The following is a 57,671-nucleotide window of genomic DNA, read 5'->3' on the forward strand; positions in this document are numbered from 1 at the left end:
ATGCGGAACGCGCGGCCCTGTTCATCGACGAGTGAGAGCCCCTTGGGCAGGCGGTAGTCGGCCGCCTTCTGGGCGGTGTGCTCACCGCGGGCGGCTTTTTCGAGCACTGCCGGCACAAAGAGCCCGCCCTCCAGGCGGAGGGTATCGAAGATGAAGGAATCGGAGGAGCGGCGGGCCACGGGTTGCTTGCTATGGGCGAGACAGTCCACGATGCGCTTTTAATCGCGTGAAGTAAGCCATGATTGCATCCGCAGATTTCTCGTGCCGTGGCGCAGGTTTCGAGAAATGGATTTCGGTTCGGTATACGGGCCAGGCACCGGCCTGTCGGATGCGGAAAACAACTTCCGCCTCGATGCACTCGGCGTCTTCGCTGGACCATGGATTTTCAGGAGGCCCCATGAAGACGTGCAGGAAGGACTCGGTCATGCGTTGTTTGCAACGATAACCGGCGAAGCCTTTGGCGCGATTGTGAGGTGTGCAACGGAATGCCTGGCCCACCCGCGAGCCGATGCTCTGGGACGCTTTGTCCACATAGAAAGGCCACTTGGCATCGGCGAAAATGTAAACCTTACCCGAACCTTTTGCGCTCAGGGGATTGATGAAGCCGTTGGTTTTCACCCAATTTTCACCGTCTCTCCTCCAGCGTGCAGTGATGGCAGTCCGGGTGAAGTTAAGATAGCAGGTTTCGTGAACCATGAGCGAACTGAGCTTCAGAGACTGTCGGGCAGCAGCACATAGACCCCAATGACGTCCACCGGCAGTGAAGGGGTGACGGCGTAGCGGCCTTGGTCGTCGGCGGCTGCGCGCACGCGGCGATGATCCTGCAACAGCGCGTCGGCCCGGATATTGGCGAGGTTTTCGAGCCGGTTGGTGCTGGCCCGAAGCAGATCGAGTGCGTGGTTGATTTCACGCTGGGCCGCCTCGGCGCTGAGATTGCCGCTGGGCTTGACCTCCAGCAGACGGATCGCGCCGGCATCATCGATCCAACGGGGCAGGGCACGTCCTTCGAGCCCAATGGCCACGGTTTCCTCCGCCATGAGCGTGCGCGTTTTCCCACGTTTCTGGCTGGATAATTGGTGACGGAGGCGAAGCAGGAACAGGGTGGTGACAATCTTCACATCCGCCGTGACGGTCGCCGCACAGCGCGCGGCCAAGGGGGAATCGCTTTGGAGGGCCTCTTCCAGCAAATAATCGGCCAAAACGGATACCAGCGGGTGGGTGCGATGGATGAACAGGGCGCGCGGGTCGGGCGGATAGTGAAAATCAACCAGCAAATCGCGGTTGATTTCCTCCTGGGCGAGACGCTCCCGCAAAGCGGCCGGCAGATGCCTGGGCAGGAAGCGCCAGGCCTGACGCGCAGGTTCGAGCGGGGCATCGAGCCGGGCGCAGGCCGTCTGGACGAAACGGGCAATGGCGTTCTCGTCGCCGATCAAGTCGAGCTGACGCCGCCATTCGGGCAGGACCTCCTCGGGCTTGATGCGGCGCTGGGCGAACACTGTGCGGTTGGCCTTGGCCTTCTCGCGCGCATCCTCCCATGCGGTCGTGAGAGGCTTGAGATCCTCGCCGAGCAAGTTCTCAAAGCCGAAATCAAGCTGAAGCTCATGACGGTTGGCGCGGCTACGCTTGAGCAGAGCGGCCTTGATCATCGCTTGGTTTATGCGCTCGGCGTCCTGCGGGAGGGGCACAAGCACGCCAAGGTCCTGGCGAATGGCCTCGGCCTTGCGGAGGATGACGTTGAGGATGAAGCCGTCCACGGGGTTGTCCTGGCCGTAAAGCATGGTGCAGCGAACCTCCGTGGCTTTTTGGCCAAAACGATCCACCCGGCCCTCGCGCTGTTCGTGGCGGGTGGGATTCCAGGCAAGGTCGTAGTGCACCACGGCCGTGTAGCCGTGCTGGAGGTTTACGCCTTCGGAGAGGCAGTCGGTCGCCACGAGGATGGGTTGCTCGGCTTCGGCCAAGGCGACGACGCGCAACTCGCGTTCTTCGGGGGTCAGTTCACCGGTGACGGCATCCACGGTTGCGGTCTTGAAGTGGTCGCGCAGGTGCGCCGCCACATAGTGCGCGGTAGCAAGGTAGCGGCAAAACACGACCGGGCGGGCACCCACGGCCAGCAACTCCCCGAGGTGTTCACAGAGGGCCTTGAGCTTGGGGTCTCCCTTCTGGCCGGCCAAGGAACGCGCCTTGGCAATGAGAGATGTGAGCTGTGCGGTCTCGGCGATGGCTCCGGCCGGCTCCAGGTCGTTGGAGGAGAGATCGGTTTCATCCCCATCCTGAAGACGGGCTTCGTCGGCCAGAGCCGCCATTTCCTCCAAGGTGCCGGTGAGACGGGTGGTGAGGGCGCGCTCGGCCGCCGCAGGGGAGGAGCCGACACAACGCAAGAGGGCCAGCGTGGCATACCAGATCATGTGACGACCGGCTCCACCGGCAGCCTCTGTTTGCTCGGCGAGGCCCACGCAATAGTCCTGCACCGCATCAAAAAACTCGCCCCAAGCACCCGACAGCCGATAGGTGACTTCGGCCGTGAGTCGGCGGGGAAAGACGCTGACATCATGCCATTCCTCGACGTCCTTGCGCCGCCGCTGCACAAAATGAAGGGCCAGATCCTCGCGCAGTTTCTGTCGGGTGGCACCATCAGCATCGGCCAGACGGGAAAATTCCGGGCGAAGCAGCGACAGAAGATTGTGGAATGCGCCGTCGTCGCCGGAGTGCGGCGTGGCCGTGAGCAGGATCAGATGACGTTCGACGTCGCCGGCAAGCTGCTGCAGCAGCTCAAAGCGCAATTGGCGCACCTGACCGCCGGTGGAGCAACTGTGCGCCTCGTCCACGATGATGCATTCCGGGGCAATCGAAAGAAAATGGGCGCGGTGGCGGTCGCTCTTGATGTAATCGAGACTGACCACCACGACCGGATGGTGTTCGAACAGGGAGACACCTGGCGGGAGATTCCTTTCCAGCCGGGATACACTGGCGGAGGTCAGGGCGACGGCGTGCAGATGGAAGTGACGCGCGAGTTCACTGCACCACTGGTCAACCAGGTGTGGCGGGCAGAGCACGGCGAAACGGGCGATTTCGCTTCGGTCGTGCAGTTCCCGCACAATCAGGCCGGCTTCGATGGTCTTGCCGATGCCGACATCGTCCGCGATGAGGAGCCGCACAGTGGGCTGGCGCAAGGCCATGAGCAATGGCACGAGTTGGTAGGCCCGGGGTTCGACGGCAATATTGGCGAATGACCGAAAGGGCCCGGCTCCGGCGCGCAACTTGAGCTGGAGGGCGTCACGCAACAGGAGCGCGGCAGTGTGGTTGCCTTGATGCTTCGGGTCAGGCTCGGGAAAAGTGGCGGCAGTCGGGAGGGTGGGCTCCAACTCGGGCACCAGCGTGGTGATATCCTCTTCGGACCCACCGAGGGGCCGGAGCCGAAGCAAAGATTCGGAAGAGCCGGGTTGAACCACCCACTCGCGATCGCGAGCCCGCACCAAGGCGCCAGGGTTAAAGGTAGAAACGGCAGCGGAACTCATGTGGAGGGAGACGGCGGACCGAACAGGATCGGATATTTGGAGAATGTTTCAGGCCAAGCCGCAGGATCCGAAGGAAAGACCACGATCGCGTAGGCCTGGTCTGCGGCGTAAGCCTGAAGGTCAGGCGATGGTGAGGTGAGAAAAACCAAGGTGCGTGCCGACCGATAGAGCGCATCCACGGAGCCGAGTCCATTGGACAGAGCAAAACGCACAGCCTCAGGCTGACGATGGCCGAGCTGGTTTAGGGTGGCCAGCCAACCGTCCAATGAATCAGCAGTCGTGGCACCGGGTGTATCGGCCGCAGAGGTCCTGGTTGGCCGCACCGTGGCCTGGGCCATCTGGACCAGCAGTTCCAAGACGGCCGGATCACTGCGATTGATGTGCTCGTGGTCCGGCTGATTGTAATAGGAGAGCAGGCACTGATAGCAGCCGGCCTCGCAAATACGTTCGCCGGTGGGCCGGCGGCGCTCGACCGCGGCGAGGCTGCCCGCAGTGAGCGAACCCGAAACCTGGCTCAGATCGAAATGGAGGATTTCGAGCGCCTGTCGGGCCACCACCGCCACTTGCTCGGTGCTCTGGGCCAAACGGCTGAGCACGCCAGCCCCGCCTTCGGCCGCCTCGTAGAAGAGGATGGATTTGCGGTGCTTGGCATCGGGCAAGGGCTCCACGACCAATTCGGATTCCTCGATCTGAAAAGTCTGAGTAATGCCGCGCTTGAGGGCGGCTTGAAGCGTCGCCATGGCGGAGTCGGTTAGCATTTTTGCCGGCGTAAGAATGAGGATATTGCGGTGATCCTCGACAAAAGGCACGATGCGCTGCGTGGGCTCTTTGTTGTCCTTCTCCTCGGGCGTTTCGTCCGGGTCGGTGGCTTCGTCAGGGTTATCCTGTTTGCTCCAGCGCCCGTTGATTGGGTTGATGATGAAGCCGAGCTGCTTTTTGTCTTTGCGCCGCCGCCAACCCTTGTTGATCCGCCAAATGCGGGCGGCTGGAGAGTAGGCGAGCCGGGCAATCACCCCGGTGGCATCGGGCGCGATCACCTCAGAATCGTGTCGCTCCACAAAGCCGCCCGGGCCGGGCATGAAGCGGTAGGTGGTCTGTAATTCGTAGCCCTGGCGCTGCCGCTCTTCTTCATTCACGGAAATGCGCTCCTGGGCGACGGTTTCCACGTTCTCGATGCGATAGAGGGTGTTGATACGCCCCTCGTCGCCGAGCGGGGTATGGCAATGCTCGCAGACATCGGCCAGCGGCTCGGGCCTGGCTTCATCCCCCAGATGGCCGTAGCCGCACGCGGTGCAAACACGCGCACTGATGGTCGGAAGCTGCGAGTCCGATGAGATGGAGTCGGAGCCGCTGATGTTGAGCTTGGCCCGATCCACCCGAAACATGCGCCCGTCGTGGTAGATGAGGCTGCGCGGCCCAAACTCTGACAGCGCAAGAAAACGCGGACGACTGACCATGCTGCCCTGATCATCCTTGCCATTGCGCTTGCGGCCCGTGGCGGGCACCCACGCCATGAGCGGAAGCCGGGGGAAATTATACCCGGGAAGAAAACCCTGACTGGCGAGGTAACGGAAAGTATAGAAATCGTTGTTCAGGCTGTTGCCGGTCTTCAGCAGCAGGGTGAACTGGTTCTTGGCATCCATGTAGCGCCGGTTGGCATTCTCACGATCCTTGGCGCTGGTGGAGGGGCTGCGGATAATTTTGTCGGCCGCGGCCATCTGGTTTTGGACCCCATCATAAAGCGTGCGCCAACGGTCAAAGGCGGTGGCAAATTCCTTGGCGCTCGCGGCAATCACCTGCTCGGCAAAGTGGGGTCCATACCAGGGGGCCCGTTCAGGTGTCAGCTCGCTCTCAATCTGGTTCAGGACTCGCTTGGCCTGCTCCAGCGCCCGGGTGCCGGCAGCGGGATCAACGAGCTGGGACTGCAAAACCGGACGAATCGGTTTCGCCGGCTGTTCAAGATCCAGCAAGGGAGCGATGCTCGTCTCCAATTCGTATTCAACCTGCGCAAGCCAAACGGCATGAAGATGGCTCTCAACGAGATTGCGGTTGGCGAGTTCCAGCGTGGGCGCCCGGACAATGCCATGCACCATGTCGGTGGAATGGGCAAAGAACCACTGGTCGTGCGGACTCATCGCGGCGCAATAGGTGACAACCAGAGCCGCCTGCCCGGCCCGGCCCGCGCGTCCGCTGCGCTGGGCATAGTTCGCCGGCGTGGGCGGGATATTGCGCAGATAAACGGTGCTCAGCGAAGAGATATCCACCCCGAGTTCCATCGTCGGTGAACAGAAAAGCACCGGCAAGGGTGGCAGCGGACCTTTGTTTTCAGCGCTGTCCTGCCAATCCTTGAGGTCGCGTGCGTTGCGGCGGAACCGCTGTTCGAGCGCCTTGCGTTTCTCTGCATCCACTTGGGCCGTGTGCTCGTTGGCCACAAAGTCGAACAAGGGGTGCTCGGGGTGGGTGAGCACTTCAGTGATGGTCAGGTAGAGCTGACGGAAGAACTGATTGGCTGGAGTGCCTTCATTTGGAGGATCCAAGGTGAGGGTCCAGCGGAGGGCGGAGGACTTGAGCGTCCAACCCACCAGCTTTTGATTGTCGAGGCTCTGACTTTGGACGTAGCCGTGCGTCTCGGCAGCCCTCAGAAAAGCCCGGCAGAGATCGACCCATTCTGGGTTCTTCAGTTGGGCGGCTTGTTCCGCACACGCTGACGACTTCCAAAAGGGTGCGAATTTCAATTGCCGCACGAGACGTGAACCCGGACCGCCACCGATCAGGTCGAAGCGTTTGCGCCCCTTGGTGTCGGGACGTTTATCGAGCAGAAAATAACAGGTGGTGGCCAGCCGCTCATCATTGCCGAACGACCAGCGCTCGGTGAGATAGTTGTAGATTTTGTTCCTGATGTTCTCGTGCTCCTGACCGTCGAGGTAACGGGACTCGATGCAAAGGTTCTTGGTCAATTCGTCGAAAATGACGCAAGCAACCTCGGCCCGCTCGAAGGGTGTGAGCCGGGCGAGCAGGGGGTGTTCCTTGAAGGAGGCCTCGTGCGCACAAAATTCGTCGAGTCCTTCATAGCCGAGCTTGAGCAAGTTAAGCTGTGAGAGGTTGGGGTTGTTATACCGCCAGCCCTTCCGAAGATCACGAATCAGGCGATAGCCGATAACAAAGCGGAGCGCCTTCTGGGCTTCTTTTAAGGCCAGACCGAGCAGGCCCGGATCGCGTAGATACTCGGCGAGCACGCCCGGATCTTTTCCGCCAAACCCCAGGGCGGAGAAAACTGCATCCGCGAGATTTTCGTCGGTAAGGGAACCGCCATTCTGCTTCAGGCCGCCCAGCAGGCCGGAGCGAAGGAGCAAAAGAAAGATGAAGTCGTTGAAATGGCCGGCTTGAAGCGCGGCATCCTGCCGATTGTCGGAGAAGCCGAGCAACTTTCGATAATCGGGCAAGGCCGGTTTGCCGGCATGCGTCGCGTAGAGCTGGCGCAGGATGGTGAGGGTCAGAATCGTGGTCGCCGAGGAGCGGCCTTCACCGGACAGACTGGGCAGTCGATTGATATCACGACCATATGCTTCGTGCACCACGCCGCAGTTCAGGCAGAACCGAAACTTGCCGGGGACGAACCAATACTCCGTGCCGCTGCCCTTTACGCCCTGCGGATCGACACGAACTGCGATGGGCGCAGATTTTCTGTAGGTATGTTTGAGAGCCGGTTTATCTTTGGTGGTGTCGAGCCAAGAATCAGGAAGTTGGGCGACTTCACCCTGGAACTCCTGATGCTTGTAGCGGGGCACCAGAAAGCCCGGGCGAACTTCAGTGCCGTCATCAATGCCCGTGTCGTCGATTTCACGCGGTGAGAAATGGGGCGAATTGCCTGCATCATGCCATACCGGGTGGTATTCCTGACCGCAATCGCGGCAGAAGTGGGTCGCGAAAAGAAAAACCTTCTGTTCGTGCCGATTCGGGGCGAACCGCTGCGAGTCGAGGGCCACGACCCTCTGACCCTGAGGTTCAAGGGTGCAGAGAACTTTGCCGGCTCCGCTGATGAATTGGTGGAGTTTGAAAGCAAACAGAGCCGCCCCGGAAGCGGACTTGACCTCTTGTGCTGCCACCAGAAAGCGGGCGAGCGCCTCCTTGGCGGTCTTTGCATCGGTCCCGGCGTCATGGGCAAGCAAGTCGGCGGCTTGACTGAGAGATAGCGGTTTGGCGCGCTCCGGGCGGCCGTTCCCGGGCAAGGTCAGTCCGAGGGTGAGTTCAACCCACACCGCCAACGGATCATTGGCGAAGGCCTCGCGGTTGGGCCAACCATACTCCGTGGGCTTGATGCTCGAAGCCAATGCGGGGCGGATCGCTTGAAGGCTGAGGTGGGGGTTGGTGACCCGTTCCAGTGTTTCCCCAATCACGTTTTCTGGTGGGACAGCTTGCCCGAAGAGCTTCGTGGCCACCTCTGCCACGACTTTCTTCCGGTCTGCGTTCGTGCCGGTGCTCGACATGGTCGCGGAGGTGCCGATGCAGACAAGGTTTCCAGCATTGAGCCGTTCCCGTAGTCGCCGCACCAGCAAGGCGACATCAGCCCCTTGCCGACCCCGATAGGTGTGGAGTTCATCCAAGACGAGGTAGCTCAGGCCCGCGCAATGCTCCACCACCTGGCGATCCACTGACTCATAACGCGTGAGGATGAGCTCAAGCATCATGAAGTTGGTGAGTAAAATGTCGGGAGGGTTTTCTGCGATGTGTTTGCGGATGGATTGCTCCTCCTGCCCGGTGTAACGCTCGACCGTTACTGAGCCCGGGGCCACCCCGGTGTTGTCCAGAAACTTCCGCACCTCCTCCAACTGGCTGTTGGCGAGTGCGTTCATCGGGTAGATGATGACCGCCCGGGTGCGTGGGGTCGGATCGGAGGCCTTATCGCGCAGGATGCGGTCGAAGATAGGCACGAAAAACGCGAGAGACTTACCGGAGCCGGTCCCCGTGGTTACCACATAGCTCTGGTGGCTCTTGGCTTTGGACAGCGCTTCCAGCTGGTGCTGGAAGAGTCGCAGCGGGTTGTCGGGTTCCAACCGAAATATTGTCGCACAATCAGGGTGCAGGGAACCCTCTGCCACCAATTCATCGATGTTCTTTGCCTGCTGGTAGTTGGGATTGATCTGAATCAGTGGCTCCGGCCAGAAACGTCCCTTGGCATATTCCTGCTCAACGGCGGCAGCAATGTCCTCGGCACCGATTCGCGTGAAACTGCGGGAAAAGGAGGCGTATTCGGCGATAAGTTGATCTCGGAATTCAAAGACGTTTTGCATGCGGGGGCGTCGGATCCCGGGGTACTTCCCGGCCTAGTTCCTTTGAAGTATTACGTCCTAACCCGCAACTCGTTAAAACCTCAATTTGCAATGCGATCACTTGACGAAGCACGCATACCCGACGGGGGTAATACAGGCTGACGCAGGGGTGCAGGGCTCCTCACTGCACGGAGGTAAGTGGTTGAGGTAAGAGACGAAGGGCAGAAGTGAGACGACGTTGATTGCGCAGGATGAAGGCGGGGCCGCAAAGATTGGGGTGAACCCGACGCCACCAGATCGGGACGAGGCCGCGTAGCAGCGCGAGATTGGCGGCGGTGTGGCCGGTGCGAGCGCGGGTTCGCGGGCCCAGCCGATGCGCACGGCGTCAACCAGCGCGAGGAGCGCGTAGAGCGCCGGAGCCGCCCAAGCAGTTGGCAGCCCCTGGGTGACCTCCTTTGGGCGGGCAGGGAAAGCATAGGGCACTCCGTGCAGCAAAAAATTGCGCTGGGGTTCACGACGAACTTCCTTGGTCCCGGAGCCGATCAGGCTGGCATCCCCCAAACGCCGGACGGCCGCATGGACTTCCGACGTGCTCATACCCAGTTCTCGTCCTAAATCGGCATACCTTCGTCCGGCTGTGAGCGAACTGAAGGTGCTTCCCGGCAGACCGACAACAATGTCCATGGAATAGCGGCATAGTGCGCACAATCGCTCACATGGCCAAACGCGCGCCCGCGGAAATTGGACATGCATGGGGCGTGGGCGTGCCAATTTGATCTTCGATGAATATTCTATGTCGGAGAGGTTCTCGTTCGCCGCGTATTGCATTGCGCCGGTGCGGCGCCAATTTCATTGCTTCCTCTCGCACGGCCAAACCGTCGTGTTCCCGTTTGTCCCTGCGTAATCTCGATCCACAAAACCCATGATTCACTGGATTCGCGCCCTGTTTGCATGCTCGTGCAGCGTGCTTGTGCTCAGCGCCGCTGAAAAGTCGCTGGTCTTTGCGCCGGCCAAGAACCCTCAGTCGGCCAAGCATGTCGTTCTTCTCTCAGGCGACGAGGAGTATCGCAGCGAGGAGGCGCTTCCGATGCTGGCAAAGATCCTGAGTCAGCGCCATGGGTTCAGGACAACGGTGCTTTTTGCGCTCGATCCGGACGGAACCATCAACCCGAACAACACGCGGTCCCTGCCGGGAGCCGAGGCGCTGGACACGGCGGACGTCATCATCATGTCGCTCCGCTTCCGCGACTGGCCGGAGGAGCAGATGAAGCACTTTGTCGACGCCTACCGCCGGGGTGTGCCGATCGTCGCGCTGCGCACGTCCACCCACGCCTTCAAGATCCCGAACGGGCCCTATGCCTCGTTCACTGACTTCGGAAAACGGGTCCTGGGCGAGCAGTGGGTGTCGCACTGGGGAAAACACAAGGTGCAGGCGACGCGAACGACGGTTGAGCCATCGGCGAAGGCGCTGCCGATTCTGCGCGGCGTCGGGGAAATCTTCTGCACGACGGATGTCTATGAGGCGTATCCGCCCCCGGATGCCCAGATCCTCCTCCGCGGCCTCGTGCTGGAAGGCATGAACCCCAGCGACCCGCCCGCCGGCACGATCAAGAAACGCTTCTCCGACAAGCAGGAGCAGCCGGCCAATTCGCCCGCGATGCCCGTGGCCTGGACGCGCGTGTACAGGAACGAGGCTGGAAATGAAAACCGCATCCTGACCACCACGATGGGTGCGGCCACCGATTTCGAGAACGAGAGCCTTCGCCGCCTGGTTGTCAACGGGGTCTATTGGGGGCTCGGGCGGACGATTCCCGCGAAGGCCGACGTGCGGCCTGTCGATCCGTACGCGCCCGCGATGTATGGGTTCAATGGATACCGCGTCGGCCTGACTCCGGATGACCATGAGCTCGGAAGGACGCTGCGCGCCGGTGCGCCGCGCCCGCCCGCCACCGGCGCGACGGCGGCGCCCGCGATTCCCGCGAGGGTCGGGCTGCCCCTGAGCCTCTCGCCGGGCGAAAGAATCGCATTCATCGGCAACGCGCTTGCTGACCGGATGCAGCACCAGGGCTCGCTTGAAACACTGATCCAGGCGAAGTATCCGCAGTACAACCTCGTGGTGCGGAACCTCGGGTTCTCGGGCGACGAGGTGGCGACAAGGGCGCGTTCCAAGGACTTCGGCACGCCTGACGAATGGCTGACGCGGGTGGGGGCGAACGTGGTGTTTGCGTTCTTCGGTTTCAATGAGTCCTTTCACGGCGAGGGCGGCCTGCAGCAATTCAAGGAGGATCTGGCGCGGTTCCTCCAGGAGACTCACACGAAGAACTACAGCGGCGCAGGTGCTCCGCGCATCGTGCTCTTTTCACCCATTGCCGCTGAATCGCTGCCGGATCCGAATCTGGCGGTTCCCGAATCGACGAACCGCAATCTCGCGCTCTACGCGGCCGCGATGGCGGAGGTCGCGCGGGATCGCGCCGGGGTGACGTTTGTCGATCTCTTCACACCCTCGAAGGCGCTCTACGCCGAGGCGGCGAAGGCAGGCCGGCAGCTCACTTTCAACGGCGTGCATCTCAACGCCGACGGTGACGCCGCGCTTGCACCGGTGATTTTCAAGGCGCTCACCGGTGAGGCTGCGCCACGGGGTGACTTTTCCCGCCTGAAGGAGGCGATCAACCAGAAGAACGAAATGTGGCACAGCCGTTATCGCACGGTCGACGGCTACAACATCTACGGCGGGCGATCGACATTGAGCTACGTCTCCGGCAAGGACGGCCCGAAGATCAGCAATTTCCAGGTGATGCAGGAGGAGATGGCGCAGCGCGATGTGCTCACCGCCAACCGCGACAAACGCGTCTGGTCCGTCGCCAAGGGAGGCAATGAACCCGTCGACGACTCCAATCTCCCTCCCGTGGTCCCTGTCGCGACCAATTTCCCGGGGAAGAATCCCGATGGATCGCACGTGTTCCTGAGCGGAGAGGAGGCGATCCAGCGCATGACGGTGTCGCCGGGGCTGAAGGTGAATCTCTTCGCCAGCGAGAAGGAGTTTCCGGAACTGGCCAAGCCCGTGCAGATGGCCTGGGACACCCGCGGACGCCTCTGGGTTTCCGTCTGGCCGAACTATCCCGAGCGCACGCCCACGTCTGAAAAAGGCGACAGCCTGCTCATCTTCGAGGACACGGACGGCGATGGCAGAGCTGACAAGTGCACGCACTTCATGGACAACCTGAACTGTCCGACCGGGTTTCAATTCTTCAAGGACGGGGTGCTCCTGATGCAGGCGCCGGACCTCTGGTACGTGCGCGACACGGATGGCGATGGCCGGGCCGACTGGAAGGAACGCTTTGTGATGGGGCTCGATTCAGCGGATTCCCATCACACGGCCAATTCGCTGGCCTATGAGCCGGGCGGGGCGATCTACCTGAGCGACGGCGTTTTTCTGCGGAGCCAGATCGAGACCCGCAATGGCGTGCTCCGCAACATTGACGGCGCGGTCTATCGTTATGAGCCGCTCACGCAGAAGATCGAGACCTACGCCTCCTACAATTTCATGAATCCCCACGGCAGGACCTTCGATCGCTGGGGCAATGACCTGATCGTCGACGCCACCGGCAACGAGACGTTCTTCGGCGCGGCGTTCAGCGGGAAGATCGACTACCCGGCCAAGCACCCCAAAATGAAGCAGTTTTGGGAGCGTCCGGCGCGTCCTTCCGCAGCGAGTGCGATCATCACAACCCGCCAGTTTCCTGAGGAATTCTGGGGGAATTTCATCAATGGAAATGTGATCGGCTTCCAGGGATTCTATCGCGTCAAGGTGGTGGAGGATGGTTCCGGCCTTCACGGCGAGCGTCTGCCTGACCTGCTCTCATCCTCGGATCCGAATTTTCGTCCGGTCGGCATCAGTGTCGGACCCGACGGAGCCCTCTACATCCTCGACTGGCACAATCCGATCATCGGGCACATGCAGCATCACCTGCGCGATCCGAATCGCGATCCGATTCACGGACGCATCTACCGGATCCTGCACGAAGGACGTCCGTTGGTCAGGCAGCCGAAGATCTACGGCCAGCCGATCGGGGCGCTACTGGAGCTTCTGAAGGCGCCGGAGAACCATGTGCGTGAACTTGCGAAGATCGAACTTGGCAGGCGCGATGCCGCCGAAGTGATGGCCGCGGCAGACAAGTGGATGCGAAACCTCGATCCGAAAGATTCCGATTATGCGCACCAGTTGACCGAGGTGCTCTGGCTTCATCAATGGCACAATGTGGTGGACGCCCCCCTGCTGCGGAATCTCCTGAGGTATCCGGAGCCGAACGTGCGCGCCGCGGCGACGCGCGTGCTCTGCTACTGGCGCGACCGCATTCCGGATGCGGTGCAGCTTCTGAAGATCCAGGCGGCGGATGAAAACCCGCGCGTGCGACTCCATGCGATCCGGGCGGCGAGCTTCATTTCGTCGCCGGAGGCGGTGGATGCCGCGCTCGCGGCGATCAGCCGGCCTTTCGACTACTATCTCGACTATGTCATGGGAGAAACGCTCAAGCAGCTGCGTCCGCATTGGATGGCGCGGCTCGAGGACGTCGCCTCTCTCGAAAAGGAGAATCCGGTGAAGATCGAGTTTCTGCTGCGCACGGTTCCCGTGCCCGATCTTCTCAAGTTGAAACGCAATGACGCGGTGCGGGAGCAACTGGTCAAACGTTCCGGAGTCGGCGAGGCCGCGCGCGCGGAGGCGCTCGGTGAGCTCATTGAATCCAGGCGTGCTCCGGGTGCGGAGCTGCTGCTTGGATACCTCAGGCAGACGGGCGAGATTGATCGCCGCGCCATCGGGCGCCTGCTGGCGAACCGACCGCCGGCGGAACTCAAGGCGGTGCGCGATCGTTTGGTGGCGATGGCGGAAAACGACACCAGCGATGTGCGACCCTTCGGCTGGGCGGCGCTGGTGGCGGCGGACGGTTCATTCGACGGGGCATGGGCGGAGGCTTCGCGCGCACCCGCTTCGCTGCTTGCGCTTGTCACCGGCATTCCGTCGCTTGCCGATGTGGATCTGCGGTCCGGGGCGATCACCCGCCTGCTGCCGCTGCTGGCTCCATTGGCAGAAGTCTCGAGGGAGCCATCGGTGCTGCAGGCGGCGGCGATTCGTTCGGCGGTAAGCTGCCGAAGGGAGGGCGGCGCTGTTTTTGACGCGCTGGCGACATTGGTTTCGTTGAAGCAGAATGTTCCCGCAGCCGTCAATGGGCTGCGCAATCTTCCGCGCAGCACCTGGAAATCAACAGCGACGCAGGGGCTCGGTGATGCACTGGTGTCCTGGTGCGAAGGCTACACCGCCGCTGAGGACGACGTCGGAATTTCTGGATATCGCTCAGACCACGCGGGAGGTTCTCGACCGGAGTTCCGCCGGATCGGGCGGCTCCCCTGCGCGAGCGCCTGCTCCGCCTGAGTGTTCCCGTGTTCACCGTGCGCACGGTGCATGAGGAGATGCGTTATGACACCCTTCGGCTGGTCGTCGAGGCGGGCAAGCCGTTCAAACTCACGCTGGAGAACGGCGACTCGATGCTGCACAACCTCGTCATCGTCAAACCCGGGGCGCGTGAGCGGGTCTCCAATGCCGCGGTGCTGATGAATCCAGATCAGCGCGATGCGCAGGGCCGGGCCTATGTTCCAGCGTCATCTGACATCATTGCAGCCACCCGTCTGCTGGATGCCGGGGAGTCGGAAACGATCACCGTGACCGCACCCCTGGAGGAGGGCGTCTATGAATATGTCTGTACTTTCCCCGGACACTGGATGCTGATGTGGGGACAGTTGATTGTAACCCGGCAGCTCAACGGCCCGCTCCCTCCCGCAGTGGCGCCGGTGCCCGTGGGTGCAGCGACAGAACACAAACATCGTTCCCATCAAGACTGATCGAACCCTGAACTGAAGTTTCCCATGCGACTCCTGACCCTTGTTCTCACCGGCACCGCGCTCACACTCTCCGCCTGTGCGAAGACCTCCCCTTCCTTTGAACCGCTCTTCAATGGCAGGGATCTTCAGGGATGGGAGGGGAACTCCGGTCTCTGGACGGTGCAGGACGGAGTCATCGATGGACGCACGCGCGCCGAGGCTCCCCTGGAGAAGAATACGTTTCTCATCTGGAAAGGCGGGGAGGTGAAGAATTTCGAACTGCGTGCGATGTTTCGCTTCATCGACAACAATGAGCAGCGCACCGCCAATTCGGGCATCCAGTATCGCAGCAAGGTCCTCGATGCGAAGGACTGGGTTGTGGGCGGCTATCAGGGAGACATGGATGCGGCGGGCCGCTATGTGGGCATGCTCTACGAGGAGCGGGGGCGCGGCATCCTCGCGACACCTGGGCAGCGCGTGAGACTGCTGCCGGGAGAGGGGAACAAGCCGAAGATCGAAGTCGTTGGGGCCAGTGCACCGGCAGCGGCGGTTGCGGCCGCATTCAATCGCGACGGATGGAATGAACTGATCATTGTGGCGAACGGAAATCACCTGCGCCACATTCTGAACGGAGTTGTCACGGCCGATGTGATCGACGAGGACCCTGCGAAGGCCTCCTCGGCCGGCATCCTTGCGCTGCAGATCCACAAGGGACCGCCGATGCACGTTCAGTTCAAGGACATCCTGCTTCGCCGGCTGCCTTGAGTGGACGCGCGGCGTTGCGACGGCGGGCTTCTGGACGTTGCAGGGGTTTTGCGGGATGAGCGGCTTCGGCTAAACATCCGGGTGTTTTGTGCCGATGGCCTGGGGGATGTCCCTCGCCGCGCTTGCCTCACACTCAAAGCGGGTAGCTCCTGATGCGTCTGAAGACCGTTCTGCGATCTCGCTTCGCAGGAGCGGGGCGCAGGCGCCTTCCGGCGCCCGGGACAGCATGGTCATAGCCCGCGCGCCGGTGCGGGTGAGTTTTCTTGGTGGAGGCACTGACTTCCCGGATCATTTCAGGCAACATGGCGGCGCCGTCCTTGTCACTGCGGTCAATCGTTATGCGCATGTGACCGTCCAGCCGTTTCTCGAGGAGTATTTCGATCACAGGATACGCCTGTGCTACCGGCGCAATGAGGCGGTCAATTCGACTGACGAAATCCAGCATCCGGCGATCCGAGCGGCGCTCGAAAAACTCGGCCTGTCGTCGGGGATTGAGATGCATGTCATGGCGGACCTCCCGGCGCGGACCGGGCTGGGTTCGTCGTCCACCTTTGTCGTGGCCATGCTTCAGGCGCTGCATGCGTACTGCGGACGCTTTCGCTCGACGCGTGATTTGGCGGACGAGGCGATCGAGATCGAGCGGGAGATACTCCGTGAGGCCGGTGGATGGCAGGATCAGATCGCCGCAGCGTTTGGCGGCCTGAACCTGGTCCAGTTCAACCCCAGCGGAAGCTATCAGGTTCAGCCGATTCCCCTGACGCAGGAGCGCATCCAGGATCTCGAGCGGCACATGCTTCTCGTGTACACGGAAATCCAGCGGGACAGTTTTTCGGTTTTTGGGCAGGAGGCAAAGGCTTCTCCGGAGGACCGGGTCCGCACGTTCTGCAGGCTGTCACAGCTTGCGCACCTCGGCGTGGACTGTCTTGCGTCGGACCGGCCGATCACCGAATTTGGCGAGCTGCTGCACGCCGGATGGGAGCTCAAGAAGGAGGCCGGAGCGGTCACGCTGCCGGAAATCGACGCCTGGTATGCGGCGGGACTCAAGGCTGGTGCGACGGGAGGCAAGCTGCTTGGAGCCGGCAAGGGCGGATTCATTCTGTTCATCGCCGAGCCCAGACACCATGAGGCGATAGGCAGGGCGCTGGGCGGCCGACCGACGGTCAGTGTTCGCGTGAACGCGCCCGGTTCACAGATCATCTTCTCCCAACGCTGAGTGCGCTCCCTTGATCCCAGTTTTCGAGCGGGGCGAGGCGAAGGCATGGCGACCATCGCGGCTGGCGTGTGAGCGGCATCATGCGTGTTCATCTGATCGATCCCCAATTGTCCGGAGAAGGCGGACACTATGCGAACCACGATGCGCAGCTGATCAGGGAGTTGAAACGCCGCGGCGTCGAGGTTGATCTGTACGGACGAAAAGGTGCGACGATTTCCGTCGAGGGAATTTCGCCGCGCCCGGTGTTCACGCACGACATCTTTCAGGAGTTCGCCAGGGATCCGGCGGTCTGGGCCATGGAGAATTTCCATGCGTGCAACGATGCGTTTCTTGCCGACCTCCAGACCATTCCTGTGGATCAAATCGCTGCAGGGGATCTCGTCTATTTTCCCAATCTGCTCCAAAACCAACTGCACGCCATTGCGCGCTGGCTCACCGCCCTGCCCGTCGATCGCCGCCCGGCTGTGGCGGTGATGCTGCGGTACCTCAATCATGCGATGGACTACGTGCAGAAGCGTGCGAACAAGGAGCTGATTGCACTCTACTACAGGTATGCCGTGCGTGCGCTGAGAGAGGCGCAGCCACGTTCGCTGATCTGTGCGGACACGCGCGAACTTGCGGCCGCCTATCATCAGATCACCGGAATTCAGGTCCTCGAACTGCCCAATCCGATGGACGTCGCACCCCTCATGGCCAGGAACCAAGCGGGAGGCCCGAATGAAGGCGGGAGACCTGTGATTGTCTACCAAGGGCACACCAGTCCGTTGCGCGGGTTTCATTTCCTGCCGGACATCATCGATCGATGCTCCCGGCTTTCTCCACGCCCGCGATTCGTCATTCAGGTTCAGAACCGTCCGGCTGCTCTATCGAGCGGGCTGGGACCGTCGCTGGCGCGTCTGGACAAGCTTGCGGCCGAAGCGGGGACCAGTGTGCGGCTGGTCGAAGGGGCGCTGTCCGCTGATGACTACTTTGCGCTGCTGGGTGAGGCGGACATCTTGCTGCTGCCCTATGCGCCGACTTTCTACGGCCATGGTTCCTCCGGCGTTTTCACGGAAGCCGCATCCGCCGGCAAGGTGATCGTGGTTTCCCCGCAAACCGTGCCTGCGCGTCAGGGGGCGGAGTACGGCCTCGGCGTTGTGCCGGCGGCAAAGTGGGAGCCATCCGCCATGGCTGAGGCCGTGGGAAATGCCCTGAGGGACTTGGAGCAATTGCGTGACAGGGCCGCCACGGGTGCACCGCGCTTCCGGACGGAGCAGTGTGCCGAGGCGCTTTGGGACAAGGTGCTGAACGCAATGCCGAGGTAGTGGGGGAACTCCGCTGCCGCGGAGGGGAGAGACACCGGCGAACCCGGCCGATCCTCAGGCGGCGAATCTCGTCAGTCGCTTCCTGTTCTTGATGGAGCTTCCTGGTTTTTCGTCAAATGCCTCGATGAAACGGCGGGCGAGCAGTGACTCCCTGCCGGGGCGCCAGACGGCGCAGATCGCGACCTCGATATCGGGACCGGTTTCCTTCAGGGGCCGAACAACGAGATTGTCGATCCGGGTGAGACCGCTTCGCCCCGCGAGGAGTGATACGCCCTGGCCGCCGGCAATCATTGCGAGGAGAGACTCAAAACCCCTCACATCAACAAGCTTGTGAGCCTTCAATCCACGTCCCTCCATCAGGCCGCGAATGAAGGTGCGATGCAGGGAAAGCCTGCCTCCGCTGATGCAGAGCACCCGCTCCGACGCCAGTTCCGCCAGCGGCACCGAGCTCCTGGAGGCGAGCCGATGGTCCGCTCCCAGAACCGCGCACAGCGGGGTGGAGAAGACGAGCGCCCACTTGAGCGAGGGCGGCAGTTGATGAAGCGCGTTGGCAGTGATGAATCCGATGTCGAGCTCCTTGCTCGAGAGCGCAGCCATCTGGGAGGCGACGTCCATGTCGATGAGCTCGACTTCAACGTCCGGGTGCCGCGTGCAGAATACCGCCAGGCTGGCCGCGAGATGGTTGGCCGCAATGGGCCCGATGTTGCCGATGGTGAGACGTCCGCGATTTCCCTGGGCGGCGTCGCGCGCCCGCTGCGCCGCCTTCTCCGACTGCTGCAGGATCGCGCGCGCATCCTCGAGAAAAACCGCGCCGGCCTTGGTGAGGGACACCCTGGTGGTGTCACGATCCAGAAGCCGGACGCCGAGTTCGGTTTCGAGGTCGCGAACCTGCTTGCTCAGCGCGGGGGTGGAGAGATTGAGGTCCTCCGCGGCCGCGCGGAAGCTGAGGGCCCTGGCGACCGCTGCGAAATAGCGAAGATGACGAAGCTCCATGACGTGGGATGCTGTTAACTGATGGTTAACACCGGGGAAACTTCAAAGTCATTCCGTCGATTCACGTCCTGTGTTATGCTCCCGGCAATCGACCGTGAGAACTGCGAGCCATGATTCCATTCCAAAGACGCTCCAGTACCTTGCGTCAACAGCCGGAGAGGACTGCCGGCTGCGATTGCAGGCGTCGCTTCAGATCATGGATGCAGGAGACCAGCTCCTGCGCGTCCTGCGCCGGCGGCTTGCACAGGAGGGCCTGACGGGCGAGGGGTTTCAGGTTCTGGCATCGCTCGCGGACCTTCCTGAAGTTGCGCCGCTGTCCGATCTGATGGCCATTGTGGACATGCCGAGGGCGTTCCTGAGCGAGACGGTGACGAGGCTTGAGTATTCCGGACTGATCGAGCGTCAGCGTGGCGAGCTCGATCGCCGGATGATCCGCCTGCGAATGACGGATGCGGGCAGGACGGCCATTGAAGATGCCCGAAACCTTGTGCATCGAAGCATTCGGCAGATTTTTGGGGCGACGGATGAGGATGCACTGCGTGGCTTCGCCGAGCATTGCGTGACGGTCGCCAAGGAAGCCAAATCGATTGGCCAGTGAGGTCCGCCTGTGCTGGAGTCGGCTCCAGCGAATTTTTCATGACCATGTTCCGACGCATCATTCATTTTCCTGCCGGATTCCTTTCGATCAGAGCCTGGCTTGCGGCATGCACAGCCGCGATGGCTTTGATGGGATGCTCGAAACAGAGCGTTCCGGCCACGGGCCAGACCGGTGCGCCCACGGAGGTGGGGGTGATCACAGTGACCCCGAGACCGTACACGCTCTTCCGGGAGCTTCCCGGACGCACCTCCGCCCACCGCATTGCCGAGGTGAGGGCGCGCGTCAGCGGCATTGTGCTCAAGAGGCTCTTTGACGAAGGCAGCGAGGTCACTGAGGGGCAGGCGCTTTACACGATCGATCCGGCACCCTACCAGGCGGCGCTCGACAGCGCCCAGGCCGTGCTTGCGCGGGCGGAAGCGCGTCTGGTGTCCGCGAAACTGCAGGCCGACCGCCATGAGGCGCTCTTCAAGGCCAGTGCCATCAGCCGCCAGGAGCTGGAGGATGCCGAAGCCGACCTTCAGGTGGCGCAGGCGGATGTTTCCGCCGGCAAGGCGGCTGTGCAGACCGCCTCCATCAATCTCGAATACACCCGGGTGCTTTCGCCGATATCCGGCAGAATTGGTTCATCACAGGTCACCGAGGGGGCGTATGTGCAATCCGGCCAGTCGACCCTGCTGGCGACGGTGCAGCAGATCGACCGTCTCTATGTTGATGTGAACCAGGCGAGCACCGAGGTGCTTCGATTGAGGAAGGCCCTTCAGAGCGGCAAGCTTCACAGCGCGGGACAGGGGGCGGGTGAGGCGCGGGTAACTTTGCTGCTCGAGGACGGCAGCGCCTACGAGCATGCCGGCACGCTCCAATTCGCGGATATCACCGTTGACCCATCCACCGGAACGGTGCGCGTGCGTGCGCTGGTGCCCAATCCGCAGCGCGAACTTCTGCCCGGCATGTTTGTCCGGGCGCGCATTGAGGAGGGGGTGAATCCCGCGGCAATGCTCATACCGCAGCAGGGTGTTTCGCGAAACCAGCGCGGCAATGCCACCGCGATGGTCGTGTCTGATCAGGGCAGGGCGGAGATTCGGATTCTGACGGCTGAACGGGCGGTGGGAAGCGACTGGATTGTCACGTCGGGCCTCAACAGCGGAGACAAGGTGATCGTGCAGAATCTGCAGCGCATCCGGCCGGGCTCCGCCGTTGTTCCGGTTCCGGCGACAATTGCCGCTTCGGACTCCGACGCCTCCGGCGTGAAGCCGTAGGCCCCGGATTTCAGCGACAATCCAACCAACCGGGAGAAACGTTTCATGGCCAAATTTTTCATCGATCGACCCATTTTTGCGTGGGTGATTGCGCTTGTCATCATGCTGTCAGGGATGGCGGCCATCCGGACGCTGCCGGTATCCCAGTATCCCAGCATCGCTCCGCCGGCCATTTCCGTACGCGCGGTCTATCCCGGGGCGTCCGCGAAGACCGTCGAGGACACGGTGACCCAGGTCATCGAGCAGAACATGAATGGCATCGACAACCTGCGCTACATGGCGTCGACGAGCGACTCGGGCGGCAATGTGACCATCACGCTGACGTTCGAGGCGGGGACGGATGCCGACATCGCGCAGGTCCAGGTGCAGAACAAGCTGCAGCTCGCCATGCCGCTCCTGCCGAATGAGGTGCAGCAGCAGGGGGTCAGGGTCACGAAATCGGTGAGAAACTTTCTGATGGTGCTGGGCTTTGTCTCGAAGGACGGAAGCATGAGCCGCAACGACATCTCCGACTACGTTGCGGCGAATGTGCAGGACTCGATCAGCCGCATCCAGGGTGTCGGCGACATCCAGCTCTTCGGCACGCAGTATGCGATGCGCATCTGGCTGAATCCCGACGGCCTCGCGAACTATCGGCTGACTATCAGCGACATCACGTCTGCGCTGCAGGCGCAGAACGCGCAGGTGTCCGCGGGTCAGCTCGGCGGCACTCCAGCGGTTCCCGGTCAGCGGATGGCGGCTACAATCACGGCGCAGACCCGGCTCGAAACCGCGGAGCAGTTCGGCAACGTCCTCCTTCGCGTCAACGAGGATGGCTCCCTGGTGCGCCTGCGTGATGTGGCGCGGGTCGAGCTTGGAGGTGAAAACTACTCGATTGAAACGCGCTACAATGGCAGGCCCGCCTCGGGCATGGCCATTCGTCCGGCGACGGGCGCGAACGCACTGGAAACCGCCCGGCTGGTGCGTGAAAAGATCGAGGAGCTGTCGCAGTTTTTCCCGCCTGGCCTGACCGTCGAGTTCCCCCTCGACACGACACCCTTTGTGAGGATCTCCATCTCGGAGGTGGTCAAGACTCTCGTCGAGGCGATCGCGCTGGTCTTCCTGGTGATGTACCTGTTCATGCAGAATTTTCGGGCGACACTCATTCCAACAATCGCCGTGCCGGTGGTGCTGCTGGGAACTTTCGCCGTGATGGATGCCGCTGGTTTCTCCATCAATACGCTGACCATGTTCGGCATGGTGCTTGCGATCGGCCTGCTGGTGGACGACGCGATTGTTGTCGTCGAGAATGTCGAGCGGGTGATGAGCGAGGAGGGATTGTCGCCGCGGGATGCGACGAGGAAATCCATGGAGCAGATCACGGGGGCTCTTGTAGGCATTGCGCTCGTACTGACGGCCGTGTTTGTGCCGATGGCTTTTTTCGGCGGATCGGTGGGGGTGATCTACCGCCAGTTCTCGATCACGGTCGTTTCAGCCATGATCCTTTCGGTGATCGTGGCGATCGTGCTGACTCCCGCCCTGTGCGCGACGATGCTGAAACCGATCCCGAAGGGGCATCATGGCACAAAACGGGGCTTCTTCGGGTGGTTCAACCGGCTGTTTGAACGCAGTTCCTCGAAGTACACCACGGGCGTATCCGGTTTGCTGACGCGAACAGGGCGCTCACTTGTGGTTTACGTGCTCATTCTCGGTGCGATGGCGCTGCTCTTCGTGCGCATGCCCACGGGGTTCCTTCCGGATGAGGACCAGGGATTGATGTTCGCCCAGGTGCTTCTGCCTGTGGGATCCACCCAGGAGCAGACGCTCGCCGTGATGAAGGACGTGGAGAAACATTTCCTCGAAAACGAGAAGGCCAACGTCGAGTCGATCTTCACGGTTGCGGGATTCAGCTTTGGAGGCCAGGGGCAGCACACGGGACTCGCGTTCATCAAGCTGCGCGACTGGGCTGATAGACCGGGCAGGGATGCCAAGGTGAAGGCGATTGCAGGCCGCGCGATGGGCGCGTTCATGAAGTTCAAGGATGCGATCGCGTTTGCGTTTGCGCCGCCCTCGGTGCTCGAGCTGGGCACCGCGAATGGCTTTGACTACCGCCTGCAGGACCAGGCCGGACTCGGGCACGATCGCCTGATGGAGGCCCGCGCTCAGTTTCTGGAGCTGGCGTCGAAGCACCCCGATCTGAGCAACGTCCGTCCAAGCGGATTTGAGGACAACCCCCAGTACAAGATTGATGTGGACCAGGAGAAGGCCAGTGCGCTGGGCATTTCGCTCACGGACATCAACCGCACGCTGTCGGCCGCCTGGGGCTCGTCCTATGTCAATGACTTCATCGACAAGGGGCGGGTGAAGCGGGTCTACATTCAGGCGGATGCGCCCTATCGCATGCTGCCCGAGGACCTGAACCGCTGGTACGTGAGAAACAGTCGGAAGGAGATGGTGCCCTTCTCCGCGTTTGCGAGTGCGCGCTGGATGTATGGACCCTCGCTGCTGGAGCGATTCAACGGCCTGCCTGCGATTGCGGTCCAGGGGGAGCCCGCACCCGGCAGGAGCACGGGTGACGCCATGGCGGCGCTCGAGCAGATTTCCAGGCAGTTGCCGCTGGGAACGGGACATGCCTGGGGAGGGTTGTCGTTCGAGGAGCGGCTGTCGGGTTCGCAGGCGCCGGCGCTGTATGCGGTTTCGCTTCTTGTGGTGTTTCTCTGCCTGGCTGCGCTCTATGAAAGCTGGTCCATTCCGTTCGCCGTGATGCTGGTGGTTCCGCTCGGCGTGATCGGCGCCCTGCTGGCTGCGATGGTCCGCGGACTGCCCAACGACGTCTATTTCCAGGTTGGGCTGCTGACCACGATCGGCCTGTCGTGCAAGAACGCCATTCTCATCGTCGAGTTTGCGAAGGAGGGGTATGACCGCGGCATGAGTCTCATGGACGCCACGATTCTGGCAGCGCGCCAGCGGCTGCGGCCAATCCTCATGACCTCGTTCGCATTCGTCCTGGGCGTGCTTCCGCTCGTGCGTGCCAATGGTGCCGGATCCGGCAGCCAGAACGCCATCGGCACGGGTGTGATGGGGGGCATGCTGAGCGCGACGTTTCTCGCCATCTTCCTGATACCGGTGTTCTTCGTCGCGGTGCTTCGCCTGATGAAGGTCAAGCCGCGGCCAGGGAGCTCGGGCACGCACGGATGACGATCGCGTCGTCTCGGCCAGTCGGAAACATCCAGGCGCGGGGTTGCGTCGCGCCTGGCACGCACCGCTATCTCACCCAGGTGTCCTTCAGTGTGATTGTCCGGTTGAATGCCGGTTGTCCGGAAACGCCGGGGTGCACGTCGCGGGTAAAATACCCGAGACGCTCGAATTGGAAGGTCGCTCCAATCGCGGCGTCGCCCAGTGAATGTTCGAGCTTTCCAGTGACGATCCGGAGCGAGTCGGGATTGACGACCCTGAGGAAGTCCTCCTCACGGGCGGGTTCCGACACCGTGAACAGACGGTCATAGAGGCGAACCTCCGCGTCGAAGCAGTGCCGGGTGCTCACCCAATGGATGGTTCCCTTGACCTTGCGGTCGGCGTTGGGTGCGCCGCTGCGCGTGGAAAGGTCAGCGGTGCATCGCAGTTCGAGAACAGCTCCTGATGAATCCTTCACGATCTCATCGAGCCTGATGATGCACGCATACTTCAGCCGCACCTCGCCGCCGGGCTTCAGTCGGAAATACTTTGGCGGAGGAACCTCCGCAAAATCATCCGATTCAATGTAGACTTCGCGGGTGAGGGGCATGGACCGGCGCGTTGGCGCCTCGGACTGCGGGTCATTCACGGCTTCGCAGGGGATGGTTTCACCGTCAGCGATGTTGGTGAGAACGATTCTGACGGGATTCAGGACGGCGAACCGGCGCAGTGCCATGGCGTTCAGCTCTTCGCGGACGGCATGTTCAAAAAGGGCGATGTCTGTGACGCTGTTGTATCGGGTGACTCCGACCCCGATGACAAAGCGTCGCAGGGCGGCCGCGGGCACACCCCGCCTTCGGAGAGCCGCGAGGGTGGGCAGGCGCGGATCGTCCCAGCCATCGACGACCTTCGCCTCGACGAGCTGCAGGAGCTTGCGTTTCGAAACCAGCGTGTAGCCGGGCACAAGCTTGGCGAATTCGTACTGGTGCGGGACAGGACGCGGCAGATTGAGATTCGTTAGGATCCAGTCGTAGAGCGGCCTGTGGTCCACGAACTCGAGCGTGCAGATGCTGTGAGTCACGCCCTCGATGTAGTCGCTCAGGCAGTGCGCGTAATCGTACAGTGGATAAATGCACCAGGCATTTCCGGTCTGGTGATGCGGCACATGGCGGATGCGATAGAGAAGCGGATCGCGCAGCCAGACATTCGGTGATGTCATGTCGATCCTCGCCCGCAGCGATCGGGCTCCATCGGCAAACTCCCCCGCGCGCATGCGCTGGAAGAGATCGAGATTCTCGGCGACCGTGCGATTCCTCCAGGGTGAATCCCTGCCCGGCTGATCGGGCGCGCCGCGGTATTCGTCGGTTTCCTTCGGTGAAAGGTCGCACACGTAAGCCCTCCCCTCCCTGATCAGGACGAGGGCGAACTCGTAGAGCGCTTCAAAATAGTCGCTGGCGAAAAAGGGTTCGGTGATCCCGGAATTTGGATTCGCGGGAGACATGTGAAAATCCAGCCTGCCTTCCTGGAGTGATCGGTGCGCACTGGCTCCCTTCGATTTGAAGGCGAGGCAATGGTCGGCCCATCCGGAGATCAGCCAGCGGACGTCGGCGATTATTGAATCAACGTACTCCGCCTCTTCCTTCGCGGGATTGGTGTCGTCAAAACGCAGGTTGCACTGGCCGTTCTGCTCCCGGGCGATTCCGAAATTCAGGCAGATTGACTTGGCGTGACCGATATGAAGGTAGCCGTTGGGTTCCGGCGGGAATCGGGTCACGATTTTCGCATGGCGTCCGGCGGAGACGTCGGACGCGACAATGTCGCGGATGAAGTCGGATGGCTCGGCTGCAGGCGTGGAGGTTTCAGCGGACATGGCTGCATGAGGAAAAGTCATCTCGGGGTGCAAGGCAATGACCCAAACGCCTCTGGGAGTCATACGACTTCAAGGGGGGCATGCCCATTGCTGTCAATGTGCAGGAAATCCTCGGGCGAGGGGATTGATGCCTATCCGTGGGCAGGAATGGTCGCCTTTGAGCCGGGTGCGGCGGTCTGGTGAATTGCCTCGGGTTTCGGACGTTTGCGCAGACGTTCGAGCCAGAGGTAGACAACAGGGACGGAGTAGAGCGTGAGAAGCTGGCTGACGGCGAGTCCACCGGCAATCGCGAGGCCGAGGGGGCGTCGCATTTCAACGCCTTCGCCGGTTGCAAGGATCAAGGGCAATGATCCCAGAAGCGCTGCCATGTTGGTCATCAGGATTGGACGGAATCGCATGACGGCGGCCTGATAGATCGCGGAACGCGGGGAGAGCCCGCCATGTCGTTCCGCTTCGAGTGCGACATCGATCATGAGGATTGCGTTCTTCATCACGATTCCGACAAGAAGGAACAATCCGAGCAGCGCGATGAGGGTGAATTCGGTCCCGGTGATTCTCAGCGCGAGCAGGGCTCCAAGACCCGCGGAGGGAAGCGTCGAGAGTATGGTGATGGGATGAAGCAGGCTCTCGTAGAGAATGCCCAGGACCAGATACACGGCCACGACAACGCCCAGTATGAGAAAAGGCTGATCCTGAAGGCTCTTCTGAAAGCTCTGCGCGTTGCCGCCGAGGCGCCCCTGGATTTCCGTGGGCAGCATTATTCCGGCGAGGGCGCGGTCGATGGCCTTGAGGGCCTGGTCGAGCGAGACGCCCTCGGCGAGGGAGAATCCGATGTTGATCGATGCGAATTGGCTCGTGTGCCGCACGCGGTCGTCGATCAATGCGAAATCATAGCGTGCAAAGGCGGATAGCGGCACGCGCGAGCCGTCGCGCGCAATGACCTGAATCTGGTCGAGTGTGATCGGATCCTGCGTGTACCGGGGCTCGAGTTCCATCACGACACGATACTGGTTGAGCGCGTCGTACAGCGTGGCGATCTGGCGCTGGCTGAACGAGCTGTTCAGGACCTGCGTCACCATGCGCATGTCCACGCCGAGCCTGCGCGCGGCCTCGCGATCGATGTGAAGGCGGACCTGCTTGGTTCCCTTGTCGGATGGGCCGTCGACATCGACGAGTTCCGGGATTTCGCGCAGAGCCTCGGACACTTTGGGCCACCATTTGCGCAGATCCGAAAGCTCGCTCGCCAGAAGAACAAACTCATAGGATCCGGAGTCGGAGGTGCGGGGCATGTCGATGTCCTGGGACACGCTGAGCCACAGCATGCCGCCGGGTATTGGGGGCGTTTTCGTCCGAATGCGGTTGATCACATCGGTGGCTGAAACCTTGCGCTCCACGAGAGGTTTGAGGCGGATCATGATCCGGGAGTTGCTTAGCCCCCCGGATCCGCCGCTCGTGCCGATGACATCCTGGACTGCGGGATCGGCCAGCAGCAGTCTGCGGTAAGCCTCGATCTTTGGCTGCATGACCTGGAAGGAAAAGCCGTCGTCACCGCGAACGAAACCCGAGATCTGTCCGGTATCCTGCTGGGGCAGGAATCCCTTGGGAATGCGAACATAGAGCGTGATGGTGAGCGCGATCGTTCCGATCAGGGTAATGAGCGTGAGTGTCGAGTGCTGAATGACCCACGAGAGGGACCGCGCATAGATGCCGCGCAGGTGGTCGAAGAACCAGGTGCTGATCCGTGAAAGCCGGCCCTCCGACATCGCCGACCGCGGCTTCAGCCACCGCGCGCAGAGGCTGGGGGTGAGCGTGAGCGAGATGGCGAGGGAGACAGTGATGGCGGCCGCCAGCGTGATGGAGAATTCGCGAAACAGCCGCTCGACGAGCCCCCCCATGAAAAGGATGGAAACGAAAACCACGACCAGCGAGAGGTTCATCGCGAGCAGCGTGAAGCCGACCTCGCTGGATCCCTTGAGCGCGGCGCGGAAGGGGGAGAGTCCGCGTTCGATATGGCGCGAGATGTTCTCAAGGACGACGATGGCATCGTCCACCACGAGACCGGCGGCCACGATCAATGCCATCAACGACAGGTTGTTCAGCGAAAACCCGTACAGATACATGACCGCGAACGTGCCGATCAGGGACACGGGTATGGCCAGGCTGGGGATGAGCGCCGAACGCGCGTTTCCCAGGAAAAGGAGCACGACAAGCACGACGAGCGAGCCGGAAATGAACAGCGTCCATTTCGCCTCCCGCAGGGTCGCCCGAATTCCCGGCGATCGATCCATCACGACGGCGAGCTCGGCGTCCGCCGGAAGAAGCGCACGCAGGGACGGGAGCTCGGAATAGATCTCGTTTATGGTCGAGATGATGTTGGCACCAGGCTGGCGGCTGATCATGAGCAGCACCGCCGGGCGATCGTTGTAGAATCCGCTGCTGTAGCGATCCTCGACCGAGTCAGTCACAGTGGCCACGTCGCCGAGCCTCACCGGTGCGCCATCGCGGTACCGGATGATCAGAGGCAGGTATTGCTCCGCGCGGCGGAGTTGATCGTTGGTCTGCACCTGCCAGGTGCGGTCTCCGGCGTCGATCGAGCCGCGCGGCTTGAGGGAATTGGCCTCGCTGATCGCTGTGCGCACCTCGTCAAGAGCTATGCCGTAGTGGGCCAGTGCATTGGGATTCAACTGCACCCTGACGGCTGGCAGCGAACTTCCCCCGACCGTCACCTCACCCACCCCCTGGATCTGCGACAGCTTTTGCGCGATGATCGTGGATGCGGCGTCGTAAAGGACTCCGGGAGCCAGGTTGGGGGAGCTCAGCGCCAGCGCCATGATCGGCGCCTGGGAGGGATTGATTTTCTTGTAACTTGGATTGCCCGGCATGCCCGACGGCAGCTGGCTCCTGGCGGCATTGATTGCAGCCTGCACATCGCGCGCAGCGGCGTTGGTGTCACGGTCAAACGCAAACTGCAGCATGATGCTGGTGGCGCCCTGGTTGCTCCACGAGTAGATGTTGGTCACACCGGCAATGCTGCCGAACGCGCGTTCAAGCGGTGTCGCGACGGCCGATGCCATTGTTTCCGGGCTGGCGCCGGGGAGTGACGCGCTCACACGGATGGTGGGGAAGTCCACCTCTGGCAGGGGTGCGATCGGCAGCAGTCCATACGCCAGCAGGCCCATCAGCACGAGCGCAACCGCGAGCAGGCAGCTCGCAACGGGTCGTCGGATGAATGGGCGGGAGAGATTCATGCCCGGCAGAATGACGGGTCAATGCGCAGCCGTGTGCAGGCCGGCCTCGGCGGCCTGTGCCGCGCGGGCATGTTCGCGTGAACGCCTGCCTTGAACGGTCAGTCGATCGAAGAAAAGATAGACCACCGGGGTCGTGAAGAGCGTTAGCACCTGGCTCACGAGCAGGCCTCCGACCATGGCGAGGCCGAGTGGCTGGCGCAGCTCCGCTCCGGAACCGGTTGCCAGCATGAGCGGCAGTGCGCCGAACAGCGCGGCGAGCGTGGTCATCAGGATTGGTCGAAAACGCAGCAGCGCGGCCTGATGAATCGCGTCGCGCGGACTCAGACCCTGCTTGCGCTCCGCCTCGAGGGCGAAGTCGATCATCATGATTCCGTTCTTCTTCACCAGGCCGATCAGGAGAATGATGCCAATGATCGCGATCATGTCCAGCGGCCGGCCGGTCAGCTTGAGGGCGAGCAGCGCCCCCACAGTGGCCGAGGGCAGGGTCGATAGGATCGTGACCGGATGGATGCTGCTCTCGTAGAGAATGCCGAGCACGATGTACATCGTGACCACCGCGGCCAGCACCAGCCAGAGTGTGCTCGAGAGCGACGCGCGGAAGGCGTGGGCCGAGCCCTGGAATCGCATTTCGATGGACGCCGGCAGTGCGAGTTCCGTGCTTGCCTTTTCAATCGCGCTGACGGCCTCGCCTAGGGAGGCATTGCGGCCGAGGTTGAACGAGACCGTGACTGCCGGAAACTGCCCGACGTGATTGATGAGGAGCGCCGTGGGGCGCTCGGTCACGCGGGTGATGCTCGAAAGCGGAACGGGCTGGCCTGATGCGGAATCGACATAGATGTTTCCCAGGCTGGCCGGGCCGTGCACCAGCGCCGGGTCCATCTCGAGGACCACGCGGTACTGGCTGGTCTGGGTGAAGAGCGTGGAAATCTGGCGCTGTCCAAACGCGCTGTAGAGGGCGTCGTCGATCCTGGCGATGCTTATGCCGAGGCGGCTGGCGGCGTCGCGATCGATCTCCACGTAGGCCTGCAGACCCTGCTGCTGAAGATCACTCGCGACGTCGGCGAGTTGGGGCAGCTCCTGCAGGCGGGAGATCATGCGGGGCACCCATTCGTCGAGCAGCGATTGATCCGGGCTCGTGAGCGTGAATTGAAACTGGGTCCGGCTCACGCGGTCCTCGATTGTCAGCTCCTGGACCGGCTGCATGTAGAGGGTGATGCCCGACACCGCCCTGGCCTTTTCGCGCAGGCGTTCAATCACATCGGATGCGGATTCACTGCGCTCATTGTGCGGCTTGAGGTTGATCAGCATGCGCCCGCTGTTGAGGGTTGCGTTGGTGCCGTCGACCCCGATGAAGGAGGAAAGGCTGACGACCGCGGGATCCTTGAGGATCACAGCGGCGAGCTGCTGCTGGCGCTCGGACATGGCGCTGAATGAAATCGACTGTGGCGCCTCCGTCACAGCCTGGATCGCCGCGTTGTCCTGCACCGGGAAGAATCCCTTGGGCACGGCCAGATAGAGCAGTGCGGTGAGGATGAGTGTGCCGAGGGTGAGCAGCAGCGTGGCACCCTGGTGGTGAAGGACCCAGTCGAGCCACGTTCCATAGCGCGCAATCACCCGGTCGAGGAATCCCGGAGTGTCGTGGCTGGTGGACTGGGGGAGCAGCCGGGCGCACATCATCGGTGTCAGCGTCAGCGAAATGACGAGCGAGATCAGGATGGAAACGGCGAGAGTGATTGCGAACTCATGGAAGAGGCGCCCGACCACATCGCCCATGAACAGCAGCGGGATCAGCACGGCGATGAGGGAGATCGTGAGCGAAACGAGGGTGAATCCTATCTGGGAGGCGCCCTTGAGCGCCGCCTCGATGGGGGAGGCTCCCTGTTCGCGGTAGCGCGCAATGTTTTCCAGCATGACGATCGCGTCGTCGACAACGAATCCCGTTGCGATCGTCAGCGCCATCAGGGTCAGGATGTTCAGCGAGTATCCGGCGAGGTACATGACGCCGAACGTGCCGATCAGGGAGAGGGGGACCGCGATGCTTGGAATGATGGTGGCCGCGAAATTGCGGAGAAAAAGGAACGTCACGAGCACCACGAGGCCCACGGCGAACATCAGCTCATGCTGCACGTCGCGCACGGAGGCGCGGATGCTTTGCGTGCGGTCGGTGAGGACCGACATCTCAACGGCGGCGGGAAGGCTGCTTGAAAGCTGGGGGAGCAGGGCCTGCACGCGGTCCACCACCTCGATGACATTGGCTCCGGGCTGCCGCTGGACGTTGACAAGCACGGCGGGAAGGTCGTTCGCCCATGCGGCGAGGCGTCGGTCCTCGGATGCATTCACGATTCGGGCGACATCGCCGAGCCGGAGGGCCGCGCCGTTCTGCCAGGCGATGATGAGATTGCGGTACTCCTCGACGGAGCGAAGCTGGTCGTTCGCATCCATCAGGATGTTGCGCGTGGGGCCGTCGAAGCTGCCCTTGGGCTGGTTGACGCTCGCGGCATTGATCGCCGCACGCACGTCGGCGAAGTTCAGCTTGTGGGCGGCGAGCGCGGCGGGATTGACCTGCACCCGGACCGCCGGGCGCTGGCCGCCGGCGAGGCTCACCATGCCGACGCCGGGAATCTGGGCGAGTTTCTGGGCAACGCGAGTGTCGACCAGATCGTGCACCTCGGGCAGCGGAAGGCTTTGTGACGTCACCGCCAGTGTCAGGATGGGCGTGTCCGCGGGATTGACCTTTCGATAAATCGGCGGGGCCGGCATGTCATTGGGAAGCAGATTGTCAGCCGCATTGATGGCAGCCTGCACTTCCTGTTCGGCAACGCCCATCGGAATTTCCAGGGAGAACTGGAGTGTGATCACCGAGGCTCCTCCCGAACTGGCCGAGGACATCTGATTCAAGCCGGGGATCTGGCCAAAACGCCGCTCGAGAGGCGCCGTGATCGAACTCGCCACGACCCGCGGGCTGGCGCCCGGATAGAAGGTGAAGACCTGGATGGTGGGATAATCCACCTCCGGAAGCGCCGCGATCGGCAGCAGCCGGTAGGCCATGACGCCCGAAAGCAGCAGGGCCACCATCAGCAGCGTGGTGGCTATGGGTCGCAGAATAAACGTGCGCGACGGATTCATGAACTCCTTGCGCGCGGGGTGGGAGGAGCGGGCGGGCTGGGAGTTCCATTGACAATCTGAACGGTGCGGCCTTCGCGCAATCGGTCCAGGCCTTCAAGGACGACTTGATCGCCGGCTGCGACTCCCTGCGTGACCGCCTGCCACGTGCCGTCCGATGGGCCGAGCACGACATCGTGGATCATCGACTTGTTTTTCGCGTCGACGACATAAACGTAGGTTCCCCGTGAGCCGAATTGCACGGCATCGGCGGGGATGATGACTGCGTCCTCAATCGTGTTCACGCGCAGGCGGATATTGACGAACTGATTGGGAAACAGAATTTCGTCGGCATTGGGGAACTCTGCCTTGAGGCGCACGGTGCCCGTCGCGATGTTGATCTGATTGTCCACCGTTTTCAGGACGCCCGTTTCGAGAAGGTTCTGTTCATTGCGATCCCATGCCTCGGTCCGGAGCACCTTGCCGGCCCGCAGGGGATCGAGAACCTTTTGGAGATCGACCTCTGGAATGGTGAACACGACGGAGATGGGCTGGGTCTGTGTAATCACCACGAGACCGTTTGCATCTCCGGGTCGGATGAGGTTTCCGGGGTCAACTTGGCGCAAACCAAGACGTCCATCGATGGGAGCCTCGATTCGGGTGTAGCCGAGCTGGAGTCTTGCATCCTCGACCTGGGCCTCATTGGCGGCGAGAGCACCGCTTCGCTCAGCCACGCGAGCTTGGGCGGCGTCGAGCTCCTGCGCTGTCACGAGGGTCTTTTCGAAGAGCTGCTTCAGCCGCTCGAGATCGCGCTCGGCATTGTGGAGCTGCGCCAGGTTTTGCTTCTGATTGCCCTCGGCTTGCGCCAGCTTGATCTGGTAGGGATCAGGATCGATCTCCGCGAGGAGGTCGCCCTTCCTGATCTTTTGACCTTCAGTGAAGGCGACCCGGATGAGCTGGCCCTCGACACGACTGCGCACGGTCACGGTGTTGAGTGGAGTGACGGTTCCAATCGCCTTCAGATAAACGGCAAGGGAGTCCCTTTTTGCGGCAACGGTCTTGACCGGCACGGCCTCCGCTCCACCGAAACCTCCGGATCCATGGCGGAAGGAAAAGCCCCGGGATTGAGGCGGCTGGCTTGCTGACTTGAAACCGAAATACCAGACCCCCCCTGCGAAAACGGCACCGATTGCGGCGAATATCAGCCAACGTCGCTTGGATGAGGGCGTGGGAGAAGACATAGTGCGGAATAGTAGACGCAATCCCCTGACGGAAGGTGACGCGGATGGCGAAAAATAGAGATGAAACGGTTGTTTACCGCGTGCAAGGTTCCCCAACGCAAAGTCGGAAAAAAGAATCGGCTAACGCTTTGCGCCATGCATGCGGAGCACATCACTGATGGAGACCGGGCTGCCTCCCTGGCGCTTGCTTTCATCGGCGGCTTCCATGAATGCCAGCACCTCAATCATTTCGTCGTGGGAAACAGGTGCCTTTCTCGTCTGGAAGAAGGAAACTATCTCTCTCACGAGAGGGGCATAGTCCGCCTTGAGATCATCGTTGATCACTCCGGTTTTCAGCAAGGCTTTGAAGCCGTACCCGGCATTCGCGTCGCGATAGCCCTGAAAAGTTGCGACCCGCCCATCCGCCCACCGGCCAGTGACGACATCCACGTCGGGGGCATGAGTGCGCACCACGGTCTGGCAGCCCGTGCCGAGGATCGCGTACAGAATCTCAACGCCGTGTACGCCGTACCAAAAGAGGTCAGGATGATGAGGCTCGAGTGTGCACGGCGACTGGCTTGTCAGCGCGCGGATGGCCGCGCGGGTGTCAGGGCTCAGCTTTGTCACGGACTCCGCATAGCGCAGCGAGGACGCGCTGAAAAACGGCACGTTGTATTTTTTGGCGAGAGCCACGATCTCGAGTCCCTGCCCAAGCGTGCCTGCAAGCGGTTTGTCGATGAACACGGGTTTGCCGGTGGGGAACACGATTCTTGCGATCTCCAGATGCTTTCGTCCGTCCACGTTCTCGATCATGACGCAGTCCACCTGGCCCAGGACTTCCTCGATTGAATCGCAGAGTTTTACGCCGTACTTTTCGCTCAGGTCCTTCGCAAAGCCGGCGATCCGGTCGATGCTCGCCTTCTGCATGTCCGGACTTCCGCTGCGAAACGCCGCGACAACAGTTGCGCCGGACAGGTGATTCGACGCCTTTGGGTCGTTGAGCATCTTTGTGAATGCCACGGCGTGGGACGTGTCCAGGCCGATCATGCCGATCCTGAGACCGGCATCCGCACCAGGCGCGGCGGTGAGTGAAGTGGCGAAAATCATGAAGGGAGGAAGCAGACGCAGGAAGGAGGATGGATGAATCATGGTTGAAAAAGTTCAGGTTTTCGCGCCGGCCAGGTAGGGCGGCCGGGCGGACTCGTGAAGCAGAAACCGGGCGCGGTTGTGCAGGAGCGGATCCTCGGGATCCAGCCGGACGATGTCGTCGTTGTTCGCATCGATGGAAAGCCAGGGACCCGCAGCCAGCCGGTCGCGGGTCAGGTCGACGTTGTTCGCGCGAAGATGAGAGAGAAAGTCCTCCAGGATGGGCGCGCCTGCCGTGGATGCGGCGAATCGATCCCTGATGCCTGCGACGCCAGCGGGTGATCCCAGCCGGTGGGAGATATTGCCGTAGTGGCATACCGAGGCGGAGAGATGGCCGATGGACGGCGGTGCGTTCACGTGCGACGGGTCGTTTCTGCGAATGGCCTCGAGGAAATTGGACATGTGCGCAGAGCCTCCGTCGGCGGGGAACTTCCGGACCAGTTTGCCCTTTGAATCGTACGCGGATGCGCCGGTGAGTGCCGTGAGATAGCCGCCTTCACAATGGATGATCGTTCCGGCGCGAATGCCGAGACGATTGTCCGAGTAAGTGACTCCCGTCTTCGCGGGAAGACCGCGATTCTCGAAAAATATCGGGCATCGTTCGTGGTCGTAAACGACAAGCATTGAATTGGGCGTTTCGGCGGAGTCATTGACGACAAAGCGTCCGCCGACGGACATGACGCGGCGCGGGGCCCGGTTGTCGTTCAGCAGTGCGAAAGCCAGGTCGAGAACGTGCACGCCGTTGTTTCCCAACTCGCCATTCCCGGTGTCCCACATCCAGTGCCAGTCGTAGTGCAGCTTCTCGCGTCGCAAGGGAACAACCGGCGAGGGACCGCAGTAGCGATCGTAGTCCAGCCAGTCCGGGTACCAGGGCAGGACTTCCTTCACCGCGGTGCGGTGGCTGTAGTAGACGGCATGGACGTGTGTGATGCCGCCCAGAGCGCCGGAGCGGACAAATTCGCCCGCCTCGGCGAGACCGGCGTCCGTGCGGCGCTGCGTGCCGACCTGGACCACGCAGCCTGAGGCTTTTGCCGCCTCGATCATGGCCCACCCTTCGTGCACGGTGTGGGACATGGGTTTCTCGACGTAGACGTGCTTGCCCGCCTGCAGTGCCCGGATTGTGAGCAGACCGTGCCAATGATTGGGAGTGGCGATGACCACGGCATCGACGTCGTTGCGCTCCAGCAGCAGCCCGGCGTCCGTCGTGGTGAACGGACGGTGACGGTCCGCTGGAAAATTCGAAGACACCGCTGCGAGGGTGCGCGGATCGACGTCGCAAAGTCCGGCGATTTCGACGCCTGGGGTGGCCAGGAGACCCTTGAGATGATCGGCACCCTTGGTGCTCAGCCCGACGATGCCCATGCGCACTGTGTCCGAAGGGGTGCGGAGCACGGAGGGTGCGGCGCGCAGGTTGCGGGACAGGCCGGCGGTTGCGGCGACGGCCGCAGTGGATAGAAAACGACGGCGGTTCCAGGGAGAGGGGAGGGAGGCCATGGCGCGGGAGAGGGATCAAAGTGAAGATTCGTCTGACGAAGTGCGAACGCTTTTACCGCGAAAGTACCGCAAGAGCGCGCCGAGGCGCGTTCGCTCCTCTCCACGGGGCGGAAAGGAGTGGCGGCAACCATTTCATTTGCAACAAATAGCAGCCATTGCCGGGCGATTCTCCATTCGTCCTGCTCCGGCCTTGACCTGCGGTTGAATACCGGCACTTTTCGCCGGTTTACCGCACGCTTGCCTGATGGTGTAATGGTAGCACAGGCGACTTTGACTCGCCTAGTCATGGTTCGAATCCATGTCGGGCAGCCAAATGAGGATCAGCAACTCAGGTGATAAATCGGAAATGGTGAAAATTAGATGTCCCGATTTTCGCCCGTTTTTCAAGGGCATGTTCCCTGTGGCTGCATGGAGATGGAGCGATTCAGTTTGCCGTGCGAATTGCGCTCATGAACGGGGAATTGCCTCCGGTGACTGGCGAGCCCCATAAGCCGGATGGTGCATCTTTGAGCGCGCCGGAGTTTTCCAGTGCCGCGACGCTGTTTTCCCAAGAGTTGCACGGCAGGCTGATGGAAAAAGTGATCATCCGGCCCAGAAGTCTGATGAACGGTTCAGGGTTTTCGCCGACGGTCAGCGCTTCCAGATACGAGAGATAGTCTCCGCGAAGGGATGTGGGCACGATCAGGCGGCTGCAGTTACGGGCGGTCAGCTCGGCATTGAGGAAGAGCCGCGCGAGCCGGCCATTGCCGTCGTTGAACGGATGCACTTCGGCGATGGCGAACATCATGAAGGCACCCCGTGCCACTGGCTGCTCGAGGTGTCGGCCGATCTCAAAGGACTGCCGCAGGGTGCCGCGCACCAATTCCGGATTCACAAATTCGCGGGTTCCCACACGGTTGGCGGTTTCCTTGAAGCGGCCCGGGCCGACATCGAGCCTGTCGTGCATCAAGCGGGCGTGCCGGACTTCAAGCAACCGGAGAAAGTCATTGGCATCACTCGGGATCTCCCGGCAATTGTGGCCGTCCGTAGCGAGGTGAAATGTGGAAAGTATATCGTGCGCGTCCTTGGGGCGCGCGGGCGGCAACTTGTGGTCAAACACGATTTCCCGCGCCTCTTGGATCGTGAATACCGTGCCTTCGATATAATTGGAAAAATAGGCCTCCCAAAAGGCGTGCAGCCTGCGTTCGACCTGCGGTCGCTCGGGCAATGGCGCGAAGCATTCCGTCGCCAGCCGGGTGGCGAGCCGGGTAAAGAGAGCCAGGCGATCCGGGTCGTAGGGTTCGCGGCGTGCGCGGGCCCGGCCGACCGCTGAAACCAAGGTCTCTGCATGGGTCCCCTCCACGAGCGCGGTGATCATGGTGCGCGCGCGCAGGGCGCTTTCCGCGAGATCGAGCATGGGGGCGAGTTCTTCGGCGGCAACCAGGAGCCGGCGGAGTTCATCCGGCCCATGAATCCGGCACAGCCGGTCGAGCCATCCCTCCACCGCGGCGCGACCGAGGGTCTTGCGTTCAGCGCCTCCGCGCGCGCGACTTTCCGTCAAGTTCTCCAGGAGAGCGCGGGGGCGCGAGGCAATGAACAGATCGGCGCCGAGCTGCGTATCGCCCGCCTGGGCCGCAGCACCTTTCCACACGCGCAGGGTCACGCCCGGCAACTTGTGGATCTTGTTCTTTCGGCCGTGAGTGACATGATAAACGTAGGCCGGCGATGGCTTGGCCTCAATGGCCGTCCGATGGCTGATGACGGCACCGGGATAGAAATGCCGGATGATGGCCGGCAGATCGGAACGGACAAGCTCCTCTGGCGCGGTCGTCAGATCAGTGGTGTAGATACGCGACGCAAGCTTGCGTGCTTCCTTGCGCTTGATCATCCTCGCCAAGCGGTTGGCCTCAGAGGAGTCGGAGGAGCCGAAGAGAAGTGGCATAAAATCCGGAGTTTAGGTAGAAGAAGTACCGAAAAATGATAAATATCGGAACTTAGTCGATAAATCATGTGAAATATTAGTATTTAATGTAGAAAATTCGTGTGATAGTCGATTCCTCCACAATTTAGAGAGCCAAGCGGACTGGGTGGGGTAGACGGTGCTGTTTCACAACCCGAGCACGGTGGCATCGGCCTTGGCGGGCCTGGTGGCCGACGCCGCCAGGATTTTCCGACGCTATGCCGGCCTCGCAGTGCCTGCCGAGCAGGCTTCGCGGACGATTCCGCGCAACCAGCGATGCCCGGGATCAGCATCGAGGCGGGGATGCCACAGCATCGAGACGGTGAATTCCGGCGTGGTGACCGGGAGCGTGAAACTGTGCAGTCCAGCGCGCAAGTTTCCGGTATGCCGCTCGGGAACCGTTGCGATCAGGTCCGAGTTTCGTGCAAGTGCCAGCGCGGTGGAGAAGCCTGCGACAAGTGAAACGACGATCTTTCGTTTGAGTTCGAGAGGCGCCAAAGCCGCTTCAATGGGATCCTGATTGGGATTGTTGAGGTCTGGTCTGTCAACGAGCGCCCTCGTCTTGTGAGCGATGGGCTGAACGTCATGGATTTCTGGCGGAAAAGAGGTCGATGGTGAAGTGAAAGGGCACCGATGACGGAATTGCCATCGTGGCGGTCGAGTGGCATGAGCCGCGCAAATCTTCTCAGGAAAAAGCCGCTGAACTCATCTGCTTGAGGTTGGCTCTGCGTTCCGGTCGAAATCCAATCGCGGTAACGGCTCTTCCACGGTGCTATTCGGGATTGATCGCTGTTGTGATTCGACGGCCTCTACTTTCCGCATTGATCACAGAGAACCATTTTGTCTGAACGAAAGCCCTTAGCTTGTCCAAATTGGCCACTTGGTTTCGCCCAGCGAAATCAGCGAGTCTGCTTTCGAAGGCAGCCTTCATCTCTGCTTGTGACTTCGCGTCACATTGCTGGAGTGCGCCGTAGGAGCGCACCAAGTCCTCGCAATCCTGATTCAAGAGCTGCCGAATTTGCCCTCAAGATCCGCAAAATCCGCGTTCAAATGCCCTCCCTCGAGAATCCGGTCATCGTCCACAAGCTCCTGAACGCACGCTTGCAGAGTTGCGAGATTCGTAGCCGCGGGCTTCAGATCGCAACCCTCCGTCTCGACCCAAACCAACAGCATCTTGCCCGCGGACTTGATTGAGCCAAGAATAGCACCGTAGCGAAGCTGATTGTGCTTGTCGTTTGGCGAGGGTAATCCGATCCGATTGCGCAACTGCTTGAACGACGAAAATGCGTTCATCCAGGTGACAACCGCAGCAATAAGTTCGTTTTGCCGTTCCTGTCGACGCACCTCATCGATCAGACCCTCCAGCATGGCCCGGGCTTCCTTCAAGTCTTCATCGGAGATGTCAGGATGAAAGGACGAAAGGCTCATGGCGAAATCTCAAGGATTCAAGCAGGCTCTTTTGCGTATATCGACTACATTTCGTTCAAAGTCGTCCCAATGCATGGGAATCGGCGGGATTTGCCAGGACTGGAAGGATAAAATGTCAATCCAAGTCAGAAACCTGACCGATCACCCCGGAATCACCTGCAAAAGGACAGGATCCGACACGTCTGCAGGTGGCGGTGTTTGCGCGGTAGCCTTCCACGGCCCTGATCCACCACCCGGATGGGCTCCCAGCCGAGGCAGATTTCATTGGTGAAAACAAGCAGGCAGCTTGTTTCCATAGAGTCAAAATTATCGAAATAGCGCCAGCTGTTGTTTCCACGTGAGCCTGGGCGCAGTGCCAGAGACATTCACAGGGCTCATGCAGCCATCCCGGAGAATTGCTGAACCAAACAGCCTGACGGACTCTATGAAAGCGTCGCCTGATGCGTCCACCCGGGGTAGTCGCGGAGCGGACGCATGCCGCTTGATGGCCGGGCCCAGGGCACCCCCGCCTCGCTGAAGAGCCGCCCCCGCCTGGATGCGTGGGAAAGAAGCGTATCGATGCCTTGGATACGCGGGAAGGCGGACGAACCGTTCGGCGGAGTCTGAAGGTGTTCCGCGGGCAGTGTGTGGATGGGGAAAAGGTCGTGCAGGGCGTTGATCAGACGGGTGTGCTCGCGGACCATGCCCGGTGTGACAACGAAGCCCGTGCCGTTCTCGATGCGGTCCACGACGGCATCGAGAACGTGGAGCCGGACGTCGAGCTGCGTCGCAACGGGGTGCGTTTCGGCAGCGCAGCCTCTTCGGGTCACGGTGCAGGCGTGCTCATAGGTCCAGGTGATTTCGCCATCGTCGCCGACGAGCGTCACCTCGGGGCGCAGGTCCTCCTGTCCCGCATGGGTGCAGTGGAGCAGGATGTCGACGTCGCTGCCGGTGCGGATGCGCAGACTTGCGGTGTCAAAGCTCTCGATTCGCCCCGCCCGGTAGAGCTCGGCATCGAGTCCGGCAATTCTGCCGATTTCATCGGCCTTTTCACCCGCCCAGAAGAGCGCGAGCATGAGAAAGTGTGCGAAGGAATTATTGACCGGTGAATCGAAGACCCACTTGTCGCCGACGCGCAGGCGTCCGGCCCAGTCGTTGCGGGTGTAGTAGTCTGCGCTTCGCGGCCACTGGCCGCGGACTCTCACCGAACGCAGCCGGCCGATGTCACCCGCCATCACGCGGCGCTTGATGTCGCGGTTGGCCGGGTCATAGAGGTCCTGGTATCCCACGGCGACGAGTCGCCCGGCGGATTCCTGTGCGTCGATGATGGTGTCGACCTCGCCGACGGTCGCGGCCACCGGTTTCTCCACAAGCACGTGCGCGCCAGTCCGCAGGGAGGCCAGCGTCATGGGTGCGTGACAGTGGATGGCGGTCGGGATCAGGACCAGGTCGATGCGCCCGGCGAGGGCTTCCATCATGTTTTCGAAGGAGTCAAACACCGGCACGCCCAGGCGTTTGAGGCGGCGGCAGATCGGATCCTGCTCGACCGGATTGATCACGGTCACTCCGGCGAGTTCTATCCGCCGGAGGAGCATTTGCTCAATCGCCATCAGCAGATGCCAGCGCCCGTAGCCTGAAACCCCCACCAAAGCGGTCCGGATCATGGAAAACGATGCGGGAATCCACAGCCGCGCAGCGGCACCGGCAGCGGGAGCGCTTCAGCCACAGGCGGGGTGGCCGGAGGTGGATTGGGATCTGCTTTCATGGAAGGGCGAATTCGATTCGATCTGCCGGGATGATAGTGGAAAGGAATGACGGGGATTTGCCGGTATGAATGCAGAAAATCGCGCTTGTCGGTGCGCGTCAGCCCGGCACGATTGCATGCGTTGCAATCATGGCTAAGGCCACCCTGAGAACCCTGGCCGAGCGCTGCGGCATTTCCGCCGCAACGGTTTCACGCGCCCTTTCGGATCACCCCAATGTGCGGGTGGGGGTCCGGAGGCGGGTTCAGGAGGAGGCCCGGCGGGCGGGCTATGTGCGCAATCATCTTGTCGGCGCGCTGATGGCGCATGTGAGGGCTGCGCGCACGGAGCGCTTTCTCGGAAACCTTGCGATCGTGCATGTGCCGTCTCCGGAGCAGCCCCGTCCCCGGCCCATGCAGCAGACCATGATCGACGCAGCACGGGATCGTGCCAGGGAACTCGGCTTTCGCATCGACCTGTTCAGCCTGGAGCGTGCGCCGCACGCAGCCGCGGCGCTGGGCCGCATGCTTCGAGCGCGCGGTGTGCAAGGCGTCATTTTTCTCTACTCCAAGCAGACGGATTCGGCGCGCGGCTTTCCGTGGGAGCATTTTGCCTCGACCGAGATCGACTACGGTTCGGCCACGCTGCTCCAGCACACCGTGGCCATCGATCATCATGTGACGCTGACCAATGCATTGACCCGGCTGCGCGGGCTGGGCTACCGGAATGCCGGCCTGTTCATCGAGCGGTTCAAGGACGAGCGGCTCATCCACAAATGGACCGCGGCGTTTCGCTCCTTTCAGGAGAATCAGGGCGGAATCGGCGACACGCCGGTGCTGATGCGGGAGGCGATGACCCGAGATGCGTTTCTCGCCTGGCACGACCGCCATCGACCCGACCTCGTGATGGGGCACATCGATGAGGCGATTGTCTGGCTGCGCAGCGTGAGTCTTTCAGTGCCCAAGCAGAGGGGATTCTTCAACTTGAACTGGAACGAGCGCGGACGTCCGTGCGCCGGACTTGATTTGCGCCCTGAACTTCAAGGGACCACCGCCATTGATTCCGTCGTCGGTCAGATCCATCGCAATGAGCGCGGGCTGCCTTCCGATCCCCACACCGTCATGGTCAGCGGCCGCTGGATCGACGGGGCCAGCATCCGCCGCATGCCAGCGTCGGCGCGTGCAACGCTCTCACACGTGGATGCCTGACTTCCGCGGCCGGGTGGGAGACGCTGTCTGAACGCAGCCATGACCACACTCCAGCACCCAGTCGCACGAAGGTCGCTTCCCGGAAACATGAGCTCCATTCGAGTCCTTGTCTTCGTGATCGGCGCCCTGCTGCCGGCGGCGCGACTGCCAGGATCGGATACTGCATCGTTTGCGCATGCGCTTCGGGCCGATCTCCGTCGAAACGTCGAGCGCCTGCACCTGGGTTTCGCGGCGGAGCGGGCGGAGAATCGAAAGCCGTCGGACTTCTACATGCCGTATCTGCTTTCCGGATTGAGCAACCTGCACGCCCGTACGAAGGAGCCGGTGCTGCTTGAGTGGACGAAGGCGGACTTGATGTGGCTGGTGCGATGTGCGCAGGACGGGCAGGGGCGCGCATCGCCGATGTTCGCCTCGAGTTTTCGTTTTCTCGGGGCCTTCTGCGACGCCTACCGCCATGTCAGGGAATGCGGCGCATTGACGCCGGAGGAGGCAGCGGAGGTCGACGCGCAGATCATTGCCAACGCGGAGGCTCGAATGGATCGCGCCGATTTTGGCGCGCAGAACCGCGGCCTGATCTATGGGGCGGAGCTCCTGTTCTGCGCCGCGGCGGTTCCGGACGCTCCGGGAGCCGCGCGGTGGCGCCTCTACGGCGAGGCGCTTGTTGAAGACAGCCTGAGCGGCTGGTCGGTCGAGGATGCGTCCATCTACGAACCATTCTGGCTGAACCATGTGCTCGCACTGGCGGAGCTGCGGGGCACGCTGGCCGCACAGATAAAGCGTGTGACGACGCGGTTCTATTTCGAGCATGCCCTGGCGTTGCAGATGCCCAATGGACTGATGCCGGACTGGGGCGACGGCGACTGGACGGAGAGCTGGATGTGGTTCTGCGCAAACTGGATCCTTGCGGGCAGCCGCTATCGCGACGGTTCCTACCTCGATGCAGCCCGTCGGATCCACGAGGCCAATGCCGCCTTCCGTGGTGAGCTGCACCTGGAGGCAGTTGGCGCGCTTGGGCTGGCGGTGCGTTGGCTGGACGAGTCGGTTCCGCTCGAAGCGCTCGTTCAGGAGAAGTCCGCGGCCGTCGTTGATGATTTGATCGCGAAGAAGATCGTGTTCCGTGGGGCCGAGGGCACCTATGCGTTGTTCAACTACCGCGACCAGGGGGCATATGGACGATTCACCCGGGACTACCAGAATGCGCAGCTTGCAGCCTATGAGGAGAAGCCGCACCACGGCCATGCGGATGAAAACTCATTCTCGCTCCTCATGCAGGACGGCACGGTGCTTCTTGCGGACGGCGGCTACCGTGCGTCGTACGCGCGCGGCTGGCGGGCGGATGTCTTTCACAACCGCATCGTCGCACGCACAGGATTCCCAACTGAAGGCGATGTCTTCGGATACCTCTTTGCCGATCCGACCTATCACGCGGTGCAAACCGAAAAGATCCATTTCGGAAGGTTCGGCAGTCTCGACTATTCGCGCACGCGGCTGGTCGACGAGGAGCGCGGGTACACGGGCGATCGCATCATTCTTTTTGCACCCGAGAACGGCATGACGATCGTCGTCGACTCCCTTCTGATTGAGCGGGCGGGGCCGAAGGTCTTCTGCAATACCTGGCATCCGGATCGCATCCTGTCCCGCGGAGAAAACTGGGTTCTGTCCCAGCCGGAGACTGTCCCCGCACGAAGGAAGAACTGGCCCAATCCACAGACCCGGGATCTGCTTATCGAGTTTGTCGGCAATCGCGACAAGATTGCCGGCATCCGCGAAATCGACCGACGCTACAATCCGTCCGAGGCGTTTTTTCAGCACCTGGCCAACTATTTCTTCAAGGGACAGCGGCTCACGTTTGTCACGGTGCTTCGTCCACTGGCTTCCGGCAGCTTTTCGAAGGATGTGATTGGCGGTGTTGAACTCGTCGACAGCAAGCACGACGATGGACGCACGCTGGGGCTGCGCTTCGAGTTGGGCGGCGAGAAAGTCACCGTTGGACTGAAGCTCGATCAAACCATTGGCCTGACGAATCTGCGCGGTCGCCCGATGTTCGACCGGACAACCGGCACGATCGCCTATGGAGCCCTGCGCACGGATGCGGATTTCGCGTTTGTCCGCGAGCTGCGCGATGGACGGAGGGAATTCGGATTCCAGCATGGCATGGCACTCGAGCATGAAGGCAGGAACCTGTACCTGCAGCCGGTTTGGGAAGGCATGTTCCAGGGGCCGGGCAAATTCACCGTGGCGGACCGTCGCGACAAGATGCCCCGCTGGCACGAAATCGTCGCACCAAGCTTGGAAAAGCAGGGAGTTGCCGGCGCATCGCAACGGCCGTGATCACGATCTGTGCGGTTGGGAAAACGCGCATTGGGATGTGCCGATCAGTGGGCGCGGATGGGGCCGGGGGCATTGATGCGGGCAGCCGATGCTGAAGCGCCCGGGGGTTCCCCGCGGTGAAGTTCGAGGCGGCGTCCGGTCGCGAGTTCTATGTCCGAGGCGGTCGGATGAACGGGCACGGTGTCTCCGGTCTCCTTCGTCCATTGGTCAAGCACCGCACGAAGCTCCGTCAGGGCGGTGGATGGTTCGGGCGAGAGCGCGAGATTGTTCTGCTGAGCGGGATCGGCTGCGAGGTTGTAGAACTCCTCCGATGGCCGCGGCGCGAGGAAGACGTCGGATTGGAGCGACGTGAGTGTGCCGCCGGAGCGGAGCGCCTTCAACACTTCGGCGTTTGGCGTGTAGAAAGTGTCCGATGCTCCGGGCAGCGGGAGATTTGGCCAGGCGTTGCGCATGTAGACAAGATCGCCCCGGCGGATCATGCGAACATGTGCTGTAAAGTTGTGCCAGTTTTGCTCGGCGAAAACATAGTGGCGCACGGTTGAATGCGGCTCGCGCAGAACCGGCAGCAGGCTCACGCCTTGAAAGGTGACCGGCCGCTCGATGCCCGCCAATTCGAGGATGGTTGGAGCGATATCGATCGTGCTGGCAAGCGAGGTGCTTCGCCCGGGCTGGGAGACGACGGTCGGGGCGCGGATGAGGAGCGGGGTCTTGACTCCGTCGTCATAGAGGCGGGTTTTCGAATGAGGGAACGGCCGGCCATTGTCGGTGAGGAAGATGACCATGGTCTCATCAAGGATCTGCTGGCGTTTGAGTTCTCCGATGACCTCGCCAACATGGTAGTCGAGGCGCATGATTTCGTCATAGTAGTGCGCAAGGTCTTCGCGGGTCTCGGGTGTGTCCACCAAGCCGGGTGGAATGCGCACGTCAGTTGGGCGGGCCATGCCCGTGAAGGAGTCGGCATCCCAGACGCGGTGAGCATCGTGCGAAGCGAACCACATGAAGAATGGCCGGTCGCGCGGCCGTTCACGCAGCCGATCGACCCAGCGCCCCTCACCACCCGTTCCACCGCCTGGAGTCGTGCGATCTCCGTCGCCCATGACATCGAACGCCTCCCGCAACGTTCCAGTAACCTGTCCGGGATTGTCACCGAAATGGGCCTTGCCGGATTGCACGGTGTGGTAACCCGCGTCGTGCAGCAGCCTTGGAAGCAGGGGTATCCCCGGCGGGAGAACACCATGCAGTTCGGAGGCGGTCTCGAGGTTGTGGGGATAGCGGCTCGTGATGATGCTGCAGCGACTGGGGCTGCAGCTCGATATTGTGACGTAGGCGTTGTCGAAGACGCGGCTGTCTGCAGCCAGGCGGTCGATATTGGGCGTGCGTATGCCAGGATTGCCGAAACATCCCAGGTCCCCGGCGCTGATGTCGTCGCCGATGATGACGACGAAATTGGGTCGGGGTGCGGCACTCAGCGTTGCGACCAACGAGAGGCAGACCAGCAGGAGGCGGAACATCATTGAGCAGAGGTTTGATAGAGGAGTTTCGCGAGTGCGATGCCGTACTCGCCTGCCGTGGAGTAAAGCAGCCAGGCCTTGTCGCCTTCGCGAAAAACGTCCGGATCGCGCAGTTCGCGCACGCGGTTGTAGCCGTATTTGATTGTGCTGCCACCGCGGGAATAGGCGAGCGGCAGGTCGGCGCCTTCCCAGGGACGCTCCGGCTGGAGCACCTCGTGGACGCCGCGCGCCCGCCAGGTTTCCGGCGGCCCTTGCAGTTTGATCTCCGTGGCGATGATTCGCTCGGGGCGGTGGCTGAGGCACGAAAAATACACGTGGAGACCGCCGTCGTGCAGGTCTGCGCCGACATGACGAATGCCGTAGCGTCCGTCGCCGCTCTTTGGTCGCTGCTCAGGAGACGCTGCGCCGGGCTCACCACGCAGCCACGGATCCAACGCATCGAGAACATCCTGGCCGATCAATTGTCCCACCGGTTGGAAAGGCGTCCCGAGAGCACTTGTTCGGTGCAGCGCGCCGGAACCGTCGATTGCGTACCAGGCTCCTTCGTGGTGGAACACGCGGAGATAGGCCGGGCCCACCACCACGCCCAGATCGCGGAATGTGCGGCCGTCCGGCGACACTGCAACCGTCGATATCTGCGCGCCCACTCCCGCCCTGGGTGGTCCGTGAGTGAACAGGTAAATCTGCCTCGTCTCCTCGTCGATCACGGCTTCAGGCGAGGCAATGTGACCGCGCAATGCGTTCTGTTCGGCGACCGGGAGCAGGCCGCCATTCACCAGCGTCCAGGGGCCTGCCACTTCATTTGCGTAGGCGAAACGAATGTACTTCCCGTCATGATGCGCGAAATACAGGTAGTAGCGACCGAGTGGATTCCGCACCCAGTCCGGCACGCGGATGAGCGACGGGCCGTTGATGCTCTCGCCTTCTGCCCCAGGCAGCATCGACGGCGCCATGATGGGACGGTCCATCACCCGTTCGGCGCGAATGACGGGTGAAGCCGCCAGAGACAGGCAGGAGCCGGCGAGCAAGGCGGCAAGCAGCAACAAGGTTGGACGGCGATTCGCGTTCATGGTGTGACGGAATCCGAGGATGCAGGTGCAAGGGACATCCGCCGACTGGCTTTGTCGAAGCGAAGTTTCCAGCCAGCGGTGTGCACGCCGTTCGCTGCTTTGAGCACCGGGGGCTTCCTTGCTCCCAGTCGCGAAACCTGAACCACGGCAAGGAACTGCTGCTCCACGGCGGGTGCGGAGCTCGCCGTCAGGTGCCATTGGTCTGGCAGGCGGAAGTTTTCCCCCTTGCGCCAGTAGATCGCGGGATGCCCGCCAAAATCATTGTTCTGCTGAAAGCGCAAGGTCGTCGGTTCCAGCAGCGTGACCACCGCCTCACCGCGGGCACCCCTCGCCACAATTCGGCGCGTTGCATCGTCCACATTCATCCTATTCGCAGCGTGCAACAGCCAGTCGAAGCGGCGGGGGGTGCCGTTCGCAGCGAGGACATCGTCGAGAATCACATAGGTTTCGACGTCATTGCCGCGCAGCCAGACCACATGCCGGTCGAAAAGCTGCAGCGGCGCGTCGGGGTAGGCGTGCTCCGCTGCACCGATCCAATAGACCCAGCCCTCGTGCGCCTCGAAGTGCCGCACGCGACCGTGGCCCCGGTTGTCACCATAGGGCTGGCCGAAGCCATCCACGAGAAGCGTGTTATGCGCCCGGGACTGCACGCTCCACTGCTGACGGTGAGGGTCGCCCGCGGGTGTGAAGTAGCCCGAATCGAGGAGGAGGTCCTCGTTGTAGGCGATGATGTGGAAGCTGTTTTGATCCGCATGTCCGTGACCGAATGCCCCGTATGGTCCCGAGTGAAATACAAGACGCACGTTGTCCTCTGGGCGCGTGTAGGCGGAGTGGGTGAAGACCGCACCGATGTCGGCGAACAAACGCGCCGGTGGCAGGGCGTCCAGCGGAAGCGGTGGAACCACGGTGGGCTCCGACCAGCGAAGCAGTTCTCCCAGGCCAAGACCTGTGTCGTCGTCGGGAAGCATCGCGGCGTAGGCCGCGGCATGACCGTTGCGGTACAGTGTCGCCATCCGGTTGGCGGCTAGCCGGGCCCTGCCGCGCGGCTGGTCCGTGTTGTCGTCAAGATCGGTCTGTCCCGTGGATGCATCACCGAGCCGCGCCCAAGGGCTGCGCGGCGGGAATGCGTAGATCAGGTAGTACGGCGTCGCCTGAAACCAGGGATTGCCGTCCTCCAGCGCGAGACCGAAGGCCGTGCGGAAAAAATCAAGTGTCTTGAGGTGTGGCAGCATCTCGGTGGCATGATAGTATTTCATGCCCTCGAACGAGCCGCCATCGTTGCCGCCGAACCACGGGTAGAATGCGGTGAAAGTGCGAAGCCCTGTCTCCACCCAGGCTGCGGCCGCGGGATCTTCGCCGTGGATCGCGAGTGCTCCTGTCAAGGCATCGAGGTAGACGTGCTGCCAGTCGTGGCCCCGCATGAGAGACTGGGATGTGCCCGCCATGCGCTCAAAAATCAGCCGGGCGCGGGCGATCAATGCCCGGCGGACAAGCGTTCGTTCTTCCGCAGTCCACTCGGCGTGCAGAAAATCGTAGGCGAGGCCGAGGCTTGCGACCATGGCGGCGTTGCCGAAGTCCGAATTGCGTTCGGAAAGAAAACCCTCCGGATCCGTCCGCGCGGCGAGCAGCGCCCGTCCGCGGGCGGCGTCGCGAAAGTACGAATCGCCCGTGGCAAGCCAGAGCCAGGCTGCATCGGCGATCGGGGAGGCAAGTTCGTAGGCGGCCTCCTTCGAGACCCAGATGAGCAGCTTGCGGTCGGGATGACCTGGCGGCTGGCTGGCGGCTCCGGCAGGGACCCTGGATTCGTATTCATCAAGTGAATACGGCTTGTCCAACCGGGCGCGGACACGCTGCTTCCAGTCCTCCAGTGGAGCGCCCAGCTGCCCGGCCCGGGCGCGCAGCGCCGGGAGATCCGCCCGGCTCACGAAGGCGCGGGGGTGGTCCGAGGGGATGCGGGCCAGATACTCCGCCCAGGGTCGCACGGGCCATTGAGGAAGCGACGCCGGGAGTTCGAAACGTTCTGGCGCGCTCCATTTGCCGATGGCCGGCGACTCGACCCGAGTCCGCCAGTACCAGACTCCGGATTCGAAAGGCGCCGGCGGGCGGAAGAATGGCAGGGGAGACGTTTTCGTTTCCTTGTCGCCGAAGTGGGCGAAGCGTGACCACTCGATGCGGTATGCCTGCGCTTCGGGAACCGCCAGCCAGCGAAAGGTCGGCGGATTGATCTGCAGGCGCGATTCGGCAAACGGTTCCGGATGGGAAAGCTTGTCCTGCAATACGAAGTCCACGCGTCCAGTCGCCCAGCCGATTCCGGAAAGGGAGGGGAAAGCAACTGCCAGGAGCATCAAGCCGCGGGCAGCCGACTTGAAGTGATTCGAGCCATGCGAGCACCTGCCCTCCGTGAACGCGACCGCATCAATTGGCATCCGAGAAATCCTTCATCCACTCGAGTTCCGACCAGGCGGCAGTTGGTTCCCATGGTCTGTGCGCTCCCTGTGTGCTGCGGCCGCTTTCGATGGCGGTCCGCAACCGCCCGCCGAGACGCCTGACGATTTCTGGATGGCGGTTCGCCAGATTGGTGGTCTCGGATGGGTCTGCATCCAGATCATAGAGCTGATACGGCGGAAGACGGGACAGATCAGTGGCATCCACTTTCAGCCAGCGGCTGGGTGCATCCGTGGGCGAACTCCAGCCGCCGGATCCAGGCCAGAGCAGGAGTTTCCACTTTCCGTCGCGGATGGCGAAGCGGCCCTGCCCGGAGTGGTTCATGATCGTGGAGCGACCGCGGCCGGACTTGTCGCGCAGGAGAGGCAGGAAACTCACGCTGTCTTCCGCTGCGTTGTCGGGGATCGGGGCACCGAGGAGTTCGGCGCACGTCGCGAAAAGATCGAACTGCCCGACCAACTCCGTGCCGGGTCGTCCGGGTGAAGCAACCTGGGGTCCGCGCACGATGAATGGCACGCGATGGCCGCCCTCGTAGAGATCGGATTTGTAGCCGCGGTAGCCCGCGCTCGGATCGTGGCCGATGCCGCGCAGTTCGGGAAGGCCGGCGGCGGGCGCGAAGCCGTTGTCCGAGGTGAAGATGACGAGCGTGCTGCGTTCGAGCCCGTTCTGCGCGAGTGCGTCGAGCAGGCGCCCGACGTCCGCATCGACCTGCGTGACGAAATCCCCGTAGACCGTGGCGCCGCTCTTTCCCTTGAAGGCCGCTGTCGGCAGCAGGGGCGTGTGTGGTGCGGCAAGCGCGAGGTAGAGGAAGAACGGTCTGCCGTCCCCTGCCTTTGCGCGGTCGCGTATCCACCGGATGGATTCATCCACGAGGCGCGGCTGAACCTCCTCCATGCGGAAATCCTTCGCAATGGGACCCGCCCGCCAGAGGAGGGGAGGTTCGCTGTCGCCGACACGATCCGTCGGGATCGCTGTGACCCGATCGTTCCGGAGCCAGACGTACGGTGGCATGTCGAGCGAAGCACTGATTCCGAGAAAATGATCGAAGCCATGCGCCACAGGTCCGCCTCCAAAAGGCGCGCCGAAATCGACGTCCTCCGCGCCATTGCCGGTGCGCCGCCAGTCGAGTCCGAGATGCCATTTTCCGACCGCGGCCGTTGCATAGCCCTGTGAGTGCAGAAAATCGGCGACGGTGGGACGGTTGGGCTCCAGCAGGGGTGCATCGTAGCCGTGTAATACACCGTGCTTCAATCGCCCCCGCCAGGCGTAGCGGCCGGTGAGTACCGCGTAGCGACTTGGAGTGCAGAGTGCGGATGCTGAGTGGGCGTCGGTAAAACGCACGCCTCCCTGTGCCAGCCGGTCGATCCGGGGAGTTCGCCAGGCGCTGTGCGGGTTGTAGCAGGAGACATCGCCGATGCCGAGATCGTCGGCATAGATGAACAGGATGTTCGGCCTGTCGGCAGACTTCGCGATTGGTGCCGCCGCCTGGAGCCCCGGCAGCGAAAGGGCTGCAGCGATGCAGCACCAGATTCGGCGGAGGCGGGCGGGGATCGCGGTCATTTTTCGCTCTTCAGGCGAAATTTGGAGACTCGATCCGCAGCCGCAAGCACCGCCTTGTCCTGATGAATTGTTCCGTAGAGGGTGAGTGCCATCGCGACCTCGGTGTAGTTTACGCCCTTGCTCTTTCCAGAGAAGGGGTCGGGCTCCAAGCCGACTCCCGTGCGCGTATTGCCGCGTGCGTCGACCTCCCCCGAAGGCAGGATGCGAGTCACCTGCCACGCGACCGCTGCGGGCAGGGCGGCTTCGAACTCAGGAAGCGGCAGATGGAGCGCGAGCACCTGACCGAACAGGATGGACACGACATTGTAGCTGGAATCGCGCCCGCCGCGCTCGATGAAGACTCCCTCCTTGTCGCGCAGCGTCAGTGCGTGGGCGATGAGCTGGCGGGACTTCTGGATCATGCGCGCATCGTCGAGTGCGAGTCCGCAGAGACCGAACGCCTTGGCGGCGATGATCACCCGGTTCACCGTGTGGCCGACCTTCGGGATGATGGTGTCGAAGCCCGCGAGGATGAAGTCCGCGGCGCGGCGGAGCTTCGGTTCGAGCGCAACGAGCCGCTCGTGGAAATGCGCCTCATGCGGCGATTCCCGAATGACGAGGATGGCCCGGCCCAGCTCCTGCAGAAAGAAATAGGCTGTCTCAACGGCGGCGGGACCCTCGTTTGATGTGCTGCCGTTCGGCTTGACGATGGCGTCGAATCCGCCGTCCGCACGCTGGTGGGAAAAGGCGACGTCGATGCCGCGCCAGCAGTCGTCCGCAGCGGCCAGATCACCCGCGACAACGGCCGCTATCACACCGCGACAGGAGCCGCGCTGGGGTCCGACCTCGATCCAGAAACCGTTGGCACGATTGCCTCCGGTGAAGCCCTTGGCGTCGGGCTTGTCGCCCGAGCTCAGTTCGGCCAGGCGACCGGGTGGGAAGGAACGCAGCACGTCATACTCACTCAGGTGAGGCCTCGCAGCGGCGAATGCGGAAACGGTCGGCAGCAGACTGGCGAGATGGAGGAAGAGGCGCAGGCGAAGGGGAAGGTTCATCAGGAGATTTCAATGTTGATCTGAAAGGGGGTCAGGCCGGTCAGGTAGACACTTTGACCGTCCCACTGGGGAAGTGCTCCTCGCAACTGTGTCCAGGTGTGTTCGACATGGCCGGGACCAAAGGTGATCGTGTCCTCGCCCACGCTGAACCGCCCCGTGCCGGATTTGAGCAGCCAGGCATTGGCGATGCCTTCGACAGGTGTGACACCCTCAAGGCGACCGCCGTGTCGAAAGGCGAGTTCGACGGCGACAGGAACGCCGTCGGTGCCCGTGATTTCGAGTTGAAGCCTGAAGCGGCCTGAATCCTCGGACACGGTGGCGCGGGACAAGAGATGCTGCACGTTGCTTTGCGTGCGTGCGGCGCGTCCGCCGACGGCGAGTGTGCCGTTTGGGGCCATGCGAACATGTTCGCCACCAGCCATCTGATCGGCCGACAACGGCTGGAAGTACGGGCCATCAAGGCGCTGCTCGATGAGGTAGGCGCCATTGCGAATCTCAAGCGCCTCACCGACAAACTGACCCTTGCCAAAGAATGCAGAGGCGAAACGCAGAGCCTCCAAGGCGGCTGCACCCTTGCGAAAGGAGAACAGCGTTGAATTCTGCGCGAGAATCGTGGCGCTGACCTTGCCGCGCCGGATGCGCGCCAGCTGGGAGGATGCGAAGACCTTGGCGTAGTTGTCAGGCAGCGGAAGTGGTGGCGGCAGATCGGCTGCAAACTCAGGTTCCGCGAGGAAAGTCAAAAGCTCGGAAGTCAACTGCGCCTCGGCTGTTCGCTCGATCTGTGCAGCCATGGCGGCGAAGCGTCCGTTGCCGTAGAGCCGGGCCAGGGTACGATAGCTGTAGTAGTAGCGGGCCATGCTGCCGCGCTGGTATTTGTCCTGGCGCTTCGATGCTTCGGTGACGACCTCTCCGTCGGGATGGACGTAGAAAAGTGTCATCTCGAGATTGCGGCGCACGGGGTCGCGCAGGTCCGGACGGTTGAGGTGTCGCGCAACGGTCAGAAGCGCGCGATCGACGACCGGGGAATAGACCGAGGTGCTTTTCTCCGTGTACTGGCCGTCGGAATCGATGTCGATGGTCTCCGCCAGCCACTGGTTGATGCGCGAGACGTAACGCGGATCCGGAGATTGCGCGTGGATGGCGGAGAGTGCGGCGCAGACGACCCAGCGGTGGTTGGGTGTGTGCACGCCGCCGGTCACGAGTGCCTCCCCTGCGCGGCGGAGAAACTTTTCCAGGTGGGCGCGCAGTCGCGCCTCTGACGGATCCGCTTCACGATTCAGCAGGGCCGTCAGCGGCGCGATGAATTCGACGACAAAGGCGGTGTCGGGTGGCGAGTGGAAGTTTGTCGCGACCAGGTCGATCGTGCCATCGTCATGCTGTGCGTCGAGCAGGGCGGATGCCGCGCGTTCGAGCGGATCGAGCAGGCCAGGATCGCGGTGGTGGCGCGATCCTGGCGCGTGGCGCGCGGAAGCGAGCACGCTGATGAGACGCGCCGTGTCCTGGGCTGTTGGGATGCCATACGTGTCCACCACGACACCGCGCTGTGTCAGCCGGCGCAGAAGATCCGGGATGAGCGCATCGTTGGCGGCGGTGAGACGGGCCTGGAGCGATGAAACCGAGGGAGTCCTGGCTGGGCTGGCACCCGCCCGCGAGAGGCCGAGTGCGCCGAGTGAAAGTGCCGAAGCGGTGGAGATGATGAAGGAGCGGCGTTGCATGGGAGCGTGCGGGTGCGGACACCGGCGCATCAGGGTGTCACGCGGCTGCGGATCCTTTCAAGACCGGCGTGTCGAAAGCGCCGGCATGCGTGGAGTTCAACTCAGAAGTCGAACGTGGTCGTCAGGATGAAGAGCCGCGGATCGATGATGCGGAAGGAGGTCGGCTGACCGAGCGGATTGACAGCCACGGGCTGGAGCCGCCCGCTTTCGAAGGCGTTGCGCACATTGAGCTGGGTGCGGATGCGAATGCGGTCGCTGGCGAGCTTGAATCGGTAGCCAACGCTGAAATCGAAGTAGTAGCGTGCCTTGTCGAAAATGGGCTTTTCGGGATCGAGTTCGAGGATGACACCATTCTCAGGTGCGCGTCCCAGGTATCCGATCGCGGACTTGTCCTCCCAGCGAACGGCGCCGCCAATGCTCCAGTTCTTGAGGCGTCCCTCGGTGAAATCATAGTTGGTAAGGGCGTTCCAGCGCCACTCGCGCACCTGGGCTCGGGACTTGCCATTGTTGGCGACCTCGAAGAGGTAGGGGGCGCGGATTGATCCCAGCCATTGAGTCATGGCGTAGTTGTTGTTGGCCGTCCACCAGAGGTTGCCTTGGTCGTCCTTGGCGGACATCCAGACCGGCAGGCGGCGCTCGAAATATCCCTCGAGATCACCGCCGATGTTCGAGTCGACCGACTTCTGCTGCGCCGCGTTGAACTTTATGCGCCAGTTGGGGAGGGGATTGTAGACGGCCTCGATTTCCCAACCCTTGGATTCGCGGTCGCCGGCGACGCCGACGGCACCGGTGAGGTCGGTCTGGCGGAGAAAAGCGGGGTCGAGTTTGACCAGCTCGGTGGCGGCCTTGTCGTAGATCTGATCTTCGGAGGCTGTGATGCCCTGCTGCTGGTAGCGGGCGCGGATGACGCCGATGGCCCAGCCGAGAAACGACTGCGGTGTCTGCTGGCGTCCACCCTCAAGAACGTGCGTGCGAGAACCCACCGTGCCGAGCTGACTCAGCCGTGCCTTGATCTCCCTGACCTGGTAGCGGTTGACGCGGAGCGCGAGTTTTCCGTCGAGCAGGGAGACACCGATGCCAAAGTCCTGGCCCTTGCTGGTGGGATTCGGCATGATGATGCCATTGATGTCATAGCGGATTGCCTCCGGGGAGAAGCTGTCGGCCCAGTTGTAATAGAAGCGGAGCCAGGGAGTCGCCTTGATGACGCCGCCGAGGGTGTAGGTGTTCCCCTTCTGAATGGAGTCGGCGGTGGGAAAGTTTCGGAGGGCTGGGGAATCAGAGGAGTAGAGACCCGTGGCCGGATCGATCGTCCATGCGTCCGACGTGTTGCTGCCCTGCTCGTCGCGACGATAACCTGCTGTCGCCACAAGCCGGTCGTCGATGAAGTTGCCCTGGTAGGTGACGTTGGCGGAGTCAATGTAGCGCGTGCGCGTCCGTGTATTGCTGACCGGAACCTCGCCGAGGCGCGCCTGCTCGACAACCCATTGGTTGGTCTGCGCGTTGAACCAGGTGAACGGATACGTGCCTGCGAGATTCGCGATTGATGTCGGGGCATAGTCTATGTTCTGCCCCTGCTTGTCGCCGAGGTAGTATTGAAAGTAAGTGGTGGTGGACGCGGAACGATTCGACGGCGTGATCCAGGCGTGGTCTGACGCGATGAAGTCATTGTAGCGGTAGTTGACGCTCTCCTGGCTGCGACGCTCGGCGTGGAGGTTGAGGCGCTGACGGCCGAGCCAGTCGAAGCGGCTGTCGCTCTGTTCAGGCGTGAGCTGGTAGACAAGGTCGCCGCTGATGGTTTCCTCGTACTCGGGCGTGCGCAGGACGAGAGGACTGTTGGCGCCGACGTAGGGACGCCGGAAATTCGGGTTGGGGGAGCCGTCGAGCAGGCGCTCATTGACGTCGACGAAGATGATGGTGTCGTTCTCGCCGATCATGTCGCGCTCGTAGCGCTCGAAGTCCTGGCGGAAGTAGCCGGCTCGGGCGGCGAGCAGGTGTCTGGGAGTCTCGATGAGGAACTGCTCCAGCTCAGCCATGTAAGTCGTGGCCTTGTCCTGGACGTAGTTGGGGGCGACATAGTTGATGCTCGACCAGTCGTAGAGGGACTTGTCGGAGACGCCTGGTTCGAAGAAGAGCGGGAAGTTTGTCTTGTCGCGCCGGAGATCCGTGCCGCTTTGGAGCATGCGCAGATCGGTGGTCCAGCGACGCGGGGTCGGCGCGCCGGCCAGGTTTCCGGTGCGGTTGACGCCCCAGTAGGTGATGGAGCCGTCGGGTTCCACGAACAAAGGAGTGCGCTGGTAGAAACCGTTGCCCTGCGCCCAGAGCCCCAGGGGCAGCTTGCTGTCATTGGAGGCGGTGAACGGGCCGGAGGTCGTGCCGTTGGAGAGGGTGACCATGCGTGTCACCGGGTTCCATGTCGGCTCGCCCGCGGCGCGCCAGTCGGTGACCGTCTGGCGCGGGGTGAGCGCATTGGGGCGCTGCGCGGTGTTGCGGTAGGATTCCACCGATGCCTTGAGCGTCGTGCGGCGGAATGGCTGGTAGAAGAGAGAGAACTGGCCGCGGCGGATTTCCTCGCGGGACGGCTCGAGCTCGAAGCCCTTGTCCTCCCAGACGCCCGCGACACGGATGGCGAGTTTCTTGCTGAACAGCGGCCGATTGAAGTCGAACGATCCGCGGTATCCGCCCCGGTCGTCAACCCGCGCGGTCACGGTGGTGATTTCGCGGGAGAGCCGGGCGTAGGCGGGCACGAGGTTGACGGCGCCCGCGCCGGAGCCGAGACCGAAGATGTTGGAGTTGGGACCGCGGGAAATCTCGATGGCCTCGATGTTGTAGAGATCGAGGGGGATGTTGGGGTTGCTGGCGAAGTTCCCGATGGCGACGTTGGCGGAGCCGAGGCCGCGGATGCGGTTGGCGGTCTGCGGGTTGGCCTGGACGTCGTCATTGACGCCGCCGTCGCGGTTGGGCGTCATGGCGGTGAACTGACCGGTGCCCTCCGTGCCGACTTCGTAGAGGAAGACGTCGTTGATGTCGTTGGCCGCGGTGTCCTCGAGCTGGAGCTTGGTCACGACGGAGATCGACGAGGCGATGTCCTCGAGGCTGGTGTTGAGGCGGGTGCCCGAGAGGGCGTTGGTCGCCAGGTAACCTCGTCCGTCGGAGGTGACGGTGAAGGGGGAAAGCCGCACGGCCTCGTCGTTTTCGGGCCTGGCGGTTGCGGTCTGCTGTGCGGAGAGCGAGCCCGTGAAGAGCATCGCCGCGGGCAGGCAGGAGGTGAGAATGCGGAGGGATGGGAAGAACAACGGCTTGGTCATGGCATGTAGGTTTGAGGACTGACTTCCGACCGAGGGGTTCGGTTTTTCGCAACGATGGAATCGAGCGCCCGCATGTCAGTCCAACGATGTTGCAAGCGTTGCAATTTGTCGATCGGCGGAGGCGGATGTCGGGAAATGGTTCCCTGATGGGGCCACCTGTGCCTTGTTGCCGGTGCACGACTGCTCGAAAATCCTGATGCCTCCCCCATGTTTCGATTCATGACGAAGCGTTTGGTTCGCCTGTCCTGCCTGCTTGGCGCATCATTTTCGGGCGTTGCCGCCTTCGCCAGCGGGCCAGACGGTGCCTATGCCGGTCGCAAAGGCGGATTTGCCTGGTTGGACTATGCGACGCTGGTGGCCTACCTCCTCGGCATGGTCGCCAT

At 62.2% G+C, this 57,671-nt stretch carries 32 protein-coding genes, 1 tRNA gene and 1 pseudogene (1 of these 34 only partly in view); 12 read left to right on the forward strand and 22 right to left on the reverse strand.

What is annotated here, in order from left to right; genetic code table 11:
- Positions 1-189: 189 nt before the first annotated feature.
- From HS122_13145 to HS122_13160, 4 genes are all read right to left on the reverse strand, one after another.
- The gene (locus tag HS122_13145) at positions 190-696 is read right to left on the reverse strand and encodes a hypothetical protein (protein MBE7539344.1); all 507 of its coding nucleotides are present in this window, start codon (positions 694-696) and stop codon (positions 190-192) included.
- A gap of 14 nt (positions 697-710) precedes the next feature.
- On the reverse strand, positions 711-3,515 hold the full coding sequence (locus HS122_13150; protein MBE7539345.1) for a DEAD/DEAH box helicase: 2,805 nt from the start codon (positions 3,513-3,515) through the stop codon (positions 711-713).
- Positions 3,512-8,806 (reverse strand): DEAD/DEAH box helicase, encoded by a 5,295-nt coding sequence (locus tag HS122_13155; GenBank protein MBE7539346.1) that lies wholly within the window; start codon positions 8,804-8,806, stop codon positions 3,512-3,514. Before HS122_13155 ends, HS122_13150 begins: the two co-directional genes overlap by 4 nt.
- 96 nt (positions 8,807-8,902) lie before the next feature.
- A complete protein-coding gene (locus HS122_13160; protein MBE7539347.1) occupies positions 8,903-9,469 on the reverse strand; it encodes an AsnC family protein in 567 nt (188 codons plus the stop codon).
- A 238-nt stretch (positions 9,470-9,707) separates the two neighbouring features.
- Between HS122_13160 and HS122_13165 the strand changes: the two genes are divergently transcribed.
- The 5 genes from HS122_13165 (at position 9,708) to HS122_13185 (ending at position 17,941) form a co-directional block, all read left to right on the forward strand.
- Positions 9,708-14,213 (forward strand): ThuA domain-containing protein, encoded by a 4,506-nt coding sequence (locus HS122_13165; GenBank protein MBE7539348.1) that lies wholly within the window; start codon positions 9,708-9,710, stop codon positions 14,211-14,213.
- Between the two features lie 8 nt (positions 14,214-14,221).
- Complete coding sequence (locus tag HS122_13170) at positions 14,222-14,680, forward strand: hypothetical protein (protein MBE7539349.1); 459 nt, start codon at positions 14,222-14,224, stop codon at positions 14,678-14,680.
- Positions 14,681-14,704: 24 nt separating this feature from the next.
- Positions 14,705-15,424, forward strand: a complete 720-nt coding sequence (locus tag HS122_13175) for a DUF1080 domain-containing protein (GenBank protein MBE7539350.1) — start codon at positions 14,705-14,707, stop codon at positions 15,422-15,424.
- A 226-nt stretch (positions 15,425-15,650) separates the two neighbouring features.
- Complete coding sequence (locus HS122_13180; protein ID MBE7539351.1) at positions 15,651-16,637, forward strand: GHMP kinase; 987 nt, start codon at positions 15,651-15,653, stop codon at positions 16,635-16,637.
- A gap of 80 nt (positions 16,638-16,717) precedes the next feature.
- Positions 16,718-17,941: a glycosyltransferase family 4 protein gene (locus tag HS122_13185; GenBank protein MBE7539352.1), complete on the forward strand. Its 1,224-nt coding sequence runs from the start codon at positions 16,718-16,720 to the stop codon at positions 17,939-17,941.
- A 54-nt stretch (positions 17,942-17,995) separates the two neighbouring features.
- Here HS122_13185 and HS122_13190 read toward each other — a convergent pair whose 3' ends face one another.
- Complete coding sequence (locus tag HS122_13190) at positions 17,996-18,934, reverse strand: LysR family transcriptional regulator (protein MBE7539353.1); 939 nt, start codon at positions 18,932-18,934, stop codon at positions 17,996-17,998.
- A gap of 94 nt (positions 18,935-19,028) precedes the next feature.
- On the opposite strand from HS122_13190, the gene HS122_13195 reads away from it, so the two are divergent.
- From HS122_13195 to HS122_13205, 3 genes are read left to right on the forward strand one after another with little or no spacing between them, the layout of a single operon-like run.
- Entirely contained in the window at positions 19,029-19,532 is a 504-nt protein-coding gene (locus HS122_13195) for a winged helix-turn-helix transcriptional regulator (GenBank protein MBE7539354.1), read from the forward strand.
- Positions 19,533-19,570: 38 nt separating this feature from the next.
- Positions 19,571-20,788 (forward strand): efflux RND transporter periplasmic adaptor subunit, encoded by a 1,218-nt coding sequence (locus HS122_13200; GenBank protein MBE7539355.1) that lies wholly within the window; start codon positions 19,571-19,573, stop codon positions 20,786-20,788.
- Between the two features lie 45 nt (positions 20,789-20,833).
- Positions 20,834-23,965: an efflux RND transporter permease subunit gene (locus HS122_13205; protein ID MBE7539356.1), complete on the forward strand. Its 3,132-nt coding sequence runs from the start codon at positions 20,834-20,836 to the stop codon at positions 23,963-23,965.
- A 67-nt stretch (positions 23,966-24,032) separates the two neighbouring features.
- On the opposite strand, the gene glnS is transcribed toward HS122_13205, so the two are convergent.
- The 6 genes from glnS to HS122_13235 all read right to left on the reverse strand — a co-directional run bounded on the left by glnS (position 24,033) and on the right by HS122_13235 (position 36,021).
- Positions 24,033-25,811: a glutamine--tRNA ligase gene (gene glnS / locus HS122_13210; GenBank protein MBE7539357.1), complete on the reverse strand. Its 1,779-nt coding sequence runs from the start codon at positions 25,809-25,811 to the stop codon at positions 24,033-24,035.
- 131 nt (positions 25,812-25,942) lie between these two features.
- Positions 25,943-29,059, reverse strand: coding sequence for an efflux RND transporter permease subunit (locus HS122_13215; protein MBE7539358.1), 3,117 nt, complete (start codon positions 29,057-29,059; stop codon positions 25,943-25,945).
- An 18-nt stretch (positions 29,060-29,077) separates the two neighbouring features.
- On the reverse strand, positions 29,078-32,185 hold the full coding sequence (locus tag HS122_13220) for an MdtB/MuxB family multidrug efflux RND transporter permease subunit (protein MBE7539359.1): 3,108 nt from the start codon (positions 32,183-32,185) through the stop codon (positions 29,078-29,080).
- A complete protein-coding gene (locus HS122_13225) occupies positions 32,182-33,402 on the reverse strand; it encodes an MdtA/MuxA family multidrug efflux RND transporter periplasmic adaptor subunit (protein ID MBE7539360.1) in 1,221 nt (406 codons plus the stop codon). Before HS122_13225 ends, HS122_13220 begins: the two co-directional genes overlap by 4 nt.
- Before the next feature lie 120 nt (positions 33,403-33,522).
- Positions 33,523-34,530 (reverse strand): Gfo/Idh/MocA family oxidoreductase, encoded by a 1,008-nt coding sequence (locus HS122_13230; GenBank protein MBE7539361.1) that lies wholly within the window; start codon positions 34,528-34,530, stop codon positions 33,523-33,525.
- 12 nt (positions 34,531-34,542) lie between these two features.
- A complete protein-coding gene (locus HS122_13235) occupies positions 34,543-36,021 on the reverse strand; it encodes a Gfo/Idh/MocA family oxidoreductase (protein MBE7539362.1) in 1,479 nt (492 codons plus the stop codon).
- 238 nt (positions 36,022-36,259) lie between these two features.
- Between HS122_13235 and HS122_13240 the strand changes: the two genes are divergently transcribed.
- Positions 36,260-36,333: transfer RNA gene (locus HS122_13240), tRNA-Gln, on the forward strand.
- A 112-nt stretch (positions 36,334-36,445) separates the two neighbouring features.
- Here the strand turns inward: HS122_13240 and HS122_13245 are convergent.
- From HS122_13245 to HS122_13260, 4 genes and pseudogenes are all read right to left on the reverse strand, one after another.
- Positions 36,446-37,942, reverse strand: a complete 1,497-nt coding sequence (locus tag HS122_13245; GenBank protein MBE7539363.1) for a Fic family protein — start codon at positions 37,940-37,942, stop codon at positions 36,446-36,448.
- 234 nt (positions 37,943-38,176) lie between these two features.
- Positions 38,177-38,476: pseudogene (locus tag HS122_13250) on the reverse strand (LysR family transcriptional regulator).
- A 486-nt stretch (positions 38,477-38,962) separates the two neighbouring features.
- Entirely contained in the window at positions 38,963-39,388 is a 426-nt protein-coding gene (locus tag HS122_13255; protein MBE7539364.1) for a hypothetical protein, read from the reverse strand.
- Positions 39,389-39,810: 422 nt separating this feature from the next.
- Entirely contained in the window at positions 39,811-41,031 is a 1,221-nt protein-coding gene (locus HS122_13260) for a Gfo/Idh/MocA family oxidoreductase (GenBank protein ID MBE7539365.1), read from the reverse strand.
- A 230-nt stretch (positions 41,032-41,261) separates the two neighbouring features.
- Here HS122_13260 and HS122_13265 point away from each other — a divergent pair, with 230 nt between their 5' ends.
- Positions 41,262-42,317, forward strand: a complete 1,056-nt coding sequence (locus tag HS122_13265) for a LacI family DNA-binding transcriptional regulator (GenBank protein MBE7539366.1) — start codon at positions 41,262-41,264, stop codon at positions 42,315-42,317.
- An 87-nt stretch (positions 42,318-42,404) separates the two neighbouring features.
- Positions 42,405-44,648: a hypothetical protein gene (locus tag HS122_13270; protein ID MBE7539367.1), complete on the forward strand. Its 2,244-nt coding sequence runs from the start codon at positions 42,405-42,407 to the stop codon at positions 44,646-44,648.
- Positions 44,649-44,692: 44 nt separating this feature from the next.
- Here HS122_13270 and HS122_13275 read toward each other — a convergent pair whose 3' ends face one another.
- The 7 genes from HS122_13275 to HS122_13305 form a co-directional block, all read right to left on the reverse strand.
- A complete protein-coding gene (locus HS122_13275; protein MBE7539368.1) occupies positions 44,693-46,162 on the reverse strand; it encodes a sulfatase in 1,470 nt (489 codons plus the stop codon).
- Positions 46,159-47,229: a hypothetical protein gene (locus HS122_13280; GenBank protein MBE7539369.1), complete on the reverse strand. Its 1,071-nt coding sequence runs from the start codon at positions 47,227-47,229 to the stop codon at positions 46,159-46,161. Before HS122_13280 ends, HS122_13275 begins: the two co-directional genes overlap by 4 nt.
- Complete coding sequence (locus HS122_13285; protein ID MBE7539370.1) at positions 47,226-49,655, reverse strand: DUF4962 domain-containing protein; 2,430 nt, start codon at positions 49,653-49,655, stop codon at positions 47,226-47,228. The genes HS122_13280 and HS122_13285 overlap by 4 nt, the downstream gene beginning before the upstream one ends.
- Positions 49,645-51,234, reverse strand: a complete 1,590-nt coding sequence (locus tag HS122_13290; GenBank protein MBE7539371.1) for an arylsulfatase — start codon at positions 51,232-51,234, stop codon at positions 49,645-49,647. The genes HS122_13285 and HS122_13290 overlap by 11 nt, the downstream gene beginning before the upstream one ends.
- Complete coding sequence (locus HS122_13295; GenBank protein MBE7539372.1) at positions 51,231-52,268, reverse strand: hypothetical protein; 1,038 nt, start codon at positions 52,266-52,268, stop codon at positions 51,231-51,233. The genes HS122_13290 and HS122_13295 overlap by 4 nt, the downstream gene beginning before the upstream one ends.
- Complete coding sequence (locus HS122_13300) at positions 52,268-53,983, reverse strand: hypothetical protein (GenBank protein ID MBE7539373.1); 1,716 nt, start codon at positions 53,981-53,983, stop codon at positions 52,268-52,270. The genes HS122_13295 and HS122_13300 overlap by 1 nt, the downstream gene beginning before the upstream one ends.
- A gap of 101 nt (positions 53,984-54,084) precedes the next feature.
- Positions 54,085-57,288: a TonB-dependent receptor plug domain-containing protein gene (locus HS122_13305; GenBank protein MBE7539374.1), complete on the reverse strand. Its 3,204-nt coding sequence runs from the start codon at positions 57,286-57,288 to the stop codon at positions 54,085-54,087.
- Between the two features lie 219 nt (positions 57,289-57,507).
- Here HS122_13305 and HS122_13310 point away from each other — a divergent pair, with 219 nt between their 5' ends.
- Positions 57,508-57,671, forward strand: partial view of a sodium:solute symporter gene (locus HS122_13310; protein ID MBE7539375.1) — the start only. It continues 1,417 nt past the right edge of the window; only the first 164 of its 1,581 coding nucleotides appear in the window; it begins with the start codon at positions 57,508-57,510; the stop codon falls past the right edge of the window.

This window comes from Opitutaceae bacterium, from assembly GCA_015075305.1.
GTDB lineage: Bacteria > Verrucomicrobiota > Verrucomicrobiia > Opitutales > Opitutaceae > UBA6669.

Excerpts from the sequence above, each read along its gene's own strand:
- HS122_13145 (MBE7539344.1), bottom strand. The coding sequence starts at position 696 with ATGGTTCACGAAACCTGCTATCTTAACTTCACCCGGACTGCCATCACT.
- HS122_13150 (MBE7539345.1), bottom strand. The coding sequence starts at position 3,515 with ATGAGTTCCGCTGCCGTTTCTACCTTTAACCCTGGCGCCTTGGTGCGG.
- HS122_13155 (MBE7539346.1), bottom strand. The coding sequence starts at position 8,806 with ATGCAAAACGTCTTTGAATTCCGAGATCAACTTATCGCCGAATACGCC.
- HS122_13160 (MBE7539347.1), bottom strand. The coding sequence starts at position 9,469 with ATGGACATTGTTGTCGGTCTGCCGGGAAGCACCTTCAGTTCGCTCACA.
- HS122_13165 (MBE7539348.1), top strand. The coding sequence starts at position 9,708 with ATGATTCACTGGATTCGCGCCCTGTTTGCATGCTCGTGCAGCGTGCTT.
- HS122_13175 (MBE7539350.1), top strand. The coding sequence starts at position 14,705 with ATGCGACTCCTGACCCTTGTTCTCACCGGCACCGCGCTCACACTCTCC.
- HS122_13180 (MBE7539351.1), top strand. The coding sequence starts at position 15,651 with ATGGTCATAGCCCGCGCGCCGGTGCGGGTGAGTTTTCTTGGTGGAGGC.
- HS122_13185 (MBE7539352.1), top strand. The coding sequence starts at position 16,718 with ATGCGTGTTCATCTGATCGATCCCCAATTGTCCGGAGAAGGCGGACAC.
- HS122_13190 (MBE7539353.1), bottom strand. The coding sequence starts at position 18,934 with ATGGAGCTTCGTCATCTTCGCTATTTCGCAGCGGTCGCCAGGGCCCTC.
- HS122_13200 (MBE7539355.1), top strand. The coding sequence starts at position 19,571 with ATGACCATGTTCCGACGCATCATTCATTTTCCTGCCGGATTCCTTTCG.
- HS122_13205 (MBE7539356.1), top strand. The coding sequence starts at position 20,834 with ATGGCCAAATTTTTCATCGATCGACCCATTTTTGCGTGGGTGATTGCG.
- glnS (MBE7539357.1), bottom strand. The coding sequence starts at position 25,811 with ATGTCCGCTGAAACCTCCACGCCTGCAGCCGAGCCATCCGACTTCATC.
- HS122_13215 (MBE7539358.1), bottom strand. The coding sequence starts at position 29,059 with ATGAATCTCTCCCGCCCATTCATCCGACGACCCGTTGCGAGCTGCCTG.
- HS122_13220 (MBE7539359.1), bottom strand. The coding sequence starts at position 32,185 with ATGAATCCGTCGCGCACGTTTATTCTGCGACCCATAGCCACCACGCTG.
- HS122_13225 (MBE7539360.1), bottom strand. The coding sequence starts at position 33,402 with ATGTCTTCTCCCACGCCCTCATCCAAGCGACGTTGGCTGATATTCGCC.
- HS122_13230 (MBE7539361.1), bottom strand. The coding sequence starts at position 34,530 with ATGATTCATCCATCCTCCTTCCTGCGTCTGCTTCCTCCCTTCATGATT.
- HS122_13235 (MBE7539362.1), bottom strand. The coding sequence starts at position 36,021 with ATGGCCTCCCTCCCCTCTCCCTGGAACCGCCGTCGTTTTCTATCCACT.
- HS122_13245 (MBE7539363.1), bottom strand. The coding sequence starts at position 37,942 with ATGCCACTTCTCTTCGGCTCCTCCGACTCCTCTGAGGCCAACCGCTTG.
- HS122_13255 (MBE7539364.1), bottom strand. The coding sequence starts at position 39,388 with ATGAGCCTTTCGTCCTTTCATCCTGACATCTCCGATGAAGACTTGAAG.
- HS122_13260 (MBE7539365.1), bottom strand. The coding sequence starts at position 41,031 with ATGATCCGGACCGCTTTGGTGGGGGTTTCAGGCTACGGGCGCTGGCAT.
- HS122_13265 (MBE7539366.1), top strand. The coding sequence starts at position 41,262 with ATGGCTAAGGCCACCCTGAGAACCCTGGCCGAGCGCTGCGGCATTTCC.
- HS122_13270 (MBE7539367.1), top strand. The coding sequence starts at position 42,405 with ATGAGCTCCATTCGAGTCCTTGTCTTCGTGATCGGCGCCCTGCTGCCG.
- HS122_13275 (MBE7539368.1), bottom strand. The coding sequence starts at position 46,162 with ATGATGTTCCGCCTCCTGCTGGTCTGCCTCTCGTTGGTCGCAACGCTG.
- HS122_13280 (MBE7539369.1), bottom strand. The coding sequence starts at position 47,229 with ATGAACGCGAATCGCCGTCCAACCTTGTTGCTGCTTGCCGCCTTGCTC.
- HS122_13285 (MBE7539370.1), bottom strand. The coding sequence starts at position 49,655 with ATGCCAATTGATGCGGTCGCGTTCACGGAGGGCAGGTGCTCGCATGGC.
- HS122_13290 (MBE7539371.1), bottom strand. The coding sequence starts at position 51,234 with ATGACCGCGATCCCCGCCCGCCTCCGCCGAATCTGGTGCTGCATCGCT.
- HS122_13295 (MBE7539372.1), bottom strand. The coding sequence starts at position 52,268 with ATGAACCTTCCCCTTCGCCTGCGCCTCTTCCTCCATCTCGCCAGTCTG.
- HS122_13300 (MBE7539373.1), bottom strand. The coding sequence starts at position 53,983 with ATGCAACGCCGCTCCTTCATCATCTCCACCGCTTCGGCACTTTCACTC.
- HS122_13305 (MBE7539374.1), bottom strand. The coding sequence starts at position 57,288 with ATGACCAAGCCGTTGTTCTTCCCATCCCTCCGCATTCTCACCTCCTGC.